General features: G+C 61.9%; 55 protein-coding genes (2 of these 55 running past the window's edge). 5 read left to right on the forward strand and 50 right to left on the reverse strand.

From position 1 onward, the window contains the following. The 21 genes from ACMUOY_RS00560 to ACMUOY_RS00660 form a co-directional block, all read right to left on the reverse strand. Positions 1-155, reverse strand: the beginning of a protein-coding gene (locus ACMUOY_RS00560) for a PLP-dependent transferase (protein ID WP_413889994.1). It extends 1,072 nt beyond the left edge of the window; 155 of the gene's 1,227 nt are visible here — the first part of the coding sequence; the start codon lies at positions 153-155; its stop codon lies off the left edge, out of view. Between the two features lie 126 nt (positions 156-281). Continuing rightward, positions 282-806, reverse strand: coding sequence for a phosphoribosyltransferase (locus tag ACMUOY_RS00565; protein WP_413889996.1), 525 nt, complete (start codon positions 804-806; stop codon positions 282-284). An 84-nt stretch (positions 807-890) separates the two neighbouring features. Next, positions 891-2,267, reverse strand: a complete 1,377-nt coding sequence (locus ACMUOY_RS00570) for an adenylosuccinate synthase (RefSeq protein ID WP_413889998.1) — start codon at positions 2,265-2,267, stop codon at positions 891-893. Between the two features lie 11 nt (positions 2,268-2,278). Next, on the reverse strand, positions 2,279-3,439 hold the full coding sequence (locus ACMUOY_RS00575; protein ID WP_413890000.1) for an ATP phosphoribosyltransferase regulatory subunit: 1,161 nt from the start codon (positions 3,437-3,439) through the stop codon (positions 2,279-2,281). 50 nt (positions 3,440-3,489) lie between these two features. Further along, a complete protein-coding gene (locus tag ACMUOY_RS00580; protein WP_413890002.1) occupies positions 3,490-3,678 on the reverse strand; it encodes a DUF2065 domain-containing protein in 189 nt (62 codons plus the stop codon). 3 nt (positions 3,679-3,681) lie between these two features. Beyond that, the gene (hflC, locus tag ACMUOY_RS00585) at positions 3,682-4,587 is read right to left on the reverse strand and encodes a protease modulator HflC (protein WP_413890004.1); all 906 of its coding nucleotides are present in this window, start codon (positions 4,585-4,587) and stop codon (positions 3,682-3,684) included. A 12-nt stretch (positions 4,588-4,599) separates the two neighbouring features. After that, entirely contained in the window at positions 4,600-5,973 is a 1,374-nt protein-coding gene (gene hflK, locus ACMUOY_RS00590; protein ID WP_413890006.1) for an FtsH protease activity modulator HflK, read from the reverse strand. Between the two features lie 40 nt (positions 5,974-6,013). Next, positions 6,014-7,192, reverse strand: coding sequence for a GTPase HflX (gene hflX / locus ACMUOY_RS00595; RefSeq protein WP_413890008.1), 1,179 nt, complete (start codon positions 7,190-7,192; stop codon positions 6,014-6,016). 58 nt (positions 7,193-7,250) lie between these two features. Then, a complete protein-coding gene (hfq, locus tag ACMUOY_RS00600; protein WP_413890010.1) occupies positions 7,251-7,499 on the reverse strand; it encodes an RNA chaperone Hfq in 249 nt (82 codons plus the stop codon). A gap of 112 nt (positions 7,500-7,611) precedes the next feature. Then, positions 7,612-8,955, reverse strand: coding sequence for a ribosome biogenesis GTPase Der (der, locus tag ACMUOY_RS00605; RefSeq protein ID WP_413890012.1), 1,344 nt, complete (start codon positions 8,953-8,955; stop codon positions 7,612-7,614). Between the two features lie 18 nt (positions 8,956-8,973). Continuing rightward, complete coding sequence (gene bamB, locus ACMUOY_RS00610; protein ID WP_413890014.1) at positions 8,974-10,116, reverse strand: outer membrane protein assembly factor BamB; 1,143 nt, start codon at positions 10,114-10,116, stop codon at positions 8,974-8,976. Continuing rightward, on the reverse strand, positions 10,113-10,811 hold the full coding sequence (locus tag ACMUOY_RS00615; protein WP_413890016.1) for a YfgM family protein: 699 nt from the start codon (positions 10,809-10,811) through the stop codon (positions 10,113-10,115). The genes bamB and ACMUOY_RS00615 overlap by 4 nt, the downstream gene beginning before the upstream one ends. A 12-nt stretch (positions 10,812-10,823) precedes the next feature. Beyond that, positions 10,824-12,116, reverse strand: a complete 1,293-nt coding sequence (hisS, locus tag ACMUOY_RS00620) for a histidine--tRNA ligase (RefSeq protein ID WP_413890226.1) — start codon at positions 12,114-12,116, stop codon at positions 10,824-10,826. A 28-nt stretch (positions 12,117-12,144) separates the two neighbouring features. Continuing rightward, positions 12,145-13,422, reverse strand: a complete 1,278-nt coding sequence (ispG, locus tag ACMUOY_RS00625) for a flavodoxin-dependent (E)-4-hydroxy-3-methylbut-2-enyl-diphosphate synthase (protein WP_413890018.1) — start codon at positions 13,420-13,422, stop codon at positions 12,145-12,147. Next, positions 13,419-14,375 (reverse strand): helix-turn-helix domain-containing protein, encoded by a 957-nt coding sequence (locus ACMUOY_RS00630; protein WP_413890020.1) that lies wholly within the window; start codon positions 14,373-14,375, stop codon positions 13,419-13,421. Before ACMUOY_RS00630 ends, ispG begins: the two co-directional genes overlap by 4 nt. Next, entirely contained in the window at positions 14,368-15,228 is an 861-nt protein-coding gene (gene pilW / locus ACMUOY_RS00635; protein ID WP_413890022.1) for a type IV pilus biogenesis/stability protein PilW, read from the reverse strand. The genes ACMUOY_RS00630 and pilW overlap by 8 nt, the downstream gene beginning before the upstream one ends. A gap of 30 nt (positions 15,229-15,258) precedes the next feature. Continuing rightward, on the reverse strand, positions 15,259-16,383 hold the full coding sequence (gene rlmN / locus ACMUOY_RS00640) for a 23S rRNA (adenine(2503)-C(2))-methyltransferase RlmN (protein WP_413890024.1): 1,125 nt from the start codon (positions 16,381-16,383) through the stop codon (positions 15,259-15,261). Between the two features lie 16 nt (positions 16,384-16,399). After that, positions 16,400-16,825 (reverse strand): nucleoside-diphosphate kinase, encoded by a 426-nt coding sequence (ndk, locus tag ACMUOY_RS00645; RefSeq protein WP_413890228.1) that lies wholly within the window; start codon positions 16,823-16,825, stop codon positions 16,400-16,402. Positions 16,826-16,942: 117 nt separating this feature from the next. After that, positions 16,943-18,283: a pseudouridine synthase gene (locus ACMUOY_RS00650; protein ID WP_413890026.1), complete on the reverse strand. Its 1,341-nt coding sequence runs from the start codon at positions 18,281-18,283 to the stop codon at positions 16,943-16,945. Continuing rightward, the gene (gene scpB, locus ACMUOY_RS00655) at positions 18,264-18,941 is read right to left on the reverse strand and encodes an SMC-Scp complex subunit ScpB (RefSeq protein WP_413890230.1); all 678 of its coding nucleotides are present in this window, start codon (positions 18,939-18,941) and stop codon (positions 18,264-18,266) included. The genes ACMUOY_RS00650 and scpB overlap by 20 nt, the downstream gene beginning before the upstream one ends. 143 nt (positions 18,942-19,084) lie before the next feature. Next, positions 19,085-20,059, reverse strand: a complete 975-nt coding sequence (locus ACMUOY_RS00660; RefSeq protein ID WP_413890232.1) for an RluA family pseudouridine synthase — start codon at positions 20,057-20,059, stop codon at positions 19,085-19,087. Positions 20,060-20,127: 68 nt separating this feature from the next. Here ACMUOY_RS00660 and ACMUOY_RS00665 point away from each other — a divergent pair, with 68 nt between their 5' ends. Beyond that, positions 20,128-20,934 carry an outer membrane protein assembly factor BamD gene (locus ACMUOY_RS00665; RefSeq protein ID WP_413890028.1) on the forward strand — a complete coding sequence of 269 codons (807 nt, stop codon included), beginning with the start codon at positions 20,128-20,130 and terminating at the stop codon, positions 20,932-20,934. A 478-nt stretch (positions 20,935-21,412) separates the two neighbouring features. Here ACMUOY_RS00665 and ACMUOY_RS00670 read toward each other — a convergent pair whose 3' ends face one another. Further along, on the reverse strand, positions 21,413-21,616 hold the full coding sequence (locus ACMUOY_RS00670; protein ID WP_413890030.1) for a YdcH family protein: 204 nt from the start codon (positions 21,614-21,616) through the stop codon (positions 21,413-21,415). 108 nt (positions 21,617-21,724) lie between these two features. Between ACMUOY_RS00670 and ACMUOY_RS00675 the strand changes: the two genes are divergently transcribed. After that, a complete protein-coding gene (locus tag ACMUOY_RS00675) occupies positions 21,725-22,480 on the forward strand; it encodes a PP2C family protein-serine/threonine phosphatase (RefSeq protein WP_413890032.1) in 756 nt (251 codons plus the stop codon). A gap of 44 nt (positions 22,481-22,524) precedes the next feature. On the opposite strand, the gene zapE is transcribed toward ACMUOY_RS00675, so the two are convergent. The 5 genes from zapE to ACMUOY_RS00700 all read right to left on the reverse strand — a co-directional run bounded on the left by zapE (position 22,525) and on the right by ACMUOY_RS00700 (position 30,186). Next, the gene (gene zapE / locus ACMUOY_RS00680; protein WP_413890034.1) at positions 22,525-23,622 is read right to left on the reverse strand and encodes a cell division protein ZapE; all 1,098 of its coding nucleotides are present in this window, start codon (positions 23,620-23,622) and stop codon (positions 22,525-22,527) included. 70 nt (positions 23,623-23,692) lie between these two features. Further along, positions 23,693-25,120 carry a dihydrolipoyl dehydrogenase gene (gene lpdA, locus ACMUOY_RS00685; RefSeq protein WP_413890036.1) on the reverse strand — a complete coding sequence of 476 codons (1,428 nt, stop codon included), beginning with the start codon at positions 25,118-25,120 and terminating at the stop codon, positions 23,693-23,695. 67 nt (positions 25,121-25,187) lie between these two features. Beyond that, entirely contained in the window at positions 25,188-26,444 is a 1,257-nt protein-coding gene (gene odhB / locus ACMUOY_RS00690) for a 2-oxoglutarate dehydrogenase complex dihydrolipoyllysine-residue succinyltransferase (RefSeq protein ID WP_413890038.1), read from the reverse strand. 45 nt (positions 26,445-26,489) lie between these two features. Continuing rightward, on the reverse strand, positions 26,490-29,357 hold the full coding sequence (locus tag ACMUOY_RS00695) for a 2-oxoglutarate dehydrogenase family protein (RefSeq protein ID WP_413890040.1): 2,868 nt from the start codon (positions 29,355-29,357) through the stop codon (positions 26,490-26,492). A 340-nt stretch (positions 29,358-29,697) separates the two neighbouring features. After that, a complete protein-coding gene (locus tag ACMUOY_RS00700) occupies positions 29,698-30,186 on the reverse strand; it encodes a GNAT family N-acetyltransferase (protein WP_413890042.1) in 489 nt (162 codons plus the stop codon). Positions 30,187-30,213: 27 nt separating this feature from the next. Here ACMUOY_RS00700 and ACMUOY_RS00705 point away from each other — a divergent pair, with 27 nt between their 5' ends. After that, the gene (locus ACMUOY_RS00705) at positions 30,214-31,416 is read left to right on the forward strand and encodes an MFS transporter (RefSeq protein WP_413890044.1); all 1,203 of its coding nucleotides are present in this window, start codon (positions 30,214-30,216) and stop codon (positions 31,414-31,416) included. A gap of 256 nt (positions 31,417-31,672) precedes the next feature. Here the strand turns inward: ACMUOY_RS00705 and glmM are convergent, their stop codons facing one another. The 4 genes from glmM to ACMUOY_RS00725 all read right to left on the reverse strand — a co-directional run bounded on the left by glmM (position 31,673) and on the right by ACMUOY_RS00725 (position 36,716). Continuing rightward, entirely contained in the window at positions 31,673-33,007 is a 1,335-nt protein-coding gene (gene glmM / locus ACMUOY_RS00710; protein WP_413890046.1) for a phosphoglucosamine mutase, read from the reverse strand. Continuing rightward, positions 33,004-33,900, reverse strand: coding sequence for a dihydropteroate synthase (folP, locus tag ACMUOY_RS00715; protein ID WP_413890048.1), 897 nt, complete (start codon positions 33,898-33,900; stop codon positions 33,004-33,006). Before folP ends, glmM begins: the two co-directional genes overlap by 4 nt. Positions 33,901-33,966: 66 nt before the next feature. Then, the gene (ftsH, locus tag ACMUOY_RS00720) at positions 33,967-35,883 is read right to left on the reverse strand and encodes an ATP-dependent zinc metalloprotease FtsH (RefSeq protein WP_413890050.1); all 1,917 of its coding nucleotides are present in this window, start codon (positions 35,881-35,883) and stop codon (positions 33,967-33,969) included. Positions 35,884-36,032: 149 nt separating this feature from the next. Beyond that, the gene (locus ACMUOY_RS00725) at positions 36,033-36,716 is read right to left on the reverse strand and encodes an RlmE family RNA methyltransferase (protein WP_413890052.1); all 684 of its coding nucleotides are present in this window, start codon (positions 36,714-36,716) and stop codon (positions 36,033-36,035) included. 21 nt (positions 36,717-36,737) lie between these two features. Between ACMUOY_RS00725 and ACMUOY_RS00730 the strand changes: the two genes are divergently transcribed. After that, entirely contained in the window at positions 36,738-37,211 is a 474-nt protein-coding gene (locus ACMUOY_RS00730) for a YhbY family RNA-binding protein (RefSeq protein ID WP_413890054.1), read from the forward strand. Between the two features lie 10 nt (positions 37,212-37,221). After that, positions 37,222-37,965 carry a glycosyltransferase gene (locus tag ACMUOY_RS00735; protein ID WP_413890056.1) on the forward strand — a complete coding sequence of 248 codons (744 nt, stop codon included), beginning with the start codon at positions 37,222-37,224 and terminating at the stop codon, positions 37,963-37,965. A 9-nt stretch (positions 37,966-37,974) separates the two neighbouring features. Here ACMUOY_RS00735 and ACMUOY_RS00740 read toward each other — a convergent pair whose 3' ends face one another. From ACMUOY_RS00740 to tsf, 19 genes are all read right to left on the reverse strand, one after another. Further along, on the reverse strand, positions 37,975-38,391 hold the full coding sequence (locus ACMUOY_RS00740) for a DUF4149 domain-containing protein (RefSeq protein WP_413890058.1): 417 nt from the start codon (positions 38,389-38,391) through the stop codon (positions 37,975-37,977). A 15-nt stretch (positions 38,392-38,406) separates the two neighbouring features. Then, positions 38,407-38,883, reverse strand: a complete 477-nt coding sequence (gene greA, locus ACMUOY_RS00745; protein WP_413890060.1) for a transcription elongation factor GreA — start codon at positions 38,881-38,883, stop codon at positions 38,407-38,409. 82 nt (positions 38,884-38,965) lie between these two features. Beyond that, a complete protein-coding gene (gene carB, locus ACMUOY_RS00750) occupies positions 38,966-42,235 on the reverse strand; it encodes a carbamoyl-phosphate synthase large subunit (RefSeq protein WP_413890062.1) in 3,270 nt (1,089 codons plus the stop codon). Then, the gene (gene carA / locus ACMUOY_RS00755; RefSeq protein WP_413890064.1) at positions 42,228-43,424 is read right to left on the reverse strand and encodes a carbamoyl-phosphate synthase small subunit; all 1,197 of its coding nucleotides are present in this window, start codon (positions 43,422-43,424) and stop codon (positions 42,228-42,230) included. The genes carB and carA overlap by 8 nt, the downstream gene beginning before the upstream one ends. A 197-nt stretch (positions 43,425-43,621) precedes the next feature. Beyond that, a complete protein-coding gene (locus tag ACMUOY_RS00760; RefSeq protein ID WP_413890066.1) occupies positions 43,622-44,404 on the reverse strand; it encodes a TrmH family RNA methyltransferase in 783 nt (260 codons plus the stop codon). Further along, positions 44,401-45,018 carry a ribonuclease HII gene (gene rnhB, locus ACMUOY_RS00765; protein WP_413890068.1) on the reverse strand — a complete coding sequence of 206 codons (618 nt, stop codon included), beginning with the start codon at positions 45,016-45,018 and terminating at the stop codon, positions 44,401-44,403. The genes ACMUOY_RS00760 and rnhB overlap by 4 nt, the downstream gene beginning before the upstream one ends. Further along, positions 44,990-46,108 (reverse strand): lipid-A-disaccharide synthase, encoded by a 1,119-nt coding sequence (lpxB, locus tag ACMUOY_RS00770; RefSeq protein WP_413890234.1) that lies wholly within the window; start codon positions 46,106-46,108, stop codon positions 44,990-44,992. Before lpxB ends, rnhB begins: the two co-directional genes overlap by 29 nt. A 42-nt stretch (positions 46,109-46,150) precedes the next feature. Beyond that, positions 46,151-46,939, reverse strand: coding sequence for an acyl-ACP--UDP-N-acetylglucosamine O-acyltransferase (gene lpxA / locus ACMUOY_RS00775; RefSeq protein ID WP_413890070.1), 789 nt, complete (start codon positions 46,937-46,939; stop codon positions 46,151-46,153). 10 nt (positions 46,940-46,949) lie between these two features. Continuing rightward, complete coding sequence (fabZ, locus tag ACMUOY_RS00780; protein ID WP_413890072.1) at positions 46,950-47,390, reverse strand: 3-hydroxyacyl-ACP dehydratase FabZ; 441 nt, start codon at positions 47,388-47,390, stop codon at positions 46,950-46,952. Next, positions 47,387-48,388, reverse strand: a complete 1,002-nt coding sequence (gene lpxD, locus ACMUOY_RS00785; protein ID WP_413890074.1) for a UDP-3-O-(3-hydroxymyristoyl)glucosamine N-acyltransferase — start codon at positions 48,386-48,388, stop codon at positions 47,387-47,389. Before lpxD ends, fabZ begins: the two co-directional genes overlap by 4 nt. 22 nt (positions 48,389-48,410) lie before the next feature. Beyond that, positions 48,411-48,929 carry an OmpH family outer membrane protein gene (locus tag ACMUOY_RS00790; protein WP_413890076.1) on the reverse strand — a complete coding sequence of 173 codons (519 nt, stop codon included), beginning with the start codon at positions 48,927-48,929 and terminating at the stop codon, positions 48,411-48,413. Continuing rightward, positions 48,929-51,223, reverse strand: a complete 2,295-nt coding sequence (gene bamA, locus ACMUOY_RS00795; protein WP_413890078.1) for an outer membrane protein assembly factor BamA — start codon at positions 51,221-51,223, stop codon at positions 48,929-48,931. Before bamA ends, ACMUOY_RS00790 begins: the two co-directional genes overlap by 1 nt. 45 nt (positions 51,224-51,268) lie before the next feature. Continuing rightward, on the reverse strand, positions 51,269-52,642 hold the full coding sequence (gene rseP / locus ACMUOY_RS00800) for an RIP metalloprotease RseP (protein ID WP_413890080.1): 1,374 nt from the start codon (positions 52,640-52,642) through the stop codon (positions 51,269-51,271). A gap of 18 nt (positions 52,643-52,660) precedes the next feature. Continuing rightward, entirely contained in the window at positions 52,661-53,851 is a 1,191-nt protein-coding gene (dxr, locus tag ACMUOY_RS00805) for a 1-deoxy-D-xylulose-5-phosphate reductoisomerase (protein WP_413890082.1), read from the reverse strand. Continuing rightward, a complete protein-coding gene (locus tag ACMUOY_RS00810; protein ID WP_413890084.1) occupies positions 53,848-54,702 on the reverse strand; it encodes a phosphatidate cytidylyltransferase in 855 nt (284 codons plus the stop codon). The genes dxr and ACMUOY_RS00810 overlap by 4 nt, the downstream gene beginning before the upstream one ends. 8 nt (positions 54,703-54,710) lie before the next feature. Beyond that, positions 54,711-55,442: an undecaprenyl diphosphate synthase family protein gene (gene uppS, locus ACMUOY_RS00815; RefSeq protein ID WP_413890086.1), complete on the reverse strand. Its 732-nt coding sequence runs from the start codon at positions 55,440-55,442 to the stop codon at positions 54,711-54,713. A 16-nt stretch (positions 55,443-55,458) separates the two neighbouring features. After that, the gene (gene frr, locus ACMUOY_RS00820; protein WP_413890088.1) at positions 55,459-56,019 is read right to left on the reverse strand and encodes a ribosome-recycling factor; all 561 of its coding nucleotides are present in this window, start codon (positions 56,017-56,019) and stop codon (positions 55,459-55,461) included. A 29-nt stretch (positions 56,020-56,048) separates the two neighbouring features. Continuing rightward, on the reverse strand, positions 56,049-56,771 hold the full coding sequence (gene pyrH, locus ACMUOY_RS00825) for a uridine monophosphate kinase (RefSeq protein WP_413890090.1): 723 nt from the start codon (positions 56,769-56,771) through the stop codon (positions 56,049-56,051). A gap of 52 nt (positions 56,772-56,823) precedes the next feature. Then, positions 56,824-57,671 carry the 3' portion of a translation elongation factor Ts gene (gene tsf, locus ACMUOY_RS00830; protein ID WP_413890092.1) on the reverse strand. The gene runs 76 nt beyond the window's last position, so the window shows 848 of its 924 coding nt (coding positions 77-924); its start codon lies beyond the right edge, outside the window; it ends in the stop codon at positions 56,824-56,826.

The following is a 57,671-nucleotide window of genomic DNA, read 5'->3' on the forward strand; positions in this document are numbered from 1 at the left end:
TTGTTCTTCCAGTTGCGTGACCGCATGGCCGCGACGCTCGAAAAAATCACCGTCGACGCCTTGAAGATGCCGGGCTGAGGCGCTTCAAATCCGGCGGGCGGCTGGTAGGGATGATGAATCAGGCGGGTAATGGGGTCGAGCTTGGATGCGGTCATGCGCGCAATGGTAGCGCCAGGACCATTCAGGGCCGAATGAACGATTGGCAGAAACCGATTGGCAGAAACAGAAAGCGGGAGACTGGGCTCCCGCATTTCATGACCGTCGCGACTGTGGCCGGCGTTTCAGAGCTTCCATTTTTCGAGCAGCATTTCCGGCGACATGCTGTCGTAGTTCTCGAAGGGCTGGTGAATCCAGGGGTTGGTCGGAAGGAATTCCACGGAGTAGTCCGGAACGAAGGTCGACACGCCCTTCGTCCAGATCACGGCGCTGCGCAGCTCGGTGATGGGGGCATAGTTGCTCTTGAGCATTTCGAACACCGCCTTCAAGGTGTGGCCGGTGTCAGCCAGATCATCCACCAGCAACACGCGCCCGGCGATCTCACCCTTGGGTGTGGTGATGAAGCGCGCGATGTCCAGATGCCCTTGCACCGTGCCCGCGTCTGCACGGTAGGAGCTGGTCGACATGATGGCCAGCGGTTTGTTGAAGACGCGCGAGAGGATGTCCCCCGGACGCATGCCACCACGCGCCAGGCACAGGATGGTGTCGAACTGCCATCCGGACTGGAAAACCTTCAGGGCGAGTTTCTCGATGAGGTTGTGGTACTCGTCATAGCTCACGTACAGGTGCTTGCCATCTTCTGTCAACATTTGTATTTACTCCTGATTTAGTAGCTAACAAAGACCCAAACACGCTGGGAAGGGGCCAGAATCATCACAAAATGTACGGTGAACTCAGTCCGGGAGGTAGGGGTGGCGCATCATGATGGTGTGATCGCGGTCCGGGCTGGTGGAGACGATGTGAATCGGCACCCCGGTCACCTGCTCGATGCGCTGCAGGTACAGGCGCGCGTTGACCGGCAGCTTGTCATACTGGGTGACGCCCACGGTGCTGTCGGTCCACCCCTCGATCGTTTCATACACCGGGCGGCAGCGCGCAATCTCGTCCGCACCCATGGGCAGGATGTCGATCAGCTCGCCGTCCAGTTCATAGCCGGTACAGAGCTTGAGCTCCTTGAGTCCGTCCAGCACGTCGAGTTTGGTGATGCACAGCCCCGACAGACCATTGACCTGCGCACTGCGCTTGAGCAGCGCGGCGTCGAACCAGCCGCAGCGGCGGCTGCGCCCGGTGGTGACGCCCTTCTCGGCGCCCACGGTGCTCATGTGCCAGCCCGGCGTGCCTTCTTTTTCCCACTCCAGTTCGGTGGGGAACGGCCCGCCGCCGACGCGGGTGCAATAGGCCTTGGTGATGCCCAGGATGTAGTGCAGCATGCCCGGGCCCACGCCGGAGCCGGCCGCCGCATTGCCGGCCACGCAGTTGCTGGAGGTCACATAGGGGTACGTGCCGTGGTCCACGTCCAGCAAAGTGCCCTGGGCGCCTTCGAACAGCAGGTTGGCCCCGTGCAGGTTGGCTTCGTTCAGTTCGCGCGACACGTCGGCCATCATGGGCTTCAGCAATTCGGCGTGCTTCATGGCTTCCGAATAGACCGCCTCAAACTGAACTTCACCGTCGCGAATGTAGGGCTTGAGCGCATCGGGGAACGCGAAGCTGCCCGAATTGAGGAAAGTGGTCAGCACATGGTTGTGCAGGGTCAGCAGGTCACGCAGGCGGGCGGCGAAGCGCTCCGGGTATTTCAGGTCCTGCACCCGCAGGGCGCGCCGGGCGATCTTGTCTTCGTAGGCCGGGCCGATGCCGCGGCCGGTGGTGCCGATCTTCTCGGTGCCGCCCTGCTCGCGCGCGGCTTCACGCGCCACGTCCAGCGCCGCGTGAAACGGCAGGATCAGCGGGCAGGCCTCGCTGACGCGCAAGCGTGATCGCACCTCGACCCCGGCTTTTTCGAGCCCTTCGATTTCTTCGAACAGCTTGGCCGCCGACAGGACCACGCCGTTGCCGATGTAGCACTTCACGCCGGGACGCATGATGCCGCTGGGAATCAGGTGCAGCGCCGTCTTCACACCATTGATCACCAGCGTGTGGCCGGCGTTGTGCCCGCCTTGGAAGCGCACCACGCCCTGGGCACTCTCGGTGAGCCAGTCCACCAGCTTGCCCTTGCCCTCGTCGCCCCACTGGGTGCCGACGACCACGACGTTTCTACCTTTGGTCATGTTCATTGCGATTGTTCTCAAATAGCCTGTACGACCCACTGCCCGGCAACCTCGATCAGTTCACGGTCGCAATGGAATTCATCGATTTCGCTGTCGTGGCCCGGCAGCATGCCGACCACGGTTTCTCCTCGCCCGCGCAGCGATGCAATCGCTGCGCGCAAGGTGGCATCCTCGCCCCAGGGCGCGCGGATTGCCGCCTTCAGGGGGCGCGGTGCGGCCGCACCGACCACATTCTTGAGGTCAAGGCTGAAACCGACAGCCGGACGGGCCCGGTCGTGGTTGTGTCCGAAGACTGCGCCCACCCCGTCATAGCGGCCCCCGCGCACCAACGCGTCGCCCGCGCCGCTCGCGTAGACCGAGAAACGGGGACCGCTGTAATAGGCATAGCCCCGCAGGTCGGCAAGATCGAAGGTGACCCGGGCGTCGCCGAGCTGGCTGGCCAACCATTTCAGGTTCGACAGCGCCTGGTCGATTCCCGGCGCGGACTTCAAGGCCACGCGGGCCTCATCAAGGACCTTCTCGTCGCCGTACAGTTGTGCCAAGGCCAGCAGGCCCTCCCGGGTCGAGGCCGGCAGACCACGGCTCAGCGAGGCCAGTTCGGTCGAGTCCTTGGTGGCCAGCGCCGCATGCAGTTCGGCCAGAACCGGCGCACTGACTGATACGCCGGCCAGCAAGGCATCAACGACGCTGGCATCGGCCAGATCGACGCTGAGCCCGGAGACCTGTGCAGCCTTGAGGCAGTCCAATGCCAGCAGGAGGATCTCCAGATCGGCCTCGCGGCCGCTGTGCCCGTAGATCTCCGCCCCCAGTTGCAGCGGCTCGCGTGTGGCATGCGGACGGTCCGGCCGCGTGTGCAGCACCGGGCCACAATAGCACAATCGCGCCACGCCGGCGCGGTTCAGCAGATGGGCGTCGATCCGTGCGACTTGCGGCGTGGTGTCCGCACGCACGCCCAACATCCGGCCGGACAACTGGTCGACGAGCTTGAACGTCTGAAGATCGAGCGCCTCGCCCGTACCTGTCAGCAGCGACTCCAGATGCTCCAGCAGCGGCGGGATGACCAGTTCATACCCATAGCTGCTGGCTGTGTCCAGCAGGCTTCGGCGAAGCTCTTCGATGTGGCGCGCCTCGGATGGCAGGACATCGGCAATGTGATCCGGCAGGACCCAGGCGGACATGTGATGAGAGGGCTGTTAAAACGTTGATTTTACTGGCCCTGAAACGCCAACTAGGTCGCAAGCCACAACAAAACCAGTCCGGCAAGCACAGTACAGAGCCCGAAAAACCGGATCTGTCCGTCCTGCAGTTGCAGCAGCTGTGCAAACAGGCGCCGCCATCCGCCGGGCGACAGAAAGGGCAACAGGCCCTCGATCACAAGAACCAGGGCCAGCGCCGCCAGCAGATTGACGGAATCCAAGATCTACTTCTTGCCCGCAGGGGCAGCGGGCGCCGTGCCGGATCCACGCATGACCTTGAAGAACTCGGAAGACGGATCCAGGACCATGACATCGCTCTTCTTCGCGAAAGTCGCCTTGTAGGCATCCAGGCTGCGATAGAACTGGGCAAACTGCGGGTCTCGGCCGAAGGCGTCACTGAACGTGCGCGCCGCCTCGGCGTCGCCATCGCCCTTGATCTTCTGGGCTTCGCGATAGGCGTTGGCGATCGTGACCTCGCGCTGGCGATCAGCGTCAGCCCGGATCTTCTCGCCTTCGGCGGCACCGGTCGACCGCAATTCATTGGCGACCCGCTTGCGCTCGGCCTCCATGCGGCGATAAACCGATTCGGTGATCGCGTCGACATAATCGGCGCGCGTGATCCGCACATCAACCACGTCAACGCCCCAAGGGTTGGAGCCCTTGACCACTTCGAGCACTTCCTTCTTGACTGCGGCCATCAAGGCCTCGCGCTTGTGCGACAGGATGTCCTTGACCGAACGTTTGTTGATTTCTTCCTGAAAGGCATTGCGGACCACCCGATTCAATTGGTTGGCGCCGGCGGCTTCGTCCAGACCCACGTTGCGGATATAGGCCTGGGGGTCGGTGATGCGCCAGCGCACGTACCAGTCGATCACCATACGTTGCTTCTCCAGTGTCAGCATCGGCTCGGCATCCGCGCTGTCGAGCGTCAGCAGGCGCTTGTCGATGTAAGAAACGTTCTGGAAAGGCGGCGGCAGCTTGAAGTTCAGCCCGGGTTCGGTAATGACATGCTTGATCTGACCCAGCGCGTAAACCACGCCGTACTGGCGTTGATCGACGACAAACATCATGGAGCTCAAAAGAGCCAAGGCCACCAACAGCGACGATGCAATAAATCCAACTCGGTTCATTTCTTGATCTCCTCAACGGGCCTCGCGGTCACGGGTCCGAGCGGAATCCCGGGTTCGGGAATCCGCAGCCGGCGCGGGGGCCGGAGTGCCGGTTGTCGCAGGTGCTGTTGGCGCAGCCACTGAAGCGGCTGGCGCGTCGGCGGCTGCCGCCTGCTGGATGATCTTGTCCAGCGGGAGATACAGAAGATTGGAGCCCTGCCGGGAATCGACCAGGATCTTGGTCACGTTGCCATACATTTGCTGCATCGCATCCAGGTACATGCGGTCACGCGTGACCTGTGGCGCCTTCTGGTATTCGGCCAGAACCGATCGGAACCGCTGAGAATCACCCTGAGCCTGGGCCACGATCCGCGCCTTATAGGCCTCCGACTCTTCCTTGAGCCGGGAAGCGGCACCGACGGCGCGTGGCACCACGTCATTCGCGTAGGCCTGTGCCTCGTTCTTGGCACGTTCGCGCTCCTGGCCGGCCTTGATCACGTCGTCGAACGCGGCCTGGACCTGCTCGGGAGGCCGAACACCCCCCTGCTGAAGGCTGACTCCCACGACTTCTATGCCCACCTTGTAGCGATCGAGAATGATCTGCATCAGGCTGCGGACACGACCTGATATCTGGTCCCGCTCATCCGCCAGGGCGGAGTCCATGCGCATCTTCCCCACAACCTCGCGAACCGCCGTTTCGGCCGCCTGAACGACAGCCTCGGTCGGGTTTTTGCTCTCGAAAAGAAAGGCTCGCGCGTCGTTGAGGCGATACTGGACGGCGAACTTGATCTCGACGATGTTCTCATCCTCCGTCAGCATCGCCGATTCACGCAAGCCGGTGGCCTTGATCACGTTGTCGCGGCCCACGTCGACGGATCGGATCTGGGTGACGAAGACCAGTTCGTGACGCTGGATGGGATACGGAAGGCGCCAGTTGAAACCGGCCCCGACGGTACTCTTGTACTTGCCGAACTGGGTGATGACGGCCTGCTGGCCTTCCTGGACGATGAAGAAGCCTGTTCCGAGCCAGATCAGCAAGGCCACCCCGGCGATCAGGCCCACGCCAAGACCGGCATTTTTCATGTCCGGTGGCTGGAATCCGCCCGTGGAGCCACCCCCATCGCGTCGGCCACCACCCCGCGAGCCACCGAACAGGTTGCCGAGCTTTCGATTGAAATCACGCCACAACTCATCCAGGTCCGGGGGACCCTGATTGGGGCCGCCTTGTCCCCGCCCGTTCGACGAGGGTGGCAGCGGCGGCTCTTTCCCTGGCCGTGCCTCCTCGGGCTTGTCGCCGTCCGACCCGGATTCGCCGCCCCGCCCCCAACGCGGGTCGTTCAGATTGAACATGCCACGGATGCGCCGTGCGAGTCCGGCGCCCTTGAGCGCGGGTAAATTGAAAGTCATTCGCTTGCCTAACCTTGTCTGAGGTCTCGATTGTGCCCAATCAGGCGCTGCCTTCGTCAGACTCGTCCGGGTAATCCGGGGCGAGCTGTCCGGGCATTGCGGTTTGCGCCCGGGTCGCAAGCAGCGTGCGCAGTTGCGACAGGCCCTCCCCGCTGCGCGCACTGACAAAGACCCGCGGAACCGAAATGCCATCCACGTCGAAGTGGTCAACCTGTTGCAAGGGACGCTGCTCCGACGGGAGCGCGTCAACTTTGTTGAAAACGAGCACCTGCGGCACCCCGTCAGCACCGATCTCTCGAAGCACGCGCTGTACTTCGGCCATCTGCTCCGGGAAACCAGGATTCGACGCGTCGACCACGTGGAGCAGCAGATCTGCGTCAACCGCTTCCTGCAAGGTTGCCTGAAACGCATCGATCAACCCGTGTGGCAGATCCCGGATAAAGCCTACCGTATCCGACAGGGAGACCGAACGCCCCGCTTCGCCCAGGTACAACTGCCGTGTGGTGGTGTCCAGCGTCGCGAACAATTGGTCCGCAGCATAAGCGCGAGCCTTGACGAGCGCATTGAAAAGTGTGGACTTGCCGGCATTCGTGTAGCCCACCAGTGAGATAGAAAAGCTGTCGCGGCGGGCCCGCTGGCGACGCTGGGTCCGACGCTGACGTTTGACCTTTTCAAGCCGCTCGCGGATGCGCTTGATGGCCTCGCTGATCATCCGGCGGTCCAACTCGATCTGCGTTTCACCGGGACCACCGCGCGTGCCAATGCCTCCGCGCTGGCGCTCCAGGTGCGACCACCGCCTCACCAGTCGCGTGCTTACGTATTGCATGCGGGCCAGTTCCACCTGCAGCTTGCCTTCATGGCTGCGGGCCCTTTGGGCAAATATTTCGAGAATCAGAAGTGTCCGCTCGTTGACCGGCAAACCGATATGGCGTTCGAGATTGCGTTGTTGCGCCGGGCTCAAGGACTGATCAAACAAGATTTCCTGTGCACCGTGCTGCTCAGCCAGCCATTTGATCTCGTCTGCCTTCCCGCTGCCTACAAACAATGCGGCGTCGGGTGCCTTCCTCTTGCAGGTCAGGCGCGCAACCGGGGTGAGCCCGGCGGTCTGCGCCAGCAGGCCCAACTCCTGAAGTTCGGAATCGAAATGCGGCAAACCAAAATCCACACCCACCAGTATGGCGCGCGCAGTTGGCGGGATGGCGGGATCAGCCAGACTCAATTCGGCAGCTGTTCTGAGGATTTCAGGGCCTCACGACGGGCGCGTGGGCACAGGACAATCAGCTTGCGGCAGGCTCGCCACCTTCGTTCGCAGCAATCGTGACCGGGCGCCCCGGAACGATCGTTGAAATCGCGTGCTTGTAGACCATCTGGGTGACCGTGTTCCTCAGAAGCACCACATACTGGTCGAACGATTCGATCTGCCCCTGGAGCTTGATGCCATTGACCAGGTAGATCGAAACCGGCACATGTTCCCGGCGCAAGGCGTTGAGGAAGGGGTCTTGCAAGAGTTGCCCTTTGTTGCTCACGATATTCTCCGTGTTCAAAAGTTGTTATCAGGGCCCAACCATAACACAGGGGCCCGAAAGGCCGTGCGGAACATGGGCCATATCCCGACGACGCCCGGCCACGGCATGGTTCCTAGTGGGATTCCTTGTCGGTGAAAGGGTTCTTCGAACTCTTCATTTCAATGCGTAGCGGGGTCCCGACCAGGTCAAACTCCTTGCGAAAGCGCCCTTCAAGAAATCGTTTATAGGCATCGGTGACATGTTCAAGAGAGTTCCCATGAATCACGATGACCGGCGGATTCATGCCCCCTTGGTGGGCATAGCGCAGCTTGGGGCGGAACATGCCCGCCCGTTGGGGTGACTGAAACTGCACGGCCTCAAGCAGGAGACGGGTCAGTACCGGCGTCGACATCTTCCGGGTGCAAGCCTTGTAGGCCTGCACGATGGAGGCCCACAGGGGGCCCAAGCCCTGCCGCTTGCGGGCAGAGATAAAGTGCAAGGAAGCAAACTTCAGAAACGCGAGCCGGGTTTCAATGGAGCGCTGAAGCAGGCTTCTTTGATAGTCATCGATCGCGTCCCATTTGTTGACGGCCAGGACCACCGCCCGCCCGCTTTCAAGGGCGTAACCGGCAATGTGCGCGTCCTGGTCGGTAACGCCTTGCGTGGCGTCGAGCAAGAGCAGGACGACATGGGCCGATTCGATCGCCTGGAGCGTCTTGACAACAGAGAACTTTTCGATGGCTTCGAATACCTTGCCACGCCGGCGCAGACCCGCGGTATCGATCAGTTCAAATCGCTGCCCGTTGCGCTCGAAGGGCACTGAAATTGCATCGCGCGTGGTGCCGGGCAAGTCGAACGCCACCAGCCTTTCCTCACCCAGCCAGGTGTTGATCAGCGTGGACTTGCCGACGTTGGGACGGCCGGCCACGGCCAGCCGAATCACCCCAGGGGCTTGATCCGTCTCTTCGTCATCGGGTTCGGGCAGCTCGAGCGGCTCCAGCGCCAGATCGACAAGGCTGCGTATTCCTTGCCCGTGCGCAGCTGACACCGGGATCACCTCGCCCAGTCCCAACTCGTAGAACTCGGTCAATTGCACGCCTTCGTGCATGCCTTCCGCCTTGTTGGCAACCAGGACGCATGGTTTGCCCAGCTTGCGGAGGTAGTTGGCAATGTCGTGATCCTGTGCAGACACGCCAGCGCGCGCGTCGACAACGAAGATCACGACATCGGCCTCGGCGACGGCCTGTCGTGTCTGCCGCGCCATTTCATGAAAGATGCCACTGGCGGCATCTGGCTCGAAGCCACCGGTATCGATGACGATGTACTCATGCTTTCCGGATTTGCCGATGCCGTAATGCCGATCGCGGGTAAGACCCGAGAAGTCGGCAACGATGGCGTCTCGCGTCTTCGTGAGACGATTGAACAGAGTTGACTTGCCGACGTTGGGCCGCCCGACCAGAGCCAGAACAGGTTTCACGTCAATGAACCTGTTCCATCACTCGGGTCGGAAGCCGAAAACGCCACCGTTGCGGGTAACGGCAACCAGTGTATCCCCTGCCAGAACCGGCGTCGCAGCGATGGCGGAGCCATCGGTTGTCAATCGGTTCAGGGGACTTCCGTCTTCGACCGAAAGCAGGTGAATCAGGCCGATATCGTCACCCACCGCAACGGAACGACCGACCGCCAGGGGCGCCGTCATCGCACGGTACTTCAGACGCTCAGAGACCCATTGGCGATCACCGTTGACGCGGCTCCAGGCAAGGATCTTTCCATCGGCTTCGACACCGAACACAGAACGTTCATTCCCGTGAACACCCACGACGCCATTCGACGGTGTGCTCCAGACGAGTGTTCCTTTGGCGGTATCCACGCAACCGACAGCGACCTGAAATGCGCGGGCACAGACCACAGTGCCCTCCCGACTGACACTGCCCACCAGATCGATCAAGCGTTCCACATCGTTTGCGCCACGCGCCGTTGCGATGGGCACTTCCCAACGAACGCTTCCGCTTAGCGGATTGAGCCCCACCATCCGGCCCGACAGGCCGACAATGAGGGTGTCGCCAACGGCCCGGATCACGCCGGCTTCGCGGAGCACCAGTGCATCACCGGGACGCTGCTGCGCCCACAGCTTGCGTCCGGTGGCACCATCGAACGCCGAAACTGAGCGATCAGCAGCTAGCACGAATACGCGCTCACCCGCGACAAGAGGGGCGGTATAGACCTGAGCCGGGATGCGCTGGCGCCAAAGCTCCTTTCCATCCCGCAACGCGATCAGCATGTTGGAGCGGGTGACAACCGCCGCCGTCTTACCGTCGCTACCGACGCCTGCTGCCAGCGGCTCACTCACTTTCGCGCGCCATATTTCTCGACCGCCTGTGCTCTCCAGCCCCACCAGCGTGCCATCGGACGAGGCCAGCGTAATCCGCTCGCCGTTTACCTTGACGTCAAGCGGGAAGTTGACGGCGCCAATCTTCAGGCTCCAGGCTTGTCGCACACCGATCAATGCAGCGTTGGGTGAAAGTTCAACCGGCTTGGGCTTGGCGCCCCCCCCCGTGCAGGCTGCCAGCACACAAGCCGAGACAGCCAGCACGCAGCTCCTGGCCCAGCCGGTGGCATTGATACCTGAAGCCTTCACTTCTTGCTCCCGGATGCAGCGTCGCCGGCGGACGCCGCGACGGGTTCGCCGGCTTCAGGGTTGACGCCCAGCGCAATCAGCTTCACTTCAACCAGGCGCCGGTAATCGGCCTTTGCATCAAACGATCGAAACGCTTTTTGGTACTCCGCCACGGCTTCGGATTTCTTCCCTTGAAGTGAGGCTAGATCGCCCTTGCGGTCCGCCACCAAAGCCTCGAATTCCTTTGGAACCGAACCGGCCAGTTGTTTGGCCGCGTCGTCATAGGCCTTCTGGCTGATCAAGATCCCTGCGAGCCGAAGCCTCGCGACCGCCTGGTAACCTTCATCGGGAGCCTTGTCCACGACCCAACGCAGCGCGTCTTTGGCAGCGTCCACCTTGTCTGCATCGTAGAACACTTTTCCAGCCACCAAGCCAGCCTGCTGTGCGTAGGTGGTGCCGCCAAATTTGTCCTTCATGTCACCAAACGCCCGCTCAAGCCGCGACAAATCGCCGGCAGACGCCGCGCGCTCGACCTCGTCGAACAGGGCCGCCGCCTGGACGGCACGGCTTCTCTGCCAATACTGGTAGCCATTCCAGGCGGCAAACGTGCCCAGCACAGCGATGAGCAACCAAGTGATGAGATTGCCGTAGGTTTTCCAGAAGTGCCTGAGTTCGTCAAGCTGCTCCTGTTCTTCAAGGTCGAGATGTTTTGCCATGTAACTGCGGAATTAAGCGTTGGATTGTAGGGTCTGTGCCCAGGTCAGCAGGTTCAGCAACGTGTGGGTGGCTTGCGCGCCACCGCCCTCGCGCATCGGTTTGACCGTGACCGCCTCCTGCGCCACCTCGTCGAGACCAAAAACCAAGGCAAAACGCGCACCGCTGGCATCAGCCTTCTTGAACTGGTTTTTCATGCTGCCCATTCCTTCGGCCGATCCGGCATGCATCAGGACACTTAAACCCGCTGATCGAAGCATCTGAATTGTTTTCATAGCAAACGGCATGGCGCTCGCGTCCTGAATGACGGCATACATGTCCGGCACGAGTAGCACCGGCGCGCCCCCCTCCTCTCTGACGAGCTCGAGCACACGCTCGACGCCAAGCGCCCATCCGACGGCTGGCGCTGGCTTGCCACCAATCTGCTCGATCAGGTAGTCATAGCGACCGCCACCACAAATTGTTCCCTGAGATCCCAGTCGATCGGTCACGAACTCAAACACGGTCAGGTTGTAATAGTCCATTCCACGAACGAGACGCGGATTGATGCTGTAGGCAACCTCATTGGCATCGAGAATGGCGCGCAAGGCATTGAAATGCGCCAGCGAGGCATCCCCCAGATAGTCCAGCAATCGAGGGGCGCCATCGATGATCTCCGTCATTGCGGGGTTCTTGGAGTCGAGTATTCGCAGGGGATTGCTATGCAGTCGTCGTTGGGCGTCGGCATCAAGCGCTGCGGCATGGCATTGAAGATACGTTATCAACGCAGCTCGATGCGCCAAACGCTCGGAAGGCTGGCCAAGGCTGTTGAGCTCAAGCCGGATGCCGGTAAGGCCCAGTTCCCGCCAGAGAGCATCCGCAAGCAAGATGAGCTCGGCGTCCACCTCGGCACCTGCAAAGCCAAGCACCTCCGCGCCAATCTGGTGGAATTGCCGGTAGCGGCCGCGCTGCGGCCGCTCGTGACGAAACATCGGCCCCATGTAGTAAAGGCGCTTACCACCATCGTAAAGCATGGCATGTTCAACAACTGCCCTGACCACCCCGGCCGTACATTCAGGCCGCAAGGTCAGCGCCTCTCCGTTCAGACGGTCCTCAAAGGAATACATCTCCTTTTCGACAATATCCGTCACTTCACCCAAACCGCGCACAAATAGGGCCGTGGGTTCCACAATCGGCGTTCGGATATTCCGGTAGGCGTATCGCGCCATGAGCCCCCGCACCTTCGCCTCAAGCCACTCCCAAGCGGCAGATTCCGGCGCCAGCACATCGTTCATGCCCTTGACCGCCGACAGTTTCTCGGCACGCATCGGCTTGTTTACTTCGACCATGGTCTCTTCAATCGGAATTCGCAGGCGACGCTGTGCCAAACCGGTTTTCAATGTAGTTTTCAACGATGGCCTGGAACTCCTGAGCAATGTTTTCGCCGCGCAGGGTCAGGCGCTTTTCCCCATCGATGAAAACCGGGGCTGCAGGCGCCTCGCCTGTACCGGGAAGGCTGATCCCAATGTCAGCATGTTTGCTTTCCCCAGGGCCATTGACGATACATCCCATCACCGCCACCTTGAGTTTTTCGACGCCGGGATAGACGCCCTTCCAGACGGGCATCTGGGAGCGCAGGAAATCGTCAATCTGCTTTGCCAGATCCTGAAACGTACTGCTGGTGGTTCGTCCGCAACCCGGACAGGCCGTAACGCTAGGAACGAAACTTCGCATGCCCAGGGATTGCAGAATTTCCGAAGCAACAACCACTTCCTGGGTCCGCGACTCTCCTGGCTGGGGGGTCAACGACACCCGTATGGTGTCACCGATACCCTCCTGCAAGAGGACAGCCAGTGCGGCCGTCGAAGCGACGGTTCCCTTGGTGCCCATTCCTGCTTCGGTCAAACCCAGGTGCAATGCGTAATCACATCGACGCGCCAGTTCACGGTAGACCGAGATCAAGTCTTGAACGCCGCTGACCTTGCACGACAAGAGAATCTGGCTCCCGTCCAGGCCCATGCTTTCCGCAAGCGTTGCCGATCCGATCGCTGAACTCACTAAGGCTTCATACATGACCTGGCGGGCCTCCCAGGGTACCGAGCGCCTGCTGTTCTGATCCATCAGATCAACCAGAATGTCTTGATCCAGGCTTCCCCAGTTCACGCCGATCCGAACAGGCTTGCTCCAGCGCATCGCGGCCTCGATCATTTGTCCGAACTGCTTGTCGCGTTTATTGCCTTTTCCGACGTTACCCGGGTTGATCCGGTATTTTGAGAGAGCCTGCGCGCAGGCCGGGAAATCGGTCAAGAGGCGATGCCCGTTGTAGTGAAAGTCCCCGATAAGAGGCACGTTCACACCCATCCGGTCCAGTTGCTCCCGCACATAGGGCACGGCTGCGGCAGCTTCTGGCGTGTTGACCGTCAGGCGCACCAGTTCAGAACCCGCGAGGGCCAATTCCTTCACCTGAATCGCGGTCCCGATCGCATCGACGGTGTCAGTGTTCGTCATGCTCTGGATTCGCACGGGTGCATCACCACCGACCGTCACCACGTGAGTGCCCCACCCGACACGGGCCTGCCGGGACCTGCGAGTCTGCGGCAATGCCGCGGGGATGGGGTGAACGATCGAATTCACTCTTTCACCTCGAATCGAGCGACGTTGTTCTGCGCCAAAGCGGCCAGATCCATAAGCTTGCCCCGCACCTCCACGGTTGTGACATCGACACGGCCCACGACAACACTCAGCGGCAGGACACCTGATGCGCCAGCGATTTCTCCTGGGCTGAGTTCCTTCTTCAGAATGGTTGCCCCCTTGGCATCCGTCACCTGGATCCAGGACGGCCCTCTAACCGAAAATACAATGATGTTCTCTGACGCAGTCTTTCCAGACTGGTCAATCGGTCTTCCCGCCTCCGCAGCTGTGGAAGGGGCTCCAGCCATGAAAGAGGACGCGGTAACCACTGGGGCTGACGCTGGCAACACGGCGGCCACACCATTGGCTGACGCTGCAACCGATTCGGGCCCTTTTGCCAAGGTCGGCACCGGCTCTGCTGACGTGGACGCTGCCTTGTCCACAGTGGCCATGGGCGCCGGCAATGCCGCAGTGCGATCGCTACCCACCGGCGTGGGACTGGCAAGGCGCTGAAACCACGGCAAGAACACCAGGACAACGGCACCCAGTAGCAAAGCAAGTACGGCCAGAACCAGAGGTCTCGTAAGTTGAGATGCAGCGAGTGTCACCGGCCCTTGGCCTTGCGCAGCGCGAAAGGGGGCGTTCAGTCCGTCATCTGGTGCAACAGGCTGGCGTGTCGGATTAGGCAGTTTCTCAAGCACGGGAGTAGCGTCGACCTTGAGCGCACGACAGACACTTCCCGCCAGCGCCCTGACAAAGACCGCATCGGGGAGCAAGTCCCATCTTTCGGACTCCAACGCTTCCAGACGATGAACCGGCACCTTGAGCATTACGGCCAGCGCACCAACGTGCATGCCCGCCGCTTCGCGTGCCCGCTTCAACCGGGCTCCGGCGCCGAGATCTGGCCGCGCCATCGATTCAGTGGAAATGGTGGTGTCATCCACACGCTCAGTCATCAAACTCTCCGCGTTCGTAGCGTCCGGCTTCTTTCGTCTGCGGGAATCGCCGTTTCAACTGGTCTCCAAGTTGCCGCATCGCTTCGGGATTGTTCAACTTCCGTTCCACTTTGATTCCCAACCACAACGATTCCGAATTGGCCTGCTCGCTGTTGTTCAGTCGCCTGATGTAAAACTGGGCTCGTGTCAGTTCACCGCGACCATACAGAATCAAGGCCAGGTTGTAGCCTGTGACGGGATTGCCCGCGTCCATTTCGTAAGAACGTGTCAGGCTGCGCTCGGCCTTGACTCGGTCACCAGAACGTGCTTCACACAATCCTTGGGCAAGATACGTCTTGGACCGGTCTATATACATAGGATTGGCGCGAGCCCGGGAGAAGGCTTGGAACGACTCGGGGTACCTAGCCTGCTGGCACAGGAACCAGCCATAATTGTGCAGTGTCCCCGAATCGCCCGGATTAAGGGCAAGAGCCCGTTGAAAGCTCTCCTCGGCCAGGCGCGTGTCATTCAGCCGCATGTAAATCAGCCCGCGAAGGTTGTACGCTTCCACCAAGTTGGGGTCAAGCACGAGTACTTGTTTCAACTCGTCAAGCGCGACGTTGGTCTGCCCCTGATCAAAGTAGCTAATAGCCAGTTCGAAGCGAAGTCGCGCCCGATTTCGAAGATCTGTCTCTTCACCTTCTGCTCTGGCCGCCTTGGTGGGCGGTCTTGCTGCGACTGGAGATGCTCCGCTCGTTGACGTAGTGCTCGGATCCGAGGCGCAACCGAACAGGCCTACGCACAGCAACAGGCATGCTGTGCCCCCCGCCAACTGTGCGAAGTACGCCTTCTGGCACTTCAAAGAACGTTTCATTCCTGGATTTCCCCCCAATTGACGCACTGACTATCTGGCCGCCTGCAGCATGATGGTTCTTCTGCGGGCCATGCGTTCGCCAGCGCCGGTGCGATCCTTTACGTCACCCGCCAACTGACCGCACGCAGCATCAATATCGTCACCGCGCGTCCTGCGGATGGTCGTGACAATACCAGCCTCGGTGAGTATCCGCGCAAATTCCTGAATTGCAGCCGAACTCGACCTCACTAGGCCGGACGCTGGAAAAGGGTTGAATGGGATCAGGTTGAACTTGCAACGGACACCCCTGTCGTGATCCTGTCGCCGCACCAGATCGAGCAGTTGCCTGGCATGCTCTGCCCGATCATTGACGCCGTCCAGCATGCAGTACTCGAAAGTCACGAAATCGCGCGGCGCATGCGCCAGATAGCGACTGCATGCATTAAGCAACTCGTGGAGCGGGTATTTCTGGTTCAGTGGTACCAGATCGTTGCGCAGCACATCGTTCGGCGCGTGCAAAGAAACGGCCAGTGCCACTGGACAGTCCTGCGAAAGCCGATCCATCATGGGAACGACACCGGACGTCGAAACAGTCACCCTGCGTCGTGACAGGCCATACCCATGATCATCAAGCATGATTCTCAGAGCGGGCACCAACGCGCTGTAATTCTGAAGCGGCTCGCCCATCCCCATCATCACGACATTCGAGATGATGCGCTCGTCGGTATTCAACGTTTGGCGAAGGAAATGCTCGGCATACCAAAGTTGCGAAACGATTTCTGCGGTAGTGAGATTGCGGCTGAAGCCTTGATGCCCCGTCGAACAGAACCTGCACCCCACGGCACACCCCGCCTGCGAAGAAACACACAAGGTCCCGCGATCCTCTTCGGGAATGAAGACCGCCTCGACCGCATTGCCATCACCCGCATCGAACAGCCATTTGATCGTTCCATCCGTCGATTCGTGACAACTGATCACGGGCATCGCCTGGATACAAGCCCGGGTCGCCAGCTTTTCGCGAAACGACCGGGCCAGATCGGTCATCTGATCAAATCCGGATGCACCCTTCTGATGAATCCAGCGAAACAACTGCGTGGCCCTGAAGCGCTTTTCTCCGAGTTCTTCGCAATACCCGGCCAGCCCCTCAAGGTCCAAATCGAGAAGGTTGACCGTCATTGAAAGAACTGGTCACTCAACGAGAGTAGACGTTCATGCCGGCAAAAAAGAAGGCGATTTCGACCGCCGCAGTTTCAGCAGCGTCAGAACCGTGCACGGCATTGGCATCGATGCTGTCGGCGAAATCGGCCCGGATCGTACCAGGAGCCGCCTTCTTCGGGTCGGTCGCGCCCATCAGATCGCGGTTTTTCAGAATGGCGTTTTCACCTTCGAGCACCTGAATCATCACAGGGCCAGAAACCATGAAATCGACCAGATCCTTGAAGAAAGGACGAGCTTTGTGCACAGCGTAGAAAGCCTCCGCTTCCCCGCGTGAAAGATGCGCCATTCGGGCGGCAATGACCTTCAGGCCCGCTGCCTCGAACCGGGCATAGATCTGGCCGATGACGTTCTTGGCGACGGCATCAGGTTTGATGATGGAAAGAGTGCGTTCAATAGCCATTTGGAATTCCTGAATATGAGTTTCAAAAATATCTTGCCGGTCAGGCAAAGCCTCCGATTTTACCCTGCGCTGGAACTTAAGGCTTGACAGCTCGGCGAATCCTGCGGAAATCATCGGTCACCGCCCCCTGCCGCCATTTCTTCCGCCACCTTTGCGCGGCCCACCCCCGCCTGGCCGACGTTGGCCTGCACCTTGCCGCTGCTGGGTATAGCTGTCCGCGCCGATGTAGCCGAGGGAGGTCTTCAAGGGGTCCGGCTGGTTGCCGCCTTCCTTGCGTTCAGACCGGATCTTTCCTGCTCCACTGCTTTTCTGCGGCGGCTGACCGGTGGAAAAGGGATTGGTGCCGTCGCCTTGGCGTCCACCCTGACGCCCCCCCCCTCGTCGATTTACGGGTTTTCCGCCGGCCGGCCCGGAATCACGCGCGCGGGCTTGTCCCCGCTGACCACCCGAACCGGGCCCATCAGAGCCGGCAGCCTGCATGAGCGCTCGGATATCGCGCTCACCCAGTTCCATCCAGGCACCCCGTTTAAGGCCGCGAGGCAGAACCATTGCCCCATACCGGATTCGGATGAGGCGGCTGACCGCATGACCCACCGCCTCCAGCATGCGCCGCACTTCCCGGTTACGCCCCTCTGAAATCGTCACCCGATACCAGCAATTGGAGCCCTCCCCACCACCATCTTCGATGGAGCCGAACTGGGCCAAGCCATCCTCCAGCATGACGCCATCCAGAAGCTTCTGTTTTTCCTCATTGCTCAAGGCACCCAGCACCCGAACCGCGTATTCGCGCTCCAGGCCAAATCGTGGATGCATCAGTTTGTTGGCGAGTTCGCCTGAACTGGTCAGCAAGAGCAACCCCTCGGTGTTCAGGTCCAGCCGGCCGACTGACTGCCACTTGCCTTGGAACAGGCGTGGCAACTTTCGAAACACCGTTGGCCGGTTCTGAGGGTCGTCGTGCGTCACGACCTCTCCGGCCGGCTTGTGATAGGCGATCACGCGCGGCGGCGGTGGATCGATGCGCACACGTATGGGCTTGCCATTGACCTTGACCTGATCTCCGAACTGCACACGTTGCCCAATATGCGCCGGCTCGTTGTTCACCGAAATCCGCCCTTCAAGGATCAGCTGCTCCATCTCCAGACGGGAGCCCAGTCCAGCTTGCGCCAGCACCTTATGCAGTTTGGGTGTATCGGCTTGGGGCGCAAGCACCCTTTTGGGCGGGTCCAGATCCGGCAACGCCTCGTCAGCATCAAACTGACCGGAAACAACGTCGGCAAACCGGATCAGAGGCAAGGCTGTCTCTTGAAGCTTCCCGGTCGACGAGGAGTCTTTGCGCTCTGTCTCGGATGCTTCTGAATCAGTAGCACCAACCGACGAATCCAAGCTGGCTGCCTCTTCAAGTACATCAGGAACCAAGTCTGCTTTCTGGGTAGCGCTGTCAGGCTGGTTCGGATTCATCTTTTGTTCCCTGGGGTGTGCGATGGCTGCTTTCGTCAGGTCCTATGGACGCGGTGGTGGCGATCCCGGATGGACTTTCGACCAGCAATGCTGTTTGAGCTCCGTCGCTCAAGGCCCGCAACGCAGGCACGTCCGGGGCATCACAGGCCGTGATATCGATGACTGGAAGCTGATCCAGAGACTCAATGCCCAAATCATCCAGGAACTGGCGCGTCGTTGCAAACAGTGCCGGACGACCAGCGGCCTCCCGATGTCCGATCACCTCGATCCAGCCGCGGTCTTCCAACTGCTTGAGGATGAGCGAATTGATCATCACGCCCCGAATATCCTCCATGTCAGCCCGGGTCACTGGTTGCCGATAGGCAATGATGGCCAAAGTCTCCAGGGTCGCGCGCGTGTACTTTGGTGGCTTTTCGGGATGCAGCCGGTCAAGGAACTCTCGCATTTCAGGGCGGCTCTGGAAGCGCCAACCCGACGCCACACACACGAGTTCAAGCCCCCGCTGCCCCCAATCCTGCTGCAAATCGGCCAGCAAAGCCTTGATCGAATCAGCACTCAAGGCATCTTCGAAAAGGACGCGCAGATCTCGCACCGGAACCGGCTGCTGCGAGCAAATCAAGGCGGTTTCGAGGATACGCTTGGCATCCGTCGTGTTCATGTTCAAGTGATTCCGCAGGTTGGCGACCAGGAAACAGATCACGGCTCATCCCGGCTTGCGAATGGGAGCATGACCGGGTGCGGCGCGACTTGCGCCTTCCGCAGGAACTCCAACTCACGGCAATGTGCCACGGGAGCGGAGCGTCATTCTATAATCCGATTGTATCTGAGCCCCAGCGCATCCATGGCGTTCACCATATCGATGGGTAGCTGAGCCGAGAACGAAAGCATTCGGTGGCTGGTTGGATGCTCAAAGGCAAGGCGATAGGCATGTAACGCCTGCCGCTGCAGACCCGCAAGGGGGGCTCCGCCGTAAAGCAAATCTCCCAGCAAAGGATGCCCAAGACTCGCCATGTGCACGCGGATCTGATGCGTTCTGCCGGTCTGCAGGGTGCATTCAACGAGGCAGCAGGCATTGCCATTGCCAAGGGGGCGTACGCTCGTGGACGCCGTCTTTCCGGGGTGGTGGTTCAAGTCAACGACGGCCATTCGAAGCCTGTTTCGTGGATCGCGCCCCACCGGCGCATCCACCTGCACGATGTCGTCACCGCGCCAGCAATGATGTCCAATGGCCAGATACTGGCGGCGGACCAGCCGCGCACCAATGGCTTGCACCAGCCGGTCCATTGACTGTCGAGTTCGGGCAACCACCATCAATCCACTGGTGTCCTTGTCCAGCCGATGGACGATACCGGCCCTCGGTAACAAGGCCGCACCCGGATCACGGGCTAACAATCCGTTGAGGAGTGTGCCGCTCCAGTTGCCAGGGGCCGGGTGGACGACGAGGCCCGCAGGCTTGTTCAGTACAAGGACATCTGCATCTTCGTGGACCACGTCCAGCGCCATCGACTCCGGCCTGAAAGCCTGGGTCTGCGGGGTTGGCCTGAGTTCGATCGAGATTGCATCGCCGACACGTACCTTTGTTGAGGGTTTGGCTGCGGCGACGCCGCGCAACCGAACCAGACCCGCGTCGATCAACTGCTGCAGGTAACTCCGTGAAAACTCGGGAATCTGATTGGCCAGCACCACGTCCACGCGTTGCCCATGCAGAGCCTCAGGAACCTCGAACTTCCGCAACTCAAAATCCGGCCCGGCATCGGACAGGTCTTCGATACTCATGCCGATGCCCGACTCCGGGTGGTCGGTCGATATAATGAATTTGCCTTGTTTCAAGAAAGTCGCCACTGATGCTTCGTGCCAAATTATCGTGTGTACCGGCCTGGATGCTTTTCGGTCTGGCTGCACTGCTGCACGGGTGTTCGACGACGACCGTTGACAACACCGCAGGTTGGAGTCCCAACAAGATCTACTCCGAGGCCAAGGACGAAATGGATTCGGGGGCCTATTCCAAGGCCATTCCTTTGCTGGAGAAACTGGAAGGTCGCGCCGCGGGTACGCCTCTGGCCCAGCAGGCGCAACTGGACAAGGCCTATGCCTACTACAAGAACAACGAAAAAGCCCAGGCCATCACGACCCTTGAACGTTTCATCAAGTTGCACCCGGCAAGCCCGGCACTGGACTATGCGCTGTACCTGAAAGGCATCGTCAACTTCAACGAAAATCTTGGATTCCTGTCTTCGATCACCCAGCAGGACCTGTCCGAGCGTGATCAGAAGGCTGCTAAGGAGTCTTTTGAAGCATTCCGTGACCTCGTCAATCGGTTTCCTGATTCGAAATACACCCCGGACGCGCGTCAGCGAATGACGTACATCCTCAACTCGCTCGCCGAGTATGAAGTCCACGTTGCGCGCTACTACTTTTCGCGCGGCGCGTACGTTGCCGCGATCAACCGAGCCCAGGTTGCCTTGACCGAATACCGGAACGTGCCGGCGGTCGAAGACGCACTCGGCATTCTTCTGAATTCGTACAACGCGCTAGGCATGGACCAGCTTAGAGACGATGCGCGTCGGGTGCTCGAGAAAAATTACCCCCAAAGTGTCTACCTGACGCAGGGGTTCAAGGCACGTTCTCAGCCTTGGTGGAAGCTCTGGTAGGGACATCCATCGATTCCTCAGAGATTTCATTTTCTTGAGAATGCGGCACGTTGGCAGCAAAGTCGCAAGGATTGGCCGGACATAGCCCTCCATGGAAAGGCTGCCGTCAATCACAAGCATCCCGCCATCGGCCCGACACCTGATCGAACGTGCGCTCCTCTGCTGAAGTGAGCGCCAATGCGTCCGCGAGCGCATAACGGGCGAACGGGCTTCGTTCTGCACGCTCCTGCCGCTGGGAACGCGCCAAAACCAGCGAATCACCGGGGGGCAATTGAGAGCTTGTCGAGGATGACCAGTCGAGGCGCACCACCTCGAAGTCAACGCCTTCCCAGAATTGGGCCGACGGGACAAGGACATGGCCACGCGAACATCTCCTGTACACGTCTTTGTGGCCACAAGGAATCGGGCAATGCCCCTGCCTCCGCTCGCCAGTTCGCGTCAGGCTTTCACCCGTCAGAGACGCCTTGCACGAGGTCCATCACGCGGGTTCTTTGGGCTCGAGCAACATCTCCAGACGGACGATCTCATCCCGCAGGATCAATCGGCGCTTCTTCAGCCGGCGAAGCATGAGTTGATCGGCTGGAAGCTCCTGGTCCAGGCGATCGATCCAGGCGTCCAGATCGGCATGCTCAATCTGCAATTCGATCAGGCGGCGTTCGGGAGAATGTAAATTGATCGTCAAGAAAAGTACAAAGTAACAAAAGGCACCGATGTACGCACGTCGGATCGTTGAATAATACGGCTTTCATGCCATTTAATCGAGTACCAAGGCTTCCCGGACCGAATCTTCATGACCACAGGCTATCGACTCACCGCCGCCACCGGAATCCACAAAGGTGACCGCGAGTACCAGCAGGACCAGGTCGCCGTATTCACACACCCACGCGCCCCAGGATGCCTGCTCGCTGTGCTGGCCGATGGCATGGGTGGCCGCAGCGGGGGACGCAAGGCCTCAGATCAGGTCCTGATGACTGCTCGTCAGTTGTTCGAGCGCTTCTCGCCGACGACCGACGATGCGCCGTCGATGCTGCGCCAGATAGCGCAGGAGGCGCATATCGTGATCCGCCTGACAGCTATATCCGCTGAACAGGAACCTCACAGCACCATCGCGTTGTTCCTGATCAATCCAGGCGCCGACGCAAACTGGCTGCATGCCGGGGACTCCAGAATCTACCATTTCAGTTCCGGCCGCATGGCGAAGCGTACCCTTGACCACTCGTATGTTCAGGCGCTGGTCGATCGGGGCGAAATTACCGAAGAAGAAGCACATACCCATCCGCAGTCGAACATCCTGATGGGCTGCCTGGGCACGGAAGACGACCCGGTGTTCAGTCTGGACTACATCCCGAAGCTCAAATCCGGTGACGTCATCATGTCGTGCAGCGATGGCTTGTGGCACTATTTCACGCCGGAAGAACTGGCCTATGTGCTTGAGTCCCTTTCCCCGCGCGAAGCGAGCGAGTTCCTGATTGAGAAGGCCCGGTCGCGCGGCAAAGGCGGCGGCGACAACATTTCGCTTGCGATCGTCAAGATTGAGGACTTCTGAAGCGGCTTCTGCATTGGCGGCAGGTCGGGCGGGCACCGCGCACTTCAGGTCAGGCGGGTATCGACCGTTCTGTGTTCAAGTGCAAGGTATTCCTGCGACTGCATTTCATTGAGCCTGGACACCGTGCGTGGAAACTCGTGCGCCAGCGGTCCTTCGGGATAGAGTTGCTCAGGTGGAACACCGGCCGAGATGATGAGCTTGACCCGGCGGTCATACAGTACATCGACCAACCACGTGAATCGGCGTGCCTCCGACGCCATTCGAACTGGCATCTGGGGCACATTGGCCAACAGAACCGTATGGAATTGCGAGGCAATCTCCAGATAGTCGTTCTGTGAGCGAGGCCCACCACAGAGCGTGCGGAAATCGAACCAGACCACGCCCCCGGCCTTGCGGACGGCGCGAATGTCACGCGACTCGATATGCAACATGGGCTCTTCATCGTGCGCCTCCGCCAGGCGATTGAAGGCCTGCTCCAAGTCGGCGTCAGCGGTTTCGTCAAGTGGGCAATGATAGAGCTTCACATGCTCCAGCGCACGTCGTCGGTAGTCGGTTCCGTTATCGACATTCAGTACTTCCATTCGTGCGTTCAGCAGCGCGATGGCCGGCAGGATGCGGTCACGATGCAACCCGTCGGGGTAGAGGTCGTCGGGCTTGAAATTGGAGGTGGTTACAAATCCCACGCCATGGTCGAAGAGAGCCTGCAGCAGCCGATGCAGGATCATCGCATCGGTGATGTCGGCCACGTGAAACTCGTCAAAGCAGATCAGCTTGAAGCGCTGGGCCATCCGTCTGCCCAACTCATTCAGTGGGTTGACGGTACCCTGCAACGCAGAAAGCTCGCGATGGACCTCCCGCATGAATTCGTGAAAGTGCAGCCGCGTCTTGCGCCGGATCGGAACGGCGTTGTAGAAGCAGTCCATCAGGAAGCTCTTGCCCCGCCCGACCCCACCATGCATGTAGACCCCACGCGGGATATCGGGCCGGTTGATCAGCTTCTTGAACGCGTTCGAACGCCTGTCCTTGTAGGCACCCCATTCGGAGGCACAGCGCTCGAGCGCGTCGACAGCCCGTAGCTGAGCAGGGTCACTTGCATAACCCCGCGCAGTGAGCTCTTCCTCATAGATTTGACGGACCGACATGCGGTTGGTGCTCGCTGAGCTCCCGTCCGACTGACCTACGGTCAGGCCAGCCCGACGTGCTGAACAAGAATCAGAAGTTCAGCGTCCGTTTGTCAACGGCGAGCGCAGCCTCCTTGGTGGCCTCGCTGAGCGAAGGATGCGCATGGCAGATGCGGGCAATATCTTCGGCGCTGGCGCGAAACTCCATGGCGACGACAGCCTCGGAGATCAGTTCGCTGGCCATCGGGCCAACGATGTGGACACCCAGGATCTCATCCGTGGCGGCATCGGCCAGGAACTTGACCATGCCGGTGGTATCGCCCAGGGCACGCGCACGCCCATTGGCCAGGAATGGAAAGGTGCCCGCTTTGTACGACACGCCGTCGGCCTTGAGCTGCTGCTCGGTGCGACCGACCCAGGCGATTTCCGGGCTGGTATAGATCACCCAAGGAATGGTGTTGAAGTTGACATGCCCGTGCTGGCCCGCGATGCGCTCGGCAACCGCCACGCCTTCCTCTTCCGCCTTGTGGGCGAGCATCGGGCCGCGCACCACATCGCCCACCGCCCAAACACCCGGCAGGTTGGTGCGACAGTCAGCGTCAACCACGATGGCGCCACGCTCGTCAAGCTGCAGCCCAACCCCTTCCACGTTCAGCCCTATGGTATTCGGCACCCGACCAATGGAAACGATCAGCTTGTCAACATCGAGCGTCTGAGCCTCACCTTTGCTGTTTGTCCACGCGACACTGACGCCCTTCTTGCCGGACTTGATCTCCCCGACTTTGACGCCCAGTTCGATCTTCAGGCCCTGTTTGTCGAAGGCCTTCTTAGCTTCGCGGGCAATCTGCTCATCCACTGCGCCCAGGAAGGTCGGCAATGCCTCCAGCACCGTGACTTCCGCGCCAAGCCGACGCCACACGGATCCCATTTCAAGACCAATGACGCCGGAGCCAATCAGGCCCAGCTTCTTGGGAACTGTACCCAGCCGCAACGCGCCGTCATTCGACAGAATGTTTTCTTCATCAAAGTCGGCTCCAGGAAGAGCACGTGCGTTCGATCCGGTGGCGATGATGACCTGCCCGGCCATCAGGATCTCATTGGCAGCGCCGCTGACCTTGATTTCGTAGCCGCCATCCACCGCCTTCACAAACGAGCCGCGGCCGTGGAAAAAGGCGACTTTGTTCTTCTTGAACAGGTACAGGATGCCGTCATTGTTCTGCTTCACGACGGCATCCTTGCGGGCCACCATCTTCGCAACGTCCATCTTTACATTCGTGGCACTGATGCCGTGCTCCGCGAAATGATGGTTGGCGTGCTCGAAGTGCTCGGAAGACTGCAGCAAAGCCTTCGACGGAATGCAACCCACATTGGTACAGGTGCCACCGGGCGCGGCCCCCCCCTTTCTGTTCTTCCACTCATCGATACAGGCCACCTGGAAACCCAGCTGCGCTGCGCGGATGGCGGCGATGTATCCACCAGGACCGCCGCCAATGACGATCACGTCAAATTGTTTACTCATGATTCTCAGTCGGTTGGGGGACAGCGCCCGGATGTGCCGCGTTTCGGTCCCGCTTGGTTGATCAGATTCAAATGTCGAACAGCAGACGCGCCGGGTCTTCCAGCGCCTCCTTCATGGCGACCAGACCGAGCACGGCCTCACGACCGTCGATGATCCGGTGGTCATACGACATCGCAAGATAGTTCATCGGACGCACCACCACCTGCCCATTTTCGACCACGGCACGGTCCTTGGTGGCGTGCACGCCCAGAATGGCCGACTGCGGCGGATTGATGATGGGCGTCGACATCATTGAACCGAAGGTTCCACCGTTGGAGATGGAGAACGTGCCGCCCGTCATCTCTTCAATGCCCAGCTTTCCTTCGGACGCTTTCTTGCCAAATTCCGCGATCTTCTTCTCGATCTCGGCAAAGCTCATCTGGTCGGCGTTGCGCAGGATCGGCACCACCAGACCCCGCGGCGATCCCACGGCAATGCCGATATCGAAGTAGCCGTGGTAGACGATGTCATTGCCATCCACTGAGGCGTTGAGCACCGGGAACTTCTTCAACGCATGAACCGCCGCCTTCACGAAGAAGCTCATGAAACCGATCTTGACACCATGCTCCTTCGAGAACGCATCCTGGAACTTCTTGCGCATCTCCATGACCGGCGCCATGTTGACTTCGTTGAACGTGGTCAGGATGGCATTGGTCGACTGCGATTGCAGAAGGCGTTCGGCCACCCGGGCCCTAAGACGGGTCATGGGCACGCGCTGCTCCGGGCGATCGCCGAGATCCACAGATGGTGCGACCACTTGCGGCAACACCTTTGTCGGCACGCCGGTCGGAATGACAGCGGCTGCAGCCGGGGCCGGCTTGGGAGCCGACACAGCGCCCAGCACATCGCCCTTGGTGACGCGACCATCCTTGCCCGATCCCGCAACCGAACCTGGAGCCAGATTGTTGTCGGCCATGAGCTTGGCGGCAGCTGGCATGGCGACGCCCGCCATGGATCCACCGGTGGATGGCGATGCGGCCGCGGCAGGGCGAGCCGCGGGAGTGGCCGCAGACGCCGCCGCAGGAGCGGCCGCACTGGCCTTGCCATCGGTGTCAATGCGGGCAATGAGCTGCTCTGCGACGACCGTTCCGCCATCGCCGACCAGGACTTCTGCCAACACGCCCGCAGACGGCGCCGGCACTTCAAGGACGACCTTGTCGGTCTCAATTTCGATCAGGATCTCGTCGGCCGCGACGGCCTCTCCCGGCTTCTTCTTCCACTGCAGCATCGTGGCTTCAGCCACAGATTCGGACAGTTGCGGTACTTTGACTTCGATGATTGCCATTTCAATTCTTTCGGTATGGAGTGAGTGCGCTGTGTCCCAGCTGCCTTATTTGGTGAGGATGAAGCCCTTGAGCTTGGCAAATGCGCCTTCGACGAGCGCCTTCTGCTGCTCCTGGTGCAGGTGGGAATAGCCAACTGCGGGCGACGCCGACGCGGCGCGCCCCGAATAGCCCAGTTTTTGGCCCTCGACCATGTTCTCGTGGATGTTGTGCTGGATGAAGAACCAGGCCCCCTGGTTCTGGGGTTCGTCCTGGCACCAGAGGATCTCCGTCGCGTTGGGGAACTTGCGCAATTCAGAGGCAAACACCTTGTGCGGGAATGGATACAGCTGTTCCACCCGCAGGATCGCGACCTCGTCGGCTCCTTTTTCTTCGCGTTTCTTGACCAGGTCGTAATACACCTTGCCCGAACAGGCAATCACGCGCTTGACCTTGTCCGCCTTGAGCGCCTTGCTTTCCCCGATGACGGTCTGGAAGCCGCCTTTGGTGAACTCGCTTAGCGGTGACGCCGCATCCTTGGCACGCAACAGCGACTTGGGCGTCATGATGATCAGTGGTTTGCGCAGGTTGCGAACCATCTGGCGGCGCAGGATATGGAAGATCTGGCTGGCCGTGGTGGGTTGCACCACCTGCATGTTGGCGTCGGCCGACAATTGCATGAAACGCTCCAGGCGCGCCGAACTGTGCTCAGGGCCCTGCCCTTCATAGCCGTGCGGCAGCATCAACGTGATGCCGTTGACACGACCCCACTTGACTTCACCGGACGCGATGAACTGGTCGATCACCACCTGGGCGCCATTGGCAAAATCGCCGAACTGAGCTTCCCAGATCACCAGCGTATTCGGATCGTTGGAGGCATAGCCGTACTCGAAGCCCAGCACAGCCTCCTCGGAGAGGATCGAATCGATGACAACAAAAGGCGCCTGGTTGTCCGCGACGTTTTCCAAAGGCACGTAGGTGCCAACATCCCACTTCTCGCGCTTCTGGTCATGGATCACCGCGTGGCGGTGGGTGAACGTGCCGCGTCCACAGTCCTCACCGGACAGGCGCACCGGGTAACCGCTGGCCACCAGCGAGGCGAAGGCCATGTGCTCGCCCATGCCCCAGTCCACGGGAAGATCTCCTCGCCCCATGGCGGCGCGGTCGTCATACACCTTGCGCACCAGTTGATGCGGCGTCACGCTTTCAGGAATCGTGGTGATCTTTTCAGCCAGCCGCTTCCATTCGGCAAGCGGAATGGCGGTTTCCCCCACGTCAGTCCATTTCTTGCCGAGAAAGGGCGACCAGTCGACCGCGTATTTGCTCTTGAAGTTGGTCAGCACCGGGTCCACCGTGTGCTTGCCAGCGTCCATGGCCGCACGGAAGGCCTTGGCCATTTCGTCACCCAAGGTGTCAGGCATCCCCTGCGAAGCCAGGCGGTCGGCGTAGAGCTTTCGAGTGCCGGGGTGCTGGGCGATCTTCTTGTACATCAGCGGCTGGGTCAGGCTCGGGGTGTCCTGTTCGTTGTGTCCCAACTTGCGGAAGCAGATGATGTCCACCACCACGTCCTTGCGGAATTCCATCCGGTACTCAAGCGCCAGTTGGGTCGCCAGCACGACGGCCTCCGGATCGTCGCCATTGACATGCAGCACCGGCGATTCGACCCCCTTGACGATGTCCGTGCAGTACAGGGTGGAACGAAGGTCGCGCGGATCGGAGGTGGTGAAGCCGATCTGGTTGTTGATGATCAGGTGCACCGTGCCACCGGTGGTGTAGCCACGGGTCTGAGCCAATGCCAGGGTTTCCTGGTTGACGCCTTGCCCTGCAAAGGCGGCATCGCCGTGCACCAGCACCGGCAGCACCTGGTCGCCACGGCGGTCGCCGCGGCGGTCCATGCGCGCACGCACCGAGCCCTCCACCACGGGGTTGACGATTTCAAGGTGCGAGGGGTTGAACGCCAGCGACAGGTGAACCGGACCGCCCGGGGTGGTCACGTCGGAACTGAACCCCTGGTGATACTTCACGTCGCCGGCCGGCAGGTCTTCGGGTGCGGTGTGGTCGAACTCGGCGAAAAGGTCGCCAGGCATCTTGCCCAGCGTGTTCACGAGCACGTTCAGGCGACCCCGATGGGCCATGCCGATCACGATTTCCTGCACGCCTTTGGCGCCAGCCTGCTGGATCAGCTCATCCATCGCGGCAATGAAGCTCTCGCCGCCTTCCAGCGAGAAACGCTTCTGGCCGACAAACTTCGTGTGCAGGAAGCGCTCCAGACCTTCAGCGGCGGTCAGGCGATCGAGAATGTGCTTCTTCTTGTCGGTGTTGAAGCTGGGCTTGCTGCGAATGCTCTCCAGCTTCTGCTGCCACCAGCGCTTTTCGGCCTGGTTGGTGATGTACATGTATTCCGGGCCGACGGTTCCGCAATAGGTCTCGCGCAGGGCATTGAGCAGTTCGCGCAGGGACATGCGGTCCTTGCCGAAGAAGGTGTTGCTGGTGTCGAAAACGGCTTCCTGGTCCGCGTCGCTGAACCCGTAGAACGACGGCTCCAGTTCATGAATGACGGGGCGCTCGGTGCGTTGCAGGGGATCCAGATCGGCCCAGCGCTGTCCGACATTGCGGTAAGCGGCGATCAACTGTTGCACAGCCGTGCGCTTGCGACCCATTTCGACGTCGGCGCTGGCTTGCACCACCTTGGTGCCGCCCTGCTTGGCGCGCTCGGCGAACGCATTGATCACGGGCAGGTGCGGAACATCCTTGGCGTCACTGCCGTCGCTGGCCGGAACATGCTGGAGCGCATCAAAATAACTGCGCCACGTGTCAGGCACACTGCCGGGATTGGCGAGGTAGTTTTCGTACATCTCTTCGACGTAAGGCGCATTGCCCCCGAAGAGATAGGTGTTGCCTGAATAGGCGGCGTAGACGGACTTTGTCTCACTCATGTTTCGCTGACCTCAATTCCCCTGCAGGGAACATTAGCTGGTTGAAATACCTCCCGCGACACGGCTGAACCGATCTGCGGATGCGACTGTGGCTTAGGAAGGGCCCTGGAAAGCCTTGCGATTTTGCCATCGAAACCCTGCACGCAACTGACAAGCTCCGCGAGAGACCCCATGATGCCGGGCCCATGCCCGTACAACCAGGGCGCCATGACCGCACGGGCGTCGCACCCGGCGCCACCGCTCAGGCCGGCGGGTCAGTTGCTACACTAGTAATAGCATCAACTGACCTTCGGGTGCTGGGAAGCGCCCAATTTCACTGAATTCTTGGCTGTTCAGGCCGTCAGTCCAGGCATTTCTGCAGGAACCGGGCCGAACCGAGCGCCGGATCGAGCTGGTAGCCGGCAAAGCCAATGCGTTGGTACAGGCGCCAGGCCGGCGCGTTGCCCGAGAGCACCTCCAGCGTGAGCTTGCAAGCACCGCGATCCCGCGCCATCCGCTCCACTTCAGCCAGCATGCGCTCACCCACCCGGTGGCCCCGATGGCTGGCAAGGACCACGACGTCGTGCACATTGACCAGCGGACGGCAGGCAAAGGTGGAAAAGCCCTCGATGCAATTGACCAGGCCGACAGGCTGCTCGGCGTCAAACGCCAGAACGCTGAAAGCCTGCGGGCGCAAGGCGAGTTCGCGCACCAGGTTGCTCCGGGCATGTTCGGACAAGGGATGGCCCCCACCGGCTGGGTCGCGTGCGTAGGCGTCCAGCAGGTCAACGACCGCTCGCGCGTGGGGTGGATAGTGGTAGTCCGCAGCAATGACAGTCAGGGGGTTCATTTCGCAAGCGTAAAGCACAATGTAACGATGCGCGAACGCACCTGGCGAACCGCGGCCATGCTGGGCACCGCCCAGACCCTGGCCTTTGCCTCCACCTACTATCTGCCGGCGGTGCTGGCCGATTCGATGGCACGCGATCTCGGCGTGAGCGCACCCGTGGTGTTCGCCGCATTTTCACTGGCCATGCTGGTGTCCGCGCCATTGGGCCCTCTGACCGGGCGGGCCATCGACCGCCACGGCGGACACGTGGTCTTGCCGCTGACCAGCCTGGTCTTTGCCACGGGGCTGGGTGCCCTGGCGCTCGCACAGGGACCTTGGAGCCTCTTTGCGGCCTGGGCTGTCATGGGGCTGGCCATGGGCAGTGGCCTGTACGAGGCCGCCTTTTCGGCCCTGGTGCGCATCTACGGCAGCAATTCCCGGGGCGCCATCACGGGCATCACGCTGGTCGCCGGATTTGCCAGCACCGTTGGCTGGCCCCTGTCAGCCTGGATGGAAGCCCGATGGGGTTGGCGCGGTGCCTGTGCGGGTTGGGCCGCAGCCCATCTGCTACTGGGATTGCCGCTGAACGCCGCATTGCCCCGGCACACCCATCCGGCCAGTCCTGCAACCCAACCGAGCGCCAGCGTGGCCGCTGGCGGCCCGCCACAGCACAGCGAGCCAGCCAGAGCGGGCACCGGTTCGGCCTTGGCCTTGGCCGCGGTCTTTGCCATCGCCTGGTTCATCAGCACCGCCATGGCCACCCATTTGCCCCACCTGCTGCAACTTGCCGGACTGGGCCTGGGTGCCGCAATCAGCATCGCGGCGCTGGTGGGGCCAGCCCAGGTCGCCGGCCGGCTGGCCGAGTACGGCCTGCTCAGACACGTTCACCCGCTGCACTCGGCCCGCGTGGCGGCCGCAGCCCATCCCGTCGCGGCACTGGCATTGCTGCTGGCCGGCGCCCCGTTGCTGGGCGCCCTCGCGCCGATGTTCGTGATGCTGCATGGCGCCGGCAATGGCATCCTGACGATTGCCAAGGGCACCTTGCCACTGGCCTTGTTCGGACCCCACGGCTACGGCGCCCGCCTGGGCCTGATCATGACGCCGGCGCGCTTCGCGCAGGCCCTTGCACCGCCTCTGTTCGGCCTGGCATTGGAACGATGGGGCGCCGGGGCGCTGTGGATCACCGCCGGACTGGGGCTGGTTTCGCTGGGCCTTCTGCTGGGTTTGCGCGCCCGCCCAGGCAGCGCCTGAGCGCGCCGGCGGAGGTGCGCCGCTCAGTGCGTGAGCAGGAAGGTCTGGTTGCTGCAGGTGTTAAGGGGTTGATGGCCTCGCAGCCCGGGCCAGCCCATGCAGGCTGTCGCTGAAGGCCAGATTGGCAGGGAGGCGGCGAAACTCCCGTTCCGTCACAGGCTGGGGGACGCTCCTGCGTTGCGCGAACGATGCGCGCAGAAACGACATGGCAAGCGCCAGGCAAGGGGTGACACAACGGTACTTCGTTTGACCGGCCTCAGCCGGCCTGCACCGCCTCGACCAGACGTTCGGCACAGGCGCTCGACACGGCGGGATCAACGGCCTCGACCATCACCCGCAGCAGGGGTTCGGTGCCGCTGGCGCGGATGAGCACCCGGCCCCCATCGCCCAGTTCGGTCTCCACAGCCTGGATCTCGCCGGCCAGGCGGCGGTTGGCCGTCCAGTCGGTGCCCGGTTGCAGGCGTACGTTGAGCAAGGTCTGCGGATACAGATTCACCCCGGCCAGCAGCTCGGCCAGTGTCTTTCCGCTGCCCACGCAGGCCTGAAGGACCTGCAGCGCGCTGATGAGTCCGTCCCCGGTGGTGTGCTTGTCCAGCGCCAGCAGGTGGCCTGAACTCTCCCCGCCCAGGATCCAGCCCCGGTGACTCAATTCCTCGAGTACGTAGCGGTCACCGACCTTGGCGCGCACGAAATGGACACCCCGTTCCTTCAGCGCCACCTCCACGGCCTTGTTGGTCATCAACGTGCCAACACAACCCGGAACATCCTCGTCGCGGGCGATGCGGTCTGCCACCATCAGATAGAGCAGCTCATCCCCGTTGAACAGGCGACCGCTCGAATCGACCAATTGCAGGCGGTCGGCATCGCCGTCCAGCGCCACGCCGTAGTCGGCCTGCTGCGCCCGCACCGTCTCGACCAGCGCCTGCGGGTGGGTGGCACCCACCTCGTGGTTGATGTTCAGTCCATCGGGTGCGCATCCGATGGCAATCACCTCCGCGCCCAGCTCATGAAACACCTTGGGCGCAATCTGGTAAGCGGCTCCATGTGCCGCGTCCACGACAATTTTCAGGCCTTTTAGCGTGAGGTCGCTGGCGAAAGTACTCTTGCAAAACTCAATGTAGCGCCCGGCCGCATCGTCCAGGCGGCGCGCCTTGCCCAGGTGGGCAGAGTCCACCCAGACCGGGGCCTCTTCAAGCGCCGCTTCGACCGCCCGCTCCCAGTCGTCCGGCAACTTGGCGCCCTGGGCGCTGAAAAACTTGATGCCGTTGTCAGGAAAGGCGTTGTGGCTTGCGCTGATCACCACGCCCAGGCTGGCCCGCAAGGCACGGGTGAGATAGGCCACGGCGGGCGTCGGCACCGGCCCTAGCAGCACCACATCGACGCCGGCCGAGTTGAAGCCGGACTCCAGCGCAGACTCCAGCATGTAGCCCGAAATGCGGGTGTCCTTGCCGATCAGCACCGTCGGGTGCTCGTCCGAGCGCTTCAGCACGCGGCCCACGGCGTGGGCCAGGCGCAGTACGAAGTCGGGCGTGATCGGCGGCTGGCCCACGGTGCCCCGAATTCCATCGGTTCCAAAGTATCTTCGTTTCATCCCAGCGTCTCCTGGTCTTTCTTTGCTATCAATACGTGACTATCCGGCGTCGCCTGTTCGCGCATCGCGCCCCAGACGGCCAGCGCCTGCACCGTCTCCAGCACATCATGCACCCGCACGATGGCGGCGCCCCGGTCCGCCGTCAGAACGGCCGCAGCCACACTTGCGGCCAGCCGCGAAGCTGCCTCGGGCGCAAGGCCCTGCGTGGCAGTCACCGCGCCCAGCGAAGACTTGCGCGACCAGCCGACCAGCAACGGAAACCCCTCGGCCAGCAACTCGGCCTGCCGAGCCAGCAGGCTGAAGTTCTGTTCCACCGTCTTGCCAAAACCGATCCCCGGATCCAGCACGATGCGCCCACGAGCAACCCCCGCCGACACGGCGCGCGCCGCAGCCTGTGACAGGAAGGCCCGCACAGGCGGCACCACATCCCCTTGCATGGGAAGCACCTGCATGGTCAATGGGTCCCGGTGCATGTGCATCAGGCAGATGCCACACGACGGATGGCGGGAAACGACCTCTACGGCGCCCGGCTGTCCCAGCGCCCGGATGTCGTTGATGATATCGGCGCCCAAATCCAGCACGGCTTGCATGACGGCCGGCTTGAAGGTATCCACCGAAATCGGCACGCCGAACTTGACCGCCTCGCGAACCAGCGGCACGACCCGAGCAAGTTCCTCCTCCAGCGGCACCGGAGGCGCGCCGGGCCGGGTTGATTCACCTCCGATGTCGAGAATGTGAGCACCGTCGCGCAGCAAGCGCTCGCAGTGGTTCAGGGCCGCCGACAGATCGGCGAGCCGCCCGCCGTCGGAAAACGAGTCCGGCGTGACATTGACGATGCCCATCACCCGTGGGCGCGTCAGATCAATGGAGTAGCGGGTGGTTTGCCAGAACATGAAAGAAACAAGAACGGGGCGCGAGGCCCCGTGATTGTGCCCGTGCGGGCGGAAGGAATGGCCGGCTCAGGCTGCCGTCGGTGCCGGGTCGGTCTTGACCGCCGGGCTGCCACCGCTGCCGCCCCCACCTGCCGGCGGCGTGCGGGGTGTCCAGTCCTTCGGCGGACGCGGCTCGCGCCCTGCCATGATGTCGTCGAGTTGCTCGGAATCGATGGTTTCCCACTCCAGCAGGGCTTTGGCCATGGCGTGCATCTTGTCGCTGTGCTCTTCGATCAGGCGGCGGGCCAGCGCGTATTGCTCGTCGATGATGCGGCGCACTTCGGCATCCACCTTCTGCATCGTTTCTTCGCTCATATTGGTGGTCTTGGTCACCGAACGGCCCAGAAACACCTCGCCTTCATTCTCCGCGTAGACCATGGGTCCGAGCGCTGCGGTCATGCCGTAGCGCATGACCATGTCGCGGGCGATGTGGGTGGCGCGCTCGAAGTCGTTGCTCGCGCCGGTCGTCATCTGGTGCATGAAGACCTCTTCGGCGATACGGCCCCCGAACAGCATGCTGATCTGGTTCAGCATGTAGTCCTTGTCGTAGCTGTAGCGGTCTTGCGCGGGCAGGCTCATGGTCACACCGAGTGCGCGGCCGCGGGGAATGATGGTGACTTTGTGCACCGGGTCGCACTTGGGCAGCAGTTTGCCGATCAGCGCGTGGCCCGATTCGTGGTATGCGGTGTTGCGGCGCTCTTCCTCGGGCATCACCATGCTCTTGCGCTCCGGGCCCATGAGGATCTTGTCCTTGGCCTTCTCGAAGTCCTGCATCTCGACAACACGGGCATTGCGGCGAGCGGCCATCAGCGCCGCTTCGTTGCACAGATTGGCCAGATCCGCGCCGCTCATGCCAGGCGTGCCGCGGGCGATCACGCCGGGGTTCACGTCCTGCCCGATCGGCACTTTGCGCATGTGCACGCTCAGAATCTGTTCGCGGCCGCGGATGTCCGGCAGGGTCACGTAGACCTGACGGTCAAAGCGGCCGGGCCGCAACAGCGCCGCATCCAGGATGTCCGGCCGGTTGGTGGCGGCCACCACGATCACGCCGACGTTCGTCTCGAAGCCGTCCATCTCCACCAGCATTTGGTTCAGCGTCTGTTCGCGTTCGTCGTTGCCACCGCCCAGCCCGGCCCCACGCTGGCGACCCACCGCATCGATTTCGTCGATGAAGATGATGCAAGGGGCATTCTTCTTGGCGTTCTCGAACATGTCGCGCACACGCGCTGCGCCCACACCGACGAACATCTCCACGAAGTCCGAACCCGAAATGCTGAAGAACGGGACCTTGGCCTCACCGGCGATGCCCTTGGCCAGCAGCGTTTTGCCGGTCCCGGGGGGGCCGACCAGCAGCAAGCCGCGCGGAATGCGTCCGCCAAGCTTCTGGAACTTTTGCGGATCCTTCAGGAAGTCCACGACTTCCTTGACCTCTTCCTTGGCCTCGTCACAGCCCGCGACGTCGGCAAACGTGACCTGGTTGGTGCTTTCGTCCAGCATCCGGGCCTTGCTCTTGCCGAAGCTGAAGGCGCCACCCTTGCCGCCGCCCTGCATTTGGCGCATGAAATAGACCCATACCCCGATCAGCAGCAACATCGGCCCCCAACTGACCAGCAGGGTCATGAGCAGCGAGCCCTCTTCGCGTGGTTTGACGTCAAATTTCACGCCGTTGTTGATCAGATCGCCGACCAGGCCCCGGTCCAGAAAGGTCGCCGTGGTGCGAACCCGCCGGTCATCCGTCATGGTCGCCACAATCTCGGTGCCGCCCTGCCCTTCCTGGATCGTGGCCGACTTGACCCGGCTGGCGCGAACCTCCTCCAGGAAATCCGAATAGCCCATGTAGGTCGCACCGGCCCCGCCACGGGTGTCAAACTGCTTGAAAACAGTAAACAACACCATGGCAATCACGAGCCAGATGGCAATTTTCGAGAACCACTGATTATTCAAGCGAGGCTCCAGTCACAAATTCTTCACGCGGTAGCAGTAAGTAAAGGCCATTTTAGGCGTTTCAAGCAAAGCAACCGTTGTTTTTCCCGATTGCGGCCACAGGCGCCACAGGGGATTGGCGCCAGGGCTTGCCCAGCCCTTGACCTGGGTCAGTTCTGGCCAGCGCGCTTCAAACCTTGACCCACCAGAAAGGTCTCGGAGGACCGATCGCGCGAGGCCTTCGGCTTGAACGGTTTGACCACTCGAAACGTCTCACGGAACAAGCGCACCAGTTCGTCATAGCCGCCGCCGTGAAACAACTTCACCACGAGCGCACCTTCGGGCTTGAGGTGGGCCAGGGCGAACTCGATCGCCAGTTCCACAAGATGAACCACGCGCGCCGCATCCGCCGACCCGATGCCCGACAGGTTCGGCGCCATGTCGGAGACCACCACATCGGCCTGGCGCCCCGCCAGAGCGGCTTCCAGCCCTTTCAGGGTAGAGGCCTCCCGAAAGTCGCCCTGCAGAAAACAAACGCCCTCGATGGGCTCCATCGGCAGGATGTCCATGGCGATGATGACGCCATTGAGTTCCCCTGTGGCTGCCCCCCCGCCCGTCGCGGACTTGGGCGACAGCCGGCGGCGCACATACTGGCTCCAGGCACCCGGTGACGAACCCAGGTCCACGACAACCTGTCCGGGTTTGATCAGGCCGAACGACTCGTCGATCTCCTTCAGCTTGTAGGCCGCGCGCGCGCGAAATCCGTCCCGCTGCGCCTGCTTCACATAGGGGTCGTTGATATGGTCGTGCAACCACGCCTTGTTGACTTTTTTGCCCGGGGTCCTGGTTTTCATGTTGCCCTTGATAATACGGCCATGGCTCAAATACAACTTACCCCTGCCGAGCGCAAGGTCCACCGCGCGCTGGCCCACCACCTGGATCCGGTCGTCATGATCGGTGGCGACGGACTGACGCCCGCCGTGCTCAAGGAGGCGAATGCCGCGCTCAGCGCCCATGGGCTGATCAAGATCCGGGTGCTCGGCGACGACCGCGCTGCCCGGGAACTGATCTACCAGACCTTGGCCAACGAGTTGAACGCCGCGCCCATTCAGCACATCGGCAAGCTGCTGGTGCTGTGGCGGCCGATTCCCGAAAAGGAAAAGACGGTCGACGAAGACCGCATGCCCGGTCCTCGCGACTTCAAGGTCTTGAAATTCAGCAAACGCGGCGGCCAACGTCCCGAGGTGAAGACCCTTCGCGTGCTGGGCAACCAGCGACTGACCTCGGGCGGCCAAATCAAGCGGGCCAAGCCGAAGATGAAGTCCATCAAGAAAGCCCGTCACGACTGACGCATTGCGCATGAGGGACACCGACGCGCCGCTGCGCAACGTCATCTGCATGAAATGGGGCACCAAGTACGGCCCCGAATACGTCAACCGCCTGTACGCGATGGTGCGCCGGCACCTGACCGGTGATTTCCGCATGGTGTGCCTCACCGACGACCCGACGGGTATCCGCAAAGAGGTGCAATGCTTTCCCATTCCGGCGCTGGACCTGCCGCCTGGCATCCCTGAGCGCGGCTGGACCAAGCTGGTGACGTTTTCCCAGGATCTTTACGGCCTGAAGGGAACCGCCCTCTTCCTGGACGTCGACGTCGTGATCGTCGGTCCGCTGGACGAATTCTTCGATCTTCCCGGCGACTTCCTCGTCATTCACGACTACAAGCGCCCCTGGCGCATCACCGGCAATTCCTCAGTCTACCGATTCGAACTGGGCGCACACCCCGATGTGCTGGCGTATTTCCGCACCCATTTCGACCAGGTGCGCACCGCCTTCCGCAACGAGCAGGCCTACCTCTCAGACTTCATGCAACGCAAGGGCCTTCTGGCCTATTGGCCTGCGGCCTGGTGCCCCAGCTTCAAGTACCACGGCATCCCGCGCTGGCCGACCAACTACTGGAAGCCCCCGTTTGTGCCGGCCGGGGCCCGCATCGTGATCTTTCACGGCGAATGCAATCCGCCCGATGCGCTGGCCGGGCGCCGCAACCGCCGGTTTCGGTTCATCAAGCCTGCCGACTGGGTGGCCGAGCACTGGCGGGAATAGCCCCCGCGCTCAGGCCTGCGGCTGCCGCGCGGCGCGCCAGAGCAGAAGTCCGGTACACAGCCACTGCAGCGCGTACAGGGCGCTGCCCACCGTGTGCCACAGCTTCAGATCCTCGCGGGCCAGAATGCGCGGTGCAACACCAAACTCGACCAGCAAAGCCGCCAGCATCGAAATCGCTACCAGACCGATAGCAGAAAACGACCATCTGACGCTGGGATTGTCCGCATTCGACCGCATAACCAGCAAGACGAGACCGCCACAGGCCAGCGAAACCCAGGTCTGGGCGCCAAACAGACGGCCGGCCAGATTTCCCGCCATGGCGGGCGTGGGCAGATGGGCAAACAGCATCGGCACCACGAAGCCTGCAATCGCGCTCAGGCTGCCCCACCACAGCGCCAGCGCCATCACGGCCAGTCGATCCTTCACCCGGTCCGCCCCGGCTCAGACGTAAGTCACGGCGACGACTTCATACCGCCGCACGCCACCTGGCGCCTGTACCTCGGCCGTATCGCCCTCCTCCTTGCCGATCAGCGCACGCGCGATCGGACTGGAAATGTTGATCAGCCCGTGCTTGAGGTCGGCCTCGTCCTCGCCGACGATCTGGTAGGTCACTGCAGCACCTGTGTCCTCGTCTTCCAACTTGACCGTGGCGCCGAAGACCACCCGCCCACCGGCGTCCAGCGCCGCCGGATCGATGATCTGGGCCGCTGACAGCTTGCCCTCGATCTCCTGGATGCGCCCTTCGATGAAGCCTTGACGGTCCTTGGCCGCGTCGTATTCGGCGTTCTCGCTCAGATCGCCCTGCGCACGGGCCTCGGCAATCGCATTGATGACCCAGGGTCGGTCGACCGTCTTGAGCCGATGCAGTTCGGCCTTCAGCTTTTCGGCGCCGCGCTTGGTGATGGGTATGGTGGCCACTTTGAGAGTCTCCAAAAGGAAACCGCCGAGCGTTGCCGTCCGGCGGTGTCAAGATAAATTGATTATGCCGTGAACCGAGCCGTCAGGTCGCCAGTTGGGCGTGCATGTCCTGAACCGAGATCACCTCAAGCTGATCCATGTATTTCATGCCCTCAACGGCCGCCTCCGCACCGGCGATGGTCGTGAACGTGGTGACACGCGCCAGCAGCGACGAGGTTCGGATCTGGCGGGAGTCGGTGATCGCATTGCGACGCTCCTCGACTGTGTTGATGACCAGCGCGATTTCGTTGTTCTTGATCATGTCGACGATATGCGGTCGACCTTCAGTGACCTTGTTGACGGTGCCCACCGGCACGCCGGCCGCCGCAATGGCCGCCGCCGTTCCCCGCGTCGCAACCAGCACGAAGCCCAATTCACTGAGCTGCCGAGCCACTTCAACCGCACGAGGCTTGTCGCCGTTCTTGACGGTCAGGAAAACTTTGCCGGAGGCCGATCCGTCGGTCTTGAAGGGCCGCGGCAGACGCGTCCCCGCGCCCAACTGGCTCTTGACGAATGCTTCTCCGAAGGTCTTGCCCACCCCCATGACCTCGCCGGTGGACTTCATCTCAGGTCCCAGAATGGTGTCCACCCCCGGGAACTTGACGAACGGGAACACCGCTTCCTTGACGCTGAAATACGGTGGCGTCACTTCCTTGTCGATGCCTTGTTCAGCCAGGCTTCGGCCGGCCATGCAGCGCGCGGCCACCTTCGCCAGCTGGATACCCGTTGCCTTGGAGACATAGGGCACGGTGCGCGAGGCACGCGGGTTCACTTCCAACACGTAGATGACGTCCTGTCCGTCCACGTTCTGGATCGCGAACTGGACGTTCATGAGCCCCATCACGTTCAAGGCGCCGGCCATCGCAGCAGACTGGCGCTTGAGTTCGGAGACCGTGGCATCCGACAGGCTGTACGGCGGCAGCGAACAGGCCGAATCGCCGCTGTGAACGCCCGCCTGCTCAATGTGTTCCATGACGCCGCCAATGAACACCTTGCCTAGCGGATCGCGCAGGCAGTCCACGTCGCATTCGATGGCATCGTTCAGGAAACGATCCAACAAAACCGGCGAGTCGTGGCTGACCTTGACCGCCTCGCGCATGTAGCGCTCCAGGTCGCGCTGCTCGTGCACGATCTCCATGGCGCGGCCACCGAGCACATAGCTCGGACGCACCACCAGCGGATAGCCGAGGGCCAAAGCCTTCTCCAGCGCCTCGGGCTCGGTGCGGGCCGTGGCGTTGGGGGGTTGGCGCAAGCCGAGGGTGTGCAGGAGCTTCTGGAAGCGTTCGCGGTCTTCGGCCGCATCGATCATGTCGGGGCTGGTTCCGATGATGGGCACGCCATTGGCCTCCAGGTCCAGCGCGAGCTTCAAGGGCGTCTGCCCACCGTACTGCACGATCACACCCAAAGGCTTTTCCTTGTCCACGATCTCCAGCACATCCTCCAGCGTCACCGGCTCGAAATACAGTCGGTCGGAGGTGTCATAGTCCGTCGACACGGTTTCAGGGTTGCAGTTGACCATGATGGTCTCGTACCCATCCTCGCGCATGGCCAGCGCCGCATGGACGCAGCAGTAGTCGAATTCGATACCCTGGCCAATACGGTTCGGGCCACCGCCGAGCACCATGATCTTCTTGCGCGTGGTCGGCTCGGCCTCGCACTCATCCTCGTAGGTCGAATACAGATAGGCCGTATTCGTCGCAAATTCGGCCGCGCAGGTGTCGACCCGCTTGTAGACCGGGCGCACACCCAGCGCGCGGCGTACATCGCGCACGGCCTTCTCTGTGGTCTTGAGCAGCTTGGCCAGGCGGCGATCCGAGAAGCCCTTCTTCTTGAGCCCGCGCATGGTGAGCGCATCAAGCGAAGCCAGTGCCGCATCGCCCTTTTCAACGGCAAGCTTGTCCAGATCAAGTTCGATCTTCACGATTTCCTCGATCTGCACCAGGAACCACTTGTCGATTCTGGTCAGGTCGTGGACTTCGTCGAGCGACCAACCGGCGGCAAAGGCGTCCCCCACGTACCAGATGCGGTCGGGGCCGGGCTCGCCGAGTTCCCTCTCCAGGATCTCCCGGTCCTGCGTCTTCTCGTTCATGCCGTCCACGCCGACTTCCAGGCCGCGCAAGGCTTTCTGGAACGACTCCTGAAACGTGCGACCCATGGCCATCACTTCGCCCACCGATTTCATCTGGGTGGTCAGGCGCGAATCGGCGGTCGGGAACTTTTCAAAGGCGAAGCGCGGAATCTTGGTGACCACGTAGTCGATGCTGGGCTCGAACGAGGCCGGCGTGGCACCGCCGGTGATCTCGTTGCGCAATTCGTCCAGCGTGTAGCCGACCGCCAGCTTGGCGGCCACCTTGGCGATCGGAAAGCCGGTCGCCTTGGAGGCCAACGCGGAGGAACGCGAGACCCGCGGGTTCATCTCGATGACGACCATGCGGCCGTCGTTCGGGTTGATCGAGAATTGCACGTTCGAGCCGCCGGTATCGACCCCGATCTCGCGCAGCACCGCCAGCGAGGCGTTGCGCATGATCTGGTATTCCTTGTCGGTCAGCGTCTGGGCCGGTGCCACGGTGATGGAGTCGCCGGTGTGCACGCCCATGGGATCCAGGTTCTCGATCGAGCAGATGATGATGCAGTTGTCCGCCTTGTCGCGCACGACTTCCATCTCGTATTCTTTCCAGCCAAGCAGCGATTCTTCGATCAGCAGCTCGTTGGTCGGCGATGCCTCGAGGCCGCGCTTGCAGATGGTCTCGAACTCCTCTGCGTTGTAGGCAATGCCGCCGCCGGTTCCGCCCAAGGTAAAGCTGGGCCGGATGACGGTGGGGAAGCCCACGACCTTCTGCACGCCCCAGGCCTCTTCCATGCTGTGGGCAATGCCCGAGCGCGCGGAACCCAGGCCGATCTTGGTCATCGCGTCCTTGAACTTCAGGCGGTCTTCGGCCTTGTCGATCGCCTCGGGTGTGGCGCCGATGAGTTCGACCTGGTACTTGTCCAGCACGCCGTGGTGCCAGAGATCCAGCGCGCAGTTCAGCGCGGTCTGCCCCCCCATCGTGGGCAGGATCGCGTCCGGCCGCTCGCGGGCGATGATCTTCTCGACCGTCTGCCAGGTGATGGGCTCGATGTAGGTGACGTCGGCCGTGGCCGGGTCGGTCATGATCGTGGCCGGGTTGCTGTTGATCAGGATGACCTTGTAGCCCTCTTCGCGCAGGGCTTTGCAGGCCTGCACGCCCGAGTAGTCGAATTCGCAGGCCTGGCCGATGATGATCGGACCGGCGCCAATGATGAGGATGCTCTTGATGTCGGTGCGCTTAGGCATGCTTCTTCTCCGTGGCGTTTTGCATCAGCGCGGTGAAACGGTCAAACAGGTAGGCGATATCGTGCGGGCCGGGCGAGGCTTCGGGGTGGCCCTGGAAGCAAAACGCCGGCTTGTCAGTGCGGGCCAGGCCTTGCAGCGTGCCGTCGAACAGGCTCACGTGGGTGGCGCGCAGGTTAGGGCCCAGGGTTTTTTCGTCCACTGCGAAGCCGTGGTTCTGGCTCGTGATCGAGACCCGGCCGGAATCCAGGTCCTTGACGGGGTGGTTGGCCCCATGGTGGCCGAACTTCATCTTGAAGGTCTTCGCGCCCGAGGCCAGAGCCAGGATCTGGTGGCCCAGGCAAATCCCGAAGGTCGGGATGCCGGTGTCGATCAGTTCGCTGACCGCGGCGATGGCGTAGTCGCAAGGCTCCGGATCGCCCGGGCCGTTGGACAGAAAGATGCCGTCGGGCCGGTATTTCAGCACCTCGGCGGCCGGCGTCTGTGCGGGAACCACAGTGACCTTGCAGCCACGCTGCGCCAGCATGCGCAGGATGTTTTTCTTTACACCGAAGTCGTAGGCAACGACATGGAAGGTCGGTGCGGTCTGGGTGCCATAACCCGGTTGGCCATCGGGCTGCGCCAGTCTCCATTCGGTCTGTGCCCACTCGTAGGGCTGGGCCACGGACACCACCTTGGCCAGGTCCTGGCCGGCCATGCTGGGCGCGCCCTGGGCCGCCGCAATGGCCTGATCGATGAGGGCTTGGGTCACCAACTCGCCAGCCGCCAGGCCCACGATGGCTCCATTCTGGGCGCCCCGGGTGCGCAGCAGACGGGTCAGCTTGCGGGTGTCGATGTTGGCAATTGCGACCGTGTGTTCGGCCACCAGGTATTGCGACAGGGTCTGCGTCGCGCGGAAGTTGCTGGCCAGCAGCGGCAGGTCCTTGATGATGAGGCCAGCGGCATGGACCTTGTCGGCTTCGATGTCCTGCTGGTTGACGCCGTAATTGCCGATGTGCGGATACGTGAGCGTCACGATCTGCTGGCAGTAGCTCGGGTCGGTGAGGATTTCCTGGTAGCCGGTCATGGCGGTGTTGAACACCACTTCGCCGACGGTGGAGCCGGTGGCTCCAATCGAATTGCCGATAAAGACCGTGCCGTCTGCGAGCGCCAGGATGGCGGGCGGGAAGGTTCCCTGAAGAGACAAAAGCACTGGGTTCTCCGGATGGTTGCGGGTACGCCCAAACGCGCCCAGGGCATGACTCCTGGTGGCTGCTTTTGTGGGATTCTGGCTAAGGCTGCGGCTTGAGCGTACGGTTGATGCGGGAAAGCCTCTCATTATAACGGGGGAAACCCTGAACTGACCCTGAACTGACAGGGTTCGAGGCCGCTTGAGGCCTTCCGGTCGCCCTAGCGGCGGCTGGCCCAGGCGGCCGCGCTGGCGTGCAGGCAGATGGCCGCCGCTGCGGCCACATTGAGCGATTCTTCGCCCCCGGGTTGCGCAATCCTCACCGAAAACGCCGCTCTTGCCGCCACGTCGGCACACACGCCCTGCCCTTCGTGTCCCAGAACCCATGCGCACGGATATGGCGGGGCGCGCTCGTGCAGGAATTCGCCCTGGTGGGAACTCGTCACGGCCAGGGGCACGTTGAGGGCATCGAGCGCCCCCGCATCCGCCCCTTCGATCAGGTGCAGGCCGAAATGCGCGCCCATGCCTGCCCGCAGCACCTTGGGTGACCACAGCGCTGCCGTCCCCTTCAGCGCCACGACCTGGCGAAACCCGAAGGCCCCGGCACTGCGCAGGATGGAGCCGACATTGCCGGCATCCTGCACCCGGTCCAGCACCACCGTGGGGACATCGGGCTGCACGGTGTGCCCCAGTGGCAGCTCGATCAGGAAACCCATCGGCGCCGGGGATTCCAGCCCGCTGACCTCCGCAAACAGGCGGTCTGGAATCACTATGTTTTTAATAGCTACTGATGACCAATCTACGCTGGGATGAGACCAAAATGACTCAGAAAATACGGCAGTAGCCGGTTTGAGGCCCCGCTCCAGCGCCGCACGGCACAGGTGATCGCCTTCCAGCCAGACCTGACCCTGCTTTCGGTAGGCCACGCTGTCCTGGGCCAGACGTCGCAGCGACTTGATGAAGGGGTTGTCGCGGGAGGTGATCAGCACCGGTGCTGCGCTCATGTCAGCACCTCCGCGACCGGCGAAAACGAGCGGCGGTGCTCCGGGCATGCACCGTGCTCGCGCAGGGCCGCCAGATGCGCCGCCGTGCCGTAGCCCTTGTGGGCGGCAAACCCGTACTGGGGAAACTGCTCGTCGTAGCGCGCGCACCAGCGGTCGCGATGAACCTTGGCCAGAATCGATGCCGCCGAGATCGCCGGGACCTTGTCGTCACCCTTGACGATCGCCTCGGCCAGCACGTCCAGCCGCGGCAGGCGGTTGCCGTCGACCAGCACCTTGGCGGGCTTCAGGCGCAGCCCCTGAACGGCGCGCTGCATGGCCAGCAGGGTCGCTTGCAGGATGTTGAGTGTGTCGATCTCGGCCACGCTGGCCTCGGCAATCGAGCAGCAGAGCGCCTTGGCCATGATTTCATCGTACAGCGCCTCGCGCCGACGCGGCGACAGCTTCTTGGAGTCTGCCAGTCCGCGCACCGGGTTCAGGTCGTCCAGGATGACGGCGGCCGCAACCACCGGGCCGGCCAATGGCCCGCGGCCGGCCTCGTCCACCCCGGCCACCAGGCCAGGGCCGTCCCAGACCAGCGGGACCTGTTCAGCGCGCGAGTATTTTCTCGATCGCATCGGTGGCCAATTGCGCCGTATCGCGCCTCAGTTCCTGGTGCAGCGCGGCAAAACGCTGCTGCAGGGCAAGGGTTTTCTCAGGGGAATCCATCCAGTCCAGCACCGCTGCGGCCAGCGCCTGCGGGGTCGCTGCATCCTGCAGCAACTCAGGCACGACAAACTCGCGACACAGGATGTTCGGCAACCCGACCCAGGGCTGCAGGTTGCGGTGGCGCATGAGTTGCCAGGACAGCCAGTTCATGTTGTAGGCAATCACCATGGGCCGCTTGAACAGGGCGGCCTCGAGCGTGGCGGTGCCGCTGGCGATCAGGGTCACGTCGCACGCCGCCAGCACGCGCTGCGACTGGCCGGTGACGATCAGCAGCCGGTTGCCCAGGCCACTGGTTTGCGCCGCCTGCTCGACGGCGCTGCGCAGGGCCGGCATGGCGGGCAGGACAAAGCGCGTGGCGGGCCGTTGCTGCAAGATCACGGCCGCGGCCGCGAGGAATCGCGTGGCGAGATAACGGATTTCGGATTCCCGGCTGCCTGGCAGCAAGGCCACCATGGGCCCGTCGGGCGGCAGACCGAGCGCCGCGCGGGCGGCCAGGCGGTCGGGTTCCAGGGGGATCACGCTTGCCAGCGGATGGCCGACGTAGGTCGCCGCAATGCCGTGCTGCGCCAGCAACGGCGGCTCAAAAGGGAAGATGCACAGCACATGGTCCGCGCTGGCCTTGAGCTTGGCCAGCTTGCCGGCCCGCCAGGCCCAGAATGAGGGGCTCACAAAGTGCACCGTCGGAATGCCTGCGGTCTTCAACCGGGCCTCAAGCCCGAAGTTGAAATCCGGGGCGTCGATGCCGATGAACACATCCGGTGGATGAGCGATCAGCCGGGCGCGGAGTGCCCGGCGGATGGACAGCAGCTTGAACAAGTGCGGCAAGACTTCCGCATAGCCACGCACGGCCAGCAGGCTTTGCGCCCACCAGGCCTGAAAGCCCCGCTGCAGCATGTGCGGCCCCCCGATGCCGACAGCCTGGAGATCGGGCCAGCGCGCCTTCAGCCCGTCCAGCAGCAGGCCGGCCAGCAGATCACCTGACGGCTCCCCCGCCACCATGCCGAAGACGGGCCGAGCAGGATTCAAACCGGCCTCCCGGACTCAGCGGGCAATGCCACGCGCCGCACCGGCCAGGAAATTGTTCATCAGCTCGACATCCCCTGCTGCCTGCGGCAGGTCGACGGACAACTCGGCGATGGCGCGGCGCGCGTCCTCCAGAGTCTTGCCCTCCCGGTACAGCAGCCGGTGCATCTGTTTGACGGCCTTCAATCGCTCGGATGAAAAATCCCGCCTGCGCAGGCCGACACTGTTGGTGCCGCGCACCGCCAGCGGATTGCCATCGACCAGCATGAAGGGCGGCACGTCCTGCGACACCGCGCTGGCAAATCCCACCATGGCATGGGCGCCGATCTTCACGAACTGATGGATGCCGGTCAGCCCGCCGACCGTCACCCAGTCACCGAGGTGCACATGGCCCCCCAGCGTGGTGTTGTTGGCCAGTGTGGTGTGGTCATCCACGTGGCAGTCGTGCGCGATGTGGCAGTAGGCCATGATCCAGTTGTGGCTTCCGATGCGTGTGACCCCTCCGGCCCCCTGGACACCCAGGTTGATGGTGCAAAACTCGCGGATGGTGTTGCCATCGCCGATGTGCAACTCGGAGCGCTCGCCCGCGTACTTCTTGTCCTGGGGAATCGCACCGATCGAGTTGAACTGAAAGATCTGGTTGTCCTGCCCGATGCGGGTCTGACCCTCGATCACGCAGTGCGCGCCAACCCGGGTGCCCCGGCCGATGCAGACGTCCGGGCCGACAACGGAGTACGGGCCGATGGTGACCGATGGGTCGATCTGGGCCTTGGGGTCCACCAGCGCGGTGGGGTGAATGGTCGCCACGGCGATCTCCTCAGGAGATGCGACGCATGGTACACATCAGTTCGGCCTCGCAGGCGACTTCATCCCCGACTTTCGCGCGGGCCTTGAACTTGTAGATGCCGGCCCGGGCGCGGTCCAGTTCAGCTTCCAGAATCAGTTGGTCACCCGGCTCGACCGGACGCTTGAAGCGAGCACCGTCGATACCTGCGAAATAGAAGACGGTCTGGTCGTCGGGCAGCACGCCCAGCGAGTCGAAGGCCATCAGGGCGGCCGCCTGGGCCATCGCCTCGAGCATCAGCACACCGGGCATCACCGGACGATAGGGGAAGTGGCCGGTGAAGAAGGGTTCGTTGATCGTGACGTTCTTCAACGCGCGGATGCGTTTGCCGGTTTCCAGTTCCAGCACCCGGTCCACAAGCAGGAAGGGGTAACGATGCGGAAGCCGTTTGAGGATCTCGTGAATGTCCATCATGATGCAGTTCCCTGGTTCCTTTGGTTGGCAGGTTTCGAGTTTTCAAGAGCTTTGAGACGTTCACGCAATTTGTGAAGCTGCTTGAGCGTTGCAGCGTTTTTTTCCCAATTGGCGTTGTCGTCGATGGGAAACACACCGGTGTACTGTCCCGGCTTGTGGATCGAGCGAGTCACCAGGGAAAATGATGAAACATGCACCCCGTCGGCCAGCGTCAGGTGGCCAAGAATACCGGCGCTACCGCCTATCGTGCAGTTGGCCCCAATGTTGGCACTGCCCGCCACACCCACGCAACCTGCCATCGCGGTATTCTTGCCAATGCGGACGTTATGCCCAATCTGGATCAGGTTGTCGAGTTTGACGCCGTCCTCGATCACAGTGTCGGCCAGGGCGCCGCGGTCAATGCAGGTATTGGCGCCGATCTCCACATCGTTGCCAATGCGCACAGCGCCGAGTTGCTCGATCTTCTCCCACCGACCCTGGTCCGGCGCGAAACCGAAGCCGTCTGCGCCGATCACCGCTCCTGAATGAATGATGCACCGCTCCCCGATGTGGCAGTTCTCTCCGATCGTGACCCGTGAACGGATCACCGTTCTGGCGCCGATGTGGGCGCCGCGCTCGACAACGCTCAGCGCGCCGATGCTCGCAGTCGGGTCGACATGCGCGCCGGGATCGACCACGGCGCTGGGGTGAATACGCGGGCCCGACTGGCCTGGGTGCTCCCGCTTCCACAACTGCGTGAGTCGCGCGTAGTAGAGGTAGGGCTGGTCGACCACAATGCAGGTGCCGCGCGCCCGCGCCGCCTGCTCGGCGTCCCGACCGACAATCACGCAACCGGCCTTTGAAGTGGTCAGCAGGTTCCGGAATTTTGGGTGACTGAGAAAACTCAGCTCGGAGGGATTGGCGAACTCGAGCGGGGCAAGTCCTTCGATGACTTGCGACGGTTCGCCGTGAAGGGTTCCGCCCAGCCGCTCTGTGATGAAATCTAATCGGAGTGCCACACGAGACCGGACGGACTGGACCTTATTTGCCTGTGCCGGCGTTCAGCGCCTTGATCACCTTGTCCGTGATGTCGTGCTTCGGATTGATGTAGACCGCTTCCTGGAAGATTGCGTCGTACTTCTCCGATTCAGCCACTTGCTTCACGACGCGGTTGGCCCGTTCGAGCACTTGCTGAAGTTCCTCGTTCTTGCGTGCGTTAAGGTCCTCCTGGAACTCACGCCGCTTGCGCTGTAGATCACGGTCCTGCTCAACCAACTGCTTCTGTCTAGAAACACGTTGACTTTCTGAAAGAGTCGGCGCATCGCGCTCGTATTTCTCTGACATGGCCTTGATCGAATTTCCCAGTTCGATGATGTCCTTCTCACGCCGGGAGAACTCCTGCTCAAGCTTGGCCTGCGCAGCCTTGGCGCTGTTGGCCTCCCGGAAAATCCGGTCTGTATTCACGAATCCAGCCTTGAAATCCTGAGCCTGAACGGGCACGCAGCAGGCCACGGCGCTCACAACCAGGGCCAGCGAACGGAGATGGCGGAAAGAGTTCATTAAAAAGACGATCCTATCTGGAATTGGAAGTTCTGGATTCTATCCCCCGGCTGCGTGCGGAAAGGATAGGCGTAGGCGATTCGCAGCGGTCCCAGCGGAGAGATCCAGCTGAGGCCGATGCCGGCCGACGCCCTGAGCGAGTCCGTTGTCGGTTGTTCCGTCGCACCCCAGACGTTGCCAACGTCGGTGAATGCATACATTCGAAGGGTGCGGTCGTTGCCACTTCCCGGAACCGGGAGGTAGGCCTCGGCATTGAGAACCAGTTTCTTGGCGCCACCGACGAAGGAGCCCGTGACGTCACGGGGACCCAAGGTATTCTGGTCGAAACCCCGCACGGACCCTTGGCCACCGGCATAGAAATTCTTGAATACCGGGAAGGGCTTCCCGCTCAACCCAGTGCCCCAGCCAAATTCGGAGTTGAAAGCTGCGGTGAAGTCGCGGGTGATTGGCAGGTAGTACTGGAACTGATAGTAGGCCTTCAAGTACCGCGCGTCGCCCGCGACGCCCCACTCGGTGTTGAATCGCTGGAACGTGCCGCGCGTGGGAATCAATGCGCTGTCCTTCGTGTCACTGGACCAGCCAATGGTCAACGGCAGCGTATTGCTGGGGTTGCCCACTTCTTCAGCATACTGAAGGTAGTACGCAGGGATGTTCGTTCCGTTCTTGATGTCCATGCGCTCCAACGCGGCACCAAAGAAGACGGTGTCCTTTTCGCTGAAGGGAACGCCAAACCGGATGCCCATGCCCGCGGTGACCAACTGATATGCGCCACCCTGGTTGGCATACGGCTGGGAGCTTCGATAGTAAGCGTCCAGCGTCCGGGAAATGCCATCCTTCGTGTAGTACGGGTCGGTCGTATTCAGCACAAGGACTGTGTTGTATTTGCTGGTATTGAGCTCGACCCCCAGGTAATTGCCCGAACCGAAGGCGTTCTCCTGCTTCATGCCAATGGTCAGCGCGACCCGATCGGCTGTGGAAAAACCCAAACCCAGCGAGATGCTGCCGGTCGGCTTTTCAACCACCGAGACGTTCAAGTCCACCTGGTCATTGACACCCGGAATCTCCGCGGTATCGATATTCACACCGGTGAAATAGCCCAGCCGATCGACCCGGTCCCGCGAGAGCCGGATCTTGGTGCCGTCGTACCAGGATGCTTCGAACTGGCGAAACTCGCGCCGGATGACTTCATCGCGGGTCCGATCGTTTCCGGAAATATTGATCCGGCGGATATAGGCCCGGCGGGAAGGATCGGCCTGCAGAACCAGTGCCACTCGGTTGTTCACCCGGTCCACCTCCGGACGGGCTTCGACGCGAGCAAAGGCAAAACCGTAATTGCCGAAATTTTCAGTGAAGACCCGCGTGGTCTCCGCCACATCGTCGGCGTTGAAAGGTTTGCCGGGCTTGATGGTCACTAACGACTTGAACTCGTCGTCTTTGCCCAGGTAATTTCCTTCGAGGGCCACCGAGGAGACAACAAAGCGCTCGCCTTCAGTGATGTTGACCGTGATCGATATATCCTGCTTGTTGGGCGAGATGGCGACCTGGGTCGAATCGATCCGGAATTCCAGATAGCCCCTGGCCAGATAGTACGAGCGCATCGCCTCCAGGTCGGCATTGAGTTTGGCGCGCGAGTAGTTGTTCGACTTCGTATACCAGCTGAGCCACCCGCCGGTATCCTGACTGAAGAGTCCCAGCAGTGTCGATTCGCTGAACGCCTTGTTGCCAACGATGCTCAGTTCCTTGATCTTGGCCGTATCGCCTTCGGTCACGGTGAAGGTGAGGTTCACCCGGTTTCGCTCGATTGGCGTGACTGTCGTCACGACCTCCGCGCCGTAAAGGCTTCGGTTGATGTATTGCCGCTTGAGTTCCTGTTCCGCCCGATCCGCAAGCGCCTTGTCGTAAGGGCGACCTTCGGCGAGGCCAACTTCCCTCAGCATCTTCTGCAGGGCCTCCTTGTCGAACTCCTTGGTACCGACAAACTCGACGTTGGCGATGGTAGGACGCTCCTCGACGATCACAACCACCACGTTTCCGTTGACTTCGAGACGGACGTCCTTGAACAAGCCCAGCGCGAAAAGTGCCCGAATGGCAGCCGAACCCTTTTCATCGTTGTAGGTATCACCGACACGAAACGGCAGGGAGGCAAATACCGTACCCGCCTCCACTCGCTGCAGTCCCTCGACGCGGATGTCACTGACCGGAAACGGATTGACGGCCCACGCGTTGGCCGCAAACGCGAGTGCGACCAACGCCACTGAACCCCGCAAACGAAATCGATTGAATTGCTTTTTCATGAATAGGTCTGTTGCCGGCACAACGCCGATGCGTTCACCGCAGGGTCAGCCAAAGAGCCGTGTGACATCGTTGAAAAGTGCGACGGACATCATCATCAGCAGCAAGGCGACACCGCCGCGCTGCAATCGTTCCATCCAGATTTCCGAGATTCCCCGCCCCGTTACCCCTTCCCAAAGATAATACATCAGGTGTCCCCCATCGAGGACCGGTAGCGGCAGCAGATTCAGCACGCCAAGGCTGACGCTGATCAGGGCAAGAAAAAGAAAATAGGGCGTAATGCCCAGGCTGGCTGACCGGCCAGCGTAGTCAGCGATGGTCAGTGGACCGCTCAGGTTTTTCAGGGACACCTCGCCGATCACCATGCGCCCCATCATGCGCACCGTCAACATCGAGACCTCCCAGGTGCGCACCAGCCCTTTCCACAAGCCATCGGCCAGGCCGAGTCGCACCGTCGTCATGGCGGGGGCAGCGCCGACATAGGCGCCAATACGGCCCACGGAAAGGTCGCCTTCGCGCTTGACCTCGGGTTCGATGATCAGATCCAGTCGGCTCCCCTTGCGCTCGATCTGCCAGAGCATGGCGACCGGCGCCTGGCCTCGCAAAGATGCACGGATCAGCTGGCGCAGTTGATGACCGTCCACGATCGCAACCGTATCGACCTTCAGCACCCGATCACCGTTCTGAAGGCCCGCGCGCGACGCCGGACTCTTCGGCAGGATGTCGCCGATCAGTGGTTCGGTCCAGGGCGCGACGATGCCGATGCGCTGAAACAGTCGGGCGTCCGCCTCGCTCGCATCCATGCTGCCCAGGGGCAGAATGACGTCCCGCCCCACTCCATCGCGCGAGGATGCGACCGTAAGGCGAACATCGTGTCCGTCCAACGCGCCGCGGGTCAGCAACCAGCGAAGCGATTCAAACGAACGCACAGGATCGGAATCCCCACCAGCCAAGCCGCCTTGGCGGACCCACTCACCGCCTCGAAGTCCGGCCCGTTCGGCAATCGATCCGGCGACCGGGCTGGCGAGCACCGGCTCAGGTTCCTGGACACCAATCCAGTTCACGACGCTGTAAAGAAGCACCGCCAACAGCAGATTGGCGAGCGGACCGGCAGCCACGATGGCAGCGCGGTGGCGCAAAGGCCGGTTGTTGAAGGCCAGGTGGGCCTCCTCGGGCGGCACCGTTCCTTCCCGTTCATCCAGCATGCGCACGTAGCCGCCGATGGGGAATGCCCCCAGAACAAACTCGGTGTCCTGTCCCGGGCGCTGATGTTTGGGCTTCCAGCGCAGCAAGGGTCTGCCAAAACCAACAGAGAACCGAAGCACCTTGACCCCACACGCCACCGCCACACGGTAGTGCCCGTACTCATGCACTGCGATCAACAGACCCAGTGCGACGACGAACGCGAGAACGGTCAGCATGAACAGTCCGTACCCGCCTCAGCGCGCCAGGCGCGAGACGACCGACTCCGCGGCGATCCGGCTGCGGGCGTCCAGATCGAGCAAGTCGTCCAGCGACTGTGGATTGCTGCAGGTGACAGCCTCCAGCGTTTCCAGATTGGTCCGGTGAATCTGGTCAAAGCGGATACGCCGCTCCAGAAACGCCGCAACCCCGATCTCGTTGGACGCATTGAGAACGGCACAGCTACCGGCGGGCCCCCGCAATGCGGCCCAAGCCAAAGGCAGGCCCGGAAACCGCTCGGTATGGCCTGGCGCATCGATCGCCTCGAACGTCATGGCCGGGAGGGCATGAAAGTCCAGGGCTGCGGCACCGGACGTGATGCGCTCAGGCCAGGACAAACCGTAAGCAATGGGGCCGCGCATGTCCGGCGTCCCCATCTGGGACACCACGGAATGATCCTTGTACTGGACCATGGAATGGACAATGCTCTGCGGATGGATCACGACATCGAGTTGGTCAGGAGAAACGCCGAACAGATAACGGGCTTCGATGACCTCCAGCGCCTTGTTCATCATGGTGGCGGAATCCACCGAGATCTTGCGGCCCATGACCCAGTTCGGATGCGCGCAGGCTTGCTCGGGCGTCACATCGCGCAAGGTCGCCGGATCTCGGGTCCGGAACGGACCGCCTGATGCGGTGAGAATGATCTTGTCAATGCGACCTGCCCAGGTTGCCGGATCCTCTGGCAGAGATTGAAAGATCGCAGAGTGTTCGCTGTCGATCGGCAGCAAGGTGGCACCGCCGCGACGCACGGCACGCAGGAAGACGTCACCCCCCACCACGAGCGCCTCCTTGTTGGCCAGCAGGAGCCGTTTGCCGGCTTCGGCAGCCGCCAGGCAAGGAGCGAGCCCCGCCGCACCGACGATGGCGGCCATGACGACGTCCACGCACTCATGAGATGCTACTATTTCAATAGCATCTTTTGACCATAGGACGCTGGCATCCAGCCCGTTTTGCTGGATTTTCTCCGCCAGAAGGCGACCGTGGGCCTCGCTGGCCATGACCGCGTAGCGCGGCCGGAACTGCTGGCATTGGGCCAGCATGAGGTCGACCTGGGTCGAGGCGCTCAGCGCAAAAACTTCAAAACGCTGCGGGTGGCGTGCAATCACGTCCAAGGTGCTGGTGCCGATCGAGCCTGTCGAGCCCAGCACCGTGATGCGCTGCCTCATGGGCGTCCCAGTGTCACCAGCATCATGGCCAGCGGCAAAGTCGGAAGCAGGGCGTCCACCCGATCCAGCACGCCCCCATGACCCGGTAGCAGGCCGCTGCTGTCCTTGACACCGGCGCTGCGCTTGATCAACGATTCGACCAGGTCGCCGACAACGCTCATGGCTGCCATGAACAGAACGGCGATCAGCAACAGCCACCCCCCATGGATGGCAAGGCGGGTGTAGAAACTGGCCACGCCCGCCCCCAGAGCGCGATCGGCCCAGGCCCACAGGAACGCCAGGGTCACCACGCCGGCCATGCCACCCCAGACGCCCTCCCAGCTCTTGCCAGGGCTGATCGACGGAGCGAGCTTGCCGGCGGCGACCCGGCCACCGAAGGCCCTTCCGGCAAAGTACGCAAAGATGTCGGCCACCCAGACGAGGACCAGAATGGACAGCAGAAAATTGATGCCGACAAAGCGGGCCTGCGCCACAGCCAGCCAAGCCAGCCAAAGAGCGAGCAGCCCGCCTGGGAGCCTGACCGCTTGTGGAATCGATGACCAGCCCGCCACGCCCCGACGTAGGAGCCAGGCGCCGCCCAGCACCCATGCGACGCCTGCGCCAGCCCACAGCATGGGCATCGACTGTCCCAGCCAGCCGAGGCGCCAACTGCCGGCGCACAGACCGACACAGATCAGGGCAAAAAGCAGCGAGAGCGGCTGTCCACAGGTGTTGAGTCGCCCCCACTCCCATGCGCCGGCGGCGATCAGTACCAAAGCGACAGCAGCGAACGGTTCCGGTGTCGAAGCAAACAAGGCCGGCAGCAGGATGGCCAGCAAGACCAAGGCGGTGATGATGCGCTGTTTGAGCATGTCGCCTTTCAGGCGGCGATCCGGTCCGAGCCTGACGATGCGATCTGGCCGGACGTCAGGCCGAACCGGCGTTCCCTTCGGCCGTAGTCGGCAATCGCTTCATCCAGCGCGATCTCGTCAAAATCGGGCCAGAGGCGATCGCTGAAATAGAGCTCGGAATAGGCGGCCTGCCACAGCAGGAAATTGCTGATGCGTCGCTCCCCGCCAGTGCGAATCAGCAGGTCTGGGTCCGGCACATGGGCCAAGGCCATGGCGCGATCCAGACTGGCCTCGGTAATGGGTTCGCCCTGGGCGGCCAGCTTTGCGGCCGCTTGTGCGATATCCCATCGTCCCCCGTAATTGAAACAGACGTTGAGGATCAGGCGCGTGTTCTGCGCCGTTGTGGCTTCGGCCTGCGTCAGGCCCAGCCGCATTTTTTCAGACAAGGTCGAACGGTCACCGACGATATGAATGCGCACCCCGTCGTGTTTGAGCTGGGGCACCTCACGACCCAAGGCCATGGCAAGCAGTTCCATGAGGCCGGAGACTTCCTCGGGGGGCCGGTTCCAGTTCTCGGAGGAAAACGCGAACACCGTCAGAACGCGGACACCTCGATCCGAACAGGCCCGCACGCAACGTCGCAAAGATTCGACGCCCTGACGATGACCCGCGACCCGCGGCAGGTAGCGCCGGGTCGCCCACCGGCCATTGCCATCCATGACGATGGCGATGTGATGCGGTATCGCGTTGGGGGCGCTCATGAGGAAGAAAAGGCCGTCAGACGGCCATGATTTCCTGCTCTTTGACCGCGACCAACTGATCGATCGTGACGATATGACGGTCCGTGACTTTCTGGATGTCGTTCTCCGAGCGCTTCTGGTCATCCTCGGACGCGAGCTTGTCCTTCACCAGCTTCTTGATGTGCTCGTTGGCATCGCGGCGCAGATTACGAATGGCGATCTTGGCATTCTCGCCCTCATGGCGCACCAGTTTGGTCATTTCCTTGCGGCGCTCTTCGCTCATCGGCGGCATCGGCACGCGGATGAGATCGCCCATGGAGGCCGGATTGAGGCCCAGTTCGCTTTCGCGAATGGCTTTCTCGATCTTGGCTCCCATGCCTTTTTCCCACGGCTGCACACTGATGGTGCGTGAATCGATCAGGGAGAGGTTGGCCACCTGACTGAGCGGAACCATGGATCCGTAGTAGTCGACATGGATCGTGTCCAGCAAAGCCGGGTTTGCGCGGCCGGTACGGATCTTCGTCAGGTTGTGCGTGAATGCCGCGATGGTCTGGTCCATCTTGGTTTCGGTGGTCTTCTTGATCTCAGCTGTGGTCATGTGCAGTACTCCCGATCGAATGGCGCCCCTCAGACGTAAACCAGGGTGCCCTCATCTTCGCCCATCACGACGCGCTTGAGCGCGCCGTGCTTGAAAATGGAAAAAACCTTGACCGGGAGCTTCTGATCCCGGCAAAGGGCAAATGCGGTGGCATCCATGATGCCCAGATTCTTGCTCATGGCCTCATCGAAGGTGATCCTGGCATAACGTGTCGCGCCCGGATCCTTTTTCGGATCGGCCGTGTAGACACCGTCCACTTTCGTCGCCTTGAGCACCACTTCAGCGCCAATTTCAGCGCCACGCAAGGCGGCGGCTGTGTCCGTGGTGAAGAACGGATTGCCCGTGCCCGCCGCGAACACAACCACCTTCCCTTCCTCGAGGTACTGCAGCGCCTTGGGCCGGACATAGGGCTCCACCACCTGCTCGATGGCGATGGCCGACATCACCCGCGCCGTCAGTCCGGCCTTGTTCATGGTGTCCGCCAGCGCCAGTGAATTCATCACCGTCGCCAGCATGCCCATGTAGTCAGCCGTCGCGCGATCCATGCCGACCGAGCCGCCCGCCACACCGCGGAAGATGTTCCCACCACCGATCACCACCGCCACTTCGACACCCAGCCGGGTCACCTCGGCAATCTCCTCCACCATGCGCACGATCGTGGCATGGTTGATCCCGAACGCATCGTCACCCATCAAGGCCTCGCCGGACAGCTTGAGCAGGATGCGCTTGTGGACGGGTCGGGCGAGGGTCATGCGTGGGCTCCTTCTGTAGGGGTGAGTTTAGCCGCCCGCGGGCGGCCGGTCATCAGGCCGCGCCTTTGGCGGCAGCCACCTGGGCGGCCACCTCGGCGGCAAAATCGTCCACCCGTTTCTCGATGCCTTCGCCGACGACGTAGAGGGTGAAACCCTTCACGGTGGTGCCGGTGGCCTTGAGCATCTGCTCGACCGTCTGCTTGTCGTTCTTCACGAACGGCTGGTTGAACAAGCTGACTTCCTTGAGGTACTTCTGCACACCACCTTCGATCCGCTTGGCCACGATTTCGTCGGACTGCACCGGTTTGCCCGCCGCAATCGCTTCAGCGGCGGCCTCGGCCGCCTTGGCAGCCGCCACCGAGCGCTCGCGTTCAACGAGATCAGCCGGCACATCGGCGCTGGACAGGGCGACGGGCTTCATCGCGGCCACGTGCATCGCCACATCCTTGGCAGCCGTGTCGTCGCCTTCGAACTCGATCACAACACCGATGCGCGAGCCGTGCAGGTAGCTCGCGAGTTTGGCGCCCGAGGCAAACCGCTTGAAGCGGCGGAAAGTCATGTTTTCGCCGATCTTTCCGATCAACCCCTTGCGCACGTCCTCCAGCGTCGGGCCGTAGCCGTCCTGGCTGCACGGCAAGGCGCTCAACGCGGCGATATCCGCAGGGTTGTGCTTCGCAATCAATGCGGCAGCGGTGTTGGCCATGGCCAAGAAGCTGTCGTTCTTGGTCACGAAGTCGGTTTCGCAATTGACTTCGAGCAGCGCGCCAACGGTGCCGTCGATGAAGCAGGTCACGACGCCTTCCGCGGTCACGCGCGAAGCGGCCTTGCCCGCCTTGGTGCCCAGCTTGACGCGCAGCAGTTCCTCGGCCTTGGCCATGTCGCCATCGGCCTCCGTCAGCG

This window comes from Candidatus Skiveiella danica, from assembly GCF_022705245.1.
In the GTDB taxonomy this organism is placed as follows: Bacteria; Pseudomonadota; Gammaproteobacteria; order Burkholderiales; family Burkholderiaceae_C; genus Skiveiella; species Skiveiella danica.

Bases quoted from the DNA above. Each gene is read 5' to 3' on its own strand.
- ACMUOY_RS00565 (WP_413889996.1), bottom strand. From the start codon at position 806: ATGTTGACAGAAGATGGCAAGCACCTGTACGTGAGCTATGACGAGTAC.
- ACMUOY_RS00570 (WP_413889998.1), bottom strand. From the start codon at position 2,267: ATGAACATGACCAAAGGTAGAAACGTCGTGGTCGTCGGCACCCAGTGG.
- ACMUOY_RS00575 (WP_413890000.1), bottom strand. From the start codon at position 3,439: ATGTCCGCCTGGGTCCTGCCGGATCACATTGCCGATGTCCTGCCATCC.
- hflC (WP_413890004.1), bottom strand. From the start codon at position 4,587: ATGAACCGAGTTGGATTTATTGCATCGTCGCTGTTGGTGGCCTTGGCT.
- hflK (WP_413890006.1), bottom strand. From the start codon at position 5,973: ATGACTTTCAATTTACCCGCGCTCAAGGGCGCCGGACTCGCACGGCGC.
- ACMUOY_RS00615 (WP_413890016.1), bottom strand. From the start codon at position 10,811: ATGGCAAAACATCTCGACCTTGAAGAACAGGAGCAGCTTGACGAACTC.
- hisS (WP_413890226.1), bottom strand. From the start codon at position 12,116: ATGCGTGCCGAGAAACTGTCGGCGGTCAAGGGCATGAACGATGTGCTG.
- ACMUOY_RS00630 (WP_413890020.1), bottom strand. From the start codon at position 14,375: ATGACTGAGCGTGTGGATGACACCACCATTTCCACTGAATCGATGGCG.
- pilW (WP_413890022.1), bottom strand. From the start codon at position 15,228: ATGAAACGTTCTTTGAAGTGCCAGAAGGCGTACTTCGCACAGTTGGCG.
- rlmN (WP_413890024.1), bottom strand. From the start codon at position 16,383: ATGACGGTCAACCTTCTCGATTTGGACCTTGAGGGGCTGGCCGGGTAT.
- ndk (WP_413890228.1), bottom strand. From the start codon at position 16,825: ATGGCTATTGAACGCACTCTTTCCATCATCAAACCTGATGCCGTCGCC.
- ACMUOY_RS00650 (WP_413890026.1), bottom strand. From the start codon at position 18,283: ATGAATCCGAACCAGCCTGACAGCGCTACCCAGAAAGCAGACTTGGTT.
- scpB (WP_413890230.1), bottom strand. From the start codon at position 18,941: ATGAACACGACGGATGCCAAGCGTATCCTCGAAACCGCCTTGATTTGC.
- ACMUOY_RS00660 (WP_413890232.1), bottom strand. From the start codon at position 20,059: ATGAGTATCGAAGACCTGTCCGATGCCGGGCCGGATTTTGAGTTGCGG.
- ACMUOY_RS00665 (WP_413890028.1), top strand. From the start codon at position 20,128: ATGCTTCGTGCCAAATTATCGTGTGTACCGGCCTGGATGCTTTTCGGT.
- ACMUOY_RS00675 (WP_413890032.1), top strand. From the start codon at position 21,725: ATGACCACAGGCTATCGACTCACCGCCGCCACCGGAATCCACAAAGGT.
- zapE (WP_413890034.1), bottom strand. From the start codon at position 23,622: ATGTCGGTCCGTCAAATCTATGAGGAAGAGCTCACTGCGCGGGGTTAT.
- lpdA (WP_413890036.1), bottom strand. From the start codon at position 25,120: ATGAGTAAACAATTTGACGTGATCGTCATTGGCGGCGGTCCTGGTGGA.
- odhB (WP_413890038.1), bottom strand. From the start codon at position 26,444: ATGGCAATCATCGAAGTCAAAGTACCGCAACTGTCCGAATCTGTGGCT.
- ACMUOY_RS00695 (WP_413890040.1), bottom strand. From the start codon at position 29,357: ATGAGTGAGACAAAGTCCGTCTACGCCGCCTATTCAGGCAACACCTAT.
- ACMUOY_RS00700 (WP_413890042.1), bottom strand. From the start codon at position 30,186: ATGAACCCCCTGACTGTCATTGCTGCGGACTACCACTATCCACCCCAC.
- ACMUOY_RS00705 (WP_413890044.1), top strand. From the start codon at position 30,214: ATGCGCGAACGCACCTGGCGAACCGCGGCCATGCTGGGCACCGCCCAG.
- glmM (WP_413890046.1), bottom strand. From the start codon at position 33,007: ATGAAACGAAGATACTTTGGAACCGATGGAATTCGGGGCACCGTGGGC.
- folP (WP_413890048.1), bottom strand. From the start codon at position 33,900: ATGTTCTGGCAAACCACCCGCTACTCCATTGATCTGACGCGCCCACGG.
- ACMUOY_RS00725 (WP_413890052.1), bottom strand. From the start codon at position 36,716: ATGAAAACCAGGACCCCGGGCAAAAAAGTCAACAAGGCGTGGTTGCAC.
- ACMUOY_RS00730 (WP_413890054.1), top strand. From the start codon at position 36,738: ATGGCTCAAATACAACTTACCCCTGCCGAGCGCAAGGTCCACCGCGCG.
- ACMUOY_RS00735 (WP_413890056.1), top strand. From the start codon at position 37,222: ATGAGGGACACCGACGCGCCGCTGCGCAACGTCATCTGCATGAAATGG.
- carB (WP_413890062.1), bottom strand. From the start codon at position 42,235: ATGCCTAAGCGCACCGACATCAAGAGCATCCTCATCATTGGCGCCGGT.
- ACMUOY_RS00760 (WP_413890066.1), bottom strand. From the start codon at position 44,404: ATGAGCGCAGCACCGGTGCTGATCACCTCCCGCGACAACCCCTTCATC.
- rnhB (WP_413890068.1), bottom strand. From the start codon at position 45,018: ATGCGATCGAGAAAATACTCGCGCGCTGAACAGGTCCCGCTGGTCTGG.
- lpxB (WP_413890234.1), bottom strand. From the start codon at position 46,108: ATGGTGGCGGGGGAGCCGTCAGGTGATCTGCTGGCCGGCCTGCTGCTG.
- fabZ (WP_413890072.1), bottom strand. From the start codon at position 47,390: ATGATGGACATTCACGAGATCCTCAAACGGCTTCCGCATCGTTACCCC.
- ACMUOY_RS00790 (WP_413890076.1), bottom strand. From the start codon at position 48,929: ATGAACTCTTTCCGCCATCTCCGTTCGCTGGCCCTGGTTGTGAGCGCC.
- bamA (WP_413890078.1), bottom strand. From the start codon at position 51,223: ATGAAAAAGCAATTCAATCGATTTCGTTTGCGGGGTTCAGTGGCGTTG.
- rseP (WP_413890080.1), bottom strand. From the start codon at position 52,642: ATGCTGACCGTTCTCGCGTTCGTCGTCGCACTGGGTCTGTTGATCGCA.
- dxr (WP_413890082.1), bottom strand. From the start codon at position 53,851: ATGAGGCAGCGCATCACGGTGCTGGGCTCGACAGGCTCGATCGGCACC.
- ACMUOY_RS00810 (WP_413890084.1), bottom strand. From the start codon at position 54,702: ATGCTCAAACAGCGCATCATCACCGCCTTGGTCTTGCTGGCCATCCTG.
- uppS (WP_413890086.1), bottom strand. From the start codon at position 55,442: ATGAGCGCCCCCAACGCGATACCGCATCACATCGCCATCGTCATGGAT.
- frr (WP_413890088.1), bottom strand. From the start codon at position 56,019: ATGACCACAGCTGAGATCAAGAAGACCACCGAAACCAAGATGGACCAG.
- pyrH (WP_413890090.1), bottom strand. From the start codon at position 56,771: ATGACCCTCGCCCGACCCGTCCACAAGCGCATCCTGCTCAAGCTGTCC.